Annotated in this window: 52 protein-coding genes, 1 tRNA gene, 1 pseudogene and 1 riboswitch (2 of these 55 only partly in view); of the genes and pseudogenes, 22 read left to right on the top strand and 32 right to left on the bottom strand. The window is 70.6% G+C overall.

Annotated features, from left to right (window positions below):
* Window positions 1-804: the 3' portion of a TAXI family TRAP transporter solute-binding subunit gene (locus tag AAHG09_RS02175; protein ID WP_342105099.1), read on the top strand. 111 nt of this gene lie to the left of the window's left edge; only the last 804 of its 915 coding nucleotides appear in the window; its start codon lies off the left edge, out of view; the stop codon is at window positions 802-804.
* Window positions 805-816: 12 nt separating this feature from the next.
* Here the strand turns inward: AAHG09_RS02175 and AAHG09_RS02170 are convergent, their stop codons facing one another.
* Complete coding sequence (locus tag AAHG09_RS02170) at window positions 817-1,344, bottom strand: GcrA family cell cycle regulator (protein WP_342105098.1); 528 nt, start codon at window positions 1,342-1,344, stop codon at window positions 817-819.
* Window positions 1,345-1,820: 476 nt separating this feature from the next.
* On the opposite strand from AAHG09_RS02170, the gene AAHG09_RS02165 reads away from it, so the two are divergent.
* Window positions 1,821-3,008, top strand: coding sequence for a patatin-like phospholipase family protein (locus AAHG09_RS02165; protein ID WP_342105097.1), 1,188 nt, complete (start codon window positions 1,821-1,823; stop codon window positions 3,006-3,008).
* Window positions 3,009-3,056: 48 nt separating this feature from the next.
* On the opposite strand, the gene AAHG09_RS02160 is transcribed toward AAHG09_RS02165, so the two are convergent.
* The 3 genes from AAHG09_RS02160 to AAHG09_RS02150 form a co-directional block, all read right to left on the bottom strand.
* A complete protein-coding gene (locus tag AAHG09_RS02160) occupies window positions 3,057-3,185 on the bottom strand; it encodes a TFIIS helical bundle-like domain containing protein (RefSeq protein ID WP_091714885.1) in 129 nt (42 codons plus the stop codon).
* An 88-nt stretch (window positions 3,186-3,273) separates the two neighbouring features.
* Window positions 3,274-4,686, bottom strand: coding sequence for a pyruvate kinase (gene pyk, locus AAHG09_RS02155; RefSeq protein WP_342105096.1), 1,413 nt, complete (start codon window positions 4,684-4,686; stop codon window positions 3,274-3,276).
* Between the two features lie 152 nt (window positions 4,687-4,838).
* On the bottom strand, window positions 4,839-5,333 hold the full coding sequence (locus AAHG09_RS02150) for an SRPBCC family protein (RefSeq protein WP_342105095.1): 495 nt from the start codon (window positions 5,331-5,333) through the stop codon (window positions 4,839-4,841).
* Between the two features lie 180 nt (window positions 5,334-5,513).
* Here AAHG09_RS02150 and AAHG09_RS02145 point away from each other — a divergent pair, with 180 nt between their 5' ends.
* Entirely contained in the window at window positions 5,514-6,794 is a 1,281-nt protein-coding gene (locus tag AAHG09_RS02145; RefSeq protein WP_342105094.1) for a lytic murein transglycosylase, read from the top strand.
* Between the two features lie 85 nt (window positions 6,795-6,879).
* On the opposite strand, the gene AAHG09_RS02140 is transcribed toward AAHG09_RS02145, so the two are convergent.
* The 5 genes from AAHG09_RS02140 to AAHG09_RS02120 all read right to left on the bottom strand — a co-directional run bounded on the left by AAHG09_RS02140 (window position 6,880) and on the right by AAHG09_RS02120 (window position 11,173).
* Window positions 6,880-7,554, bottom strand: a complete 675-nt coding sequence (locus AAHG09_RS02140) for a Crp/Fnr family transcriptional regulator (RefSeq protein WP_342105093.1) — start codon at window positions 7,552-7,554, stop codon at window positions 6,880-6,882.
* A 254-nt stretch (window positions 7,555-7,808) separates the two neighbouring features.
* Complete coding sequence (locus tag AAHG09_RS02135) at window positions 7,809-8,597, bottom strand: aldolase (protein WP_342105092.1); 789 nt, start codon at window positions 8,595-8,597, stop codon at window positions 7,809-7,811.
* Between the two features lie 67 nt (window positions 8,598-8,664).
* Window positions 8,665-9,681, bottom strand: a complete 1,017-nt coding sequence (locus AAHG09_RS02130) for a 5-oxoprolinase subunit C family protein (protein ID WP_342105091.1) — start codon at window positions 9,679-9,681, stop codon at window positions 8,665-8,667.
* Window positions 9,678-10,415 (bottom strand): 5-oxoprolinase subunit B family protein, encoded by a 738-nt coding sequence (locus AAHG09_RS02125; RefSeq protein ID WP_342105090.1) that lies wholly within the window; start codon window positions 10,413-10,415, stop codon window positions 9,678-9,680. Before AAHG09_RS02125 ends, AAHG09_RS02130 begins: the two co-directional genes overlap by 4 nt.
* Window positions 10,412-11,173: a LamB/YcsF family protein gene (locus tag AAHG09_RS02120; protein ID WP_342105089.1), complete on the bottom strand. Its 762-nt coding sequence runs from the start codon at window positions 11,171-11,173 to the stop codon at window positions 10,412-10,414. Before AAHG09_RS02120 ends, AAHG09_RS02125 begins: the two co-directional genes overlap by 4 nt.
* 333 nt (window positions 11,174-11,506) lie before the next feature.
* Here AAHG09_RS02120 and AAHG09_RS02115 point away from each other — a divergent pair, with 333 nt between their 5' ends.
* From AAHG09_RS02115 to AAHG09_RS02085, 7 genes are all read left to right on the top strand, one after another.
* Window positions 11,507-11,905: an exopolysaccharide production protein YjbE gene (locus AAHG09_RS02115; RefSeq protein ID WP_342105087.1), complete on the top strand. Its 399-nt coding sequence runs from the start codon at window positions 11,507-11,509 to the stop codon at window positions 11,903-11,905.
* A 224-nt stretch (window positions 11,906-12,129) separates the two neighbouring features.
* On the top strand, window positions 12,130-13,230 hold the full coding sequence (locus tag AAHG09_RS02110; RefSeq protein ID WP_342105086.1) for an efflux RND transporter periplasmic adaptor subunit: 1,101 nt from the start codon (window positions 12,130-12,132) through the stop codon (window positions 13,228-13,230).
* Entirely contained in the window at window positions 13,223-16,381 is a 3,159-nt protein-coding gene (locus tag AAHG09_RS02105; protein ID WP_342105084.1) for an efflux RND transporter permease subunit, read from the top strand. Before AAHG09_RS02110 ends, AAHG09_RS02105 begins: the two co-directional genes overlap by 8 nt.
* Before the next feature lie 506 nt (window positions 16,382-16,887).
* Window positions 16,888-17,616: a V-type ATP synthase subunit E family protein gene (locus AAHG09_RS02100; protein ID WP_342105083.1), complete on the top strand. Its 729-nt coding sequence runs from the start codon at window positions 16,888-16,890 to the stop codon at window positions 17,614-17,616.
* A 49-nt stretch (window positions 17,617-17,665) separates the two neighbouring features.
* On the top strand, window positions 17,666-18,130 hold the full coding sequence (locus AAHG09_RS02095; protein ID WP_342105082.1) for a hypothetical protein: 465 nt from the start codon (window positions 17,666-17,668) through the stop codon (window positions 18,128-18,130).
* A gap of 129 nt (window positions 18,131-18,259) precedes the next feature.
* Window positions 18,260-18,796, top strand: a complete 537-nt coding sequence (locus tag AAHG09_RS02090; RefSeq protein ID WP_342105081.1) for a hypothetical protein — start codon at window positions 18,260-18,262, stop codon at window positions 18,794-18,796.
* Between the two features lie 119 nt (window positions 18,797-18,915).
* A complete protein-coding gene (locus AAHG09_RS02085) occupies window positions 18,916-19,113 on the top strand; it encodes a hypothetical protein (protein WP_342105080.1) in 198 nt (65 codons plus the stop codon).
* A 64-nt stretch (window positions 19,114-19,177) separates the two neighbouring features.
* Here the strand turns inward: AAHG09_RS02085 and AAHG09_RS02080 are convergent, their stop codons facing one another.
* The 3 genes from AAHG09_RS02080 to AAHG09_RS02070 form a co-directional block, all read right to left on the bottom strand.
* Window positions 19,178-20,209: an aldo/keto reductase gene (locus tag AAHG09_RS02080; RefSeq protein WP_342105079.1), complete on the bottom strand. Its 1,032-nt coding sequence runs from the start codon at window positions 20,207-20,209 to the stop codon at window positions 19,178-19,180.
* A gap of 97 nt (window positions 20,210-20,306) precedes the next feature.
* The gene (locus AAHG09_RS02075; RefSeq protein WP_342105078.1) at window positions 20,307-21,341 is read right to left on the bottom strand and encodes an alpha/beta fold hydrolase; all 1,035 of its coding nucleotides are present in this window, start codon (window positions 21,339-21,341) and stop codon (window positions 20,307-20,309) included.
* Window positions 21,338-22,237 (bottom strand): fatty acid desaturase, encoded by a 900-nt coding sequence (locus AAHG09_RS02070; RefSeq protein WP_342105077.1) that lies wholly within the window; start codon window positions 22,235-22,237, stop codon window positions 21,338-21,340. The genes AAHG09_RS02075 and AAHG09_RS02070 overlap by 4 nt, the downstream gene beginning before the upstream one ends.
* A gap of 141 nt (window positions 22,238-22,378) precedes the next feature.
* Here AAHG09_RS02070 and AAHG09_RS02065 point away from each other — a divergent pair, with 141 nt between their 5' ends.
* The 6 genes and pseudogenes from AAHG09_RS02065 to AAHG09_RS02040 all read left to right on the top strand — a co-directional run bounded on the left by AAHG09_RS02065 (window position 22,379) and on the right by AAHG09_RS02040 (window position 29,435).
* Window positions 22,379-23,938, top strand: a complete 1,560-nt coding sequence (locus AAHG09_RS02065; protein WP_342105075.1) for an ABC transporter substrate-binding protein — start codon at window positions 22,379-22,381, stop codon at window positions 23,936-23,938.
* Complete coding sequence (locus tag AAHG09_RS02060) at window positions 23,935-25,518, top strand: GMC family oxidoreductase (protein ID WP_342105073.1); 1,584 nt, start codon at window positions 23,935-23,937, stop codon at window positions 25,516-25,518. Before AAHG09_RS02065 ends, AAHG09_RS02060 begins: the two co-directional genes overlap by 4 nt.
* A pseudogene (locus AAHG09_RS02055) lies at window positions 25,502-26,056 on the top strand (ATP-binding cassette domain-containing protein); the annotation flags it as partial. The gene AAHG09_RS02060 and the pseudogene AAHG09_RS02055, both read left to right, overlap by 17 nt.
* Window positions 26,057-26,085: 29 nt before the next feature.
* Window positions 26,086-27,267 carry an amidase gene (locus AAHG09_RS02050; protein WP_342105072.1) on the top strand — a complete coding sequence of 394 codons (1,182 nt, stop codon included), beginning with the start codon at window positions 26,086-26,088 and terminating at the stop codon, window positions 27,265-27,267.
* A complete protein-coding gene (gene hpxZ / locus AAHG09_RS02045; protein ID WP_342105069.1) occupies window positions 27,268-27,666 on the top strand; it encodes an oxalurate catabolism protein HpxZ in 399 nt (132 codons plus the stop codon).
* Window positions 27,667-27,929: 263 nt separating this feature from the next.
* Window positions 27,930-29,435, top strand: coding sequence for an aminotransferase-like domain-containing protein (locus AAHG09_RS02040; RefSeq protein WP_342105067.1), 1,506 nt, complete (start codon window positions 27,930-27,932; stop codon window positions 29,433-29,435).
* On the opposite strand, the gene AAHG09_RS02035 is transcribed toward AAHG09_RS02040, so the two are convergent.
* The 5 genes from AAHG09_RS02035 to tauA form a co-directional block, all read right to left on the bottom strand.
* Window positions 29,409-30,182 (bottom strand): sulfite exporter TauE/SafE family protein, encoded by a 774-nt coding sequence (locus AAHG09_RS02035; RefSeq protein ID WP_342105065.1) that lies wholly within the window; start codon window positions 30,180-30,182, stop codon window positions 29,409-29,411. The two genes, AAHG09_RS02040 and AAHG09_RS02035, sit on opposite strands and share 27 nt — an antisense overlap.
* Before the next feature lie 4 nt (window positions 30,183-30,186).
* Window positions 30,187-31,707, bottom strand: coding sequence for an aldehyde dehydrogenase family protein (locus tag AAHG09_RS02030; RefSeq protein WP_342105063.1), 1,521 nt, complete (start codon window positions 31,705-31,707; stop codon window positions 30,187-30,189).
* A gap of 116 nt (window positions 31,708-31,823) precedes the next feature.
* A complete protein-coding gene (locus tag AAHG09_RS02025) occupies window positions 31,824-32,666 on the bottom strand; it encodes an ABC transporter permease subunit (RefSeq protein ID WP_342105061.1) in 843 nt (280 codons plus the stop codon).
* Window positions 32,663-33,454 (bottom strand): taurine ABC transporter ATP-binding protein, encoded by a 792-nt coding sequence (locus AAHG09_RS02020; protein ID WP_342105059.1) that lies wholly within the window; start codon window positions 33,452-33,454, stop codon window positions 32,663-32,665. Before AAHG09_RS02020 ends, AAHG09_RS02025 begins: the two co-directional genes overlap by 4 nt.
* Window positions 33,455-33,475: 21 nt before the next feature.
* Window positions 33,476-34,507 (bottom strand): taurine ABC transporter substrate-binding protein, encoded by a 1,032-nt coding sequence (gene tauA / locus AAHG09_RS02015; protein ID WP_342105057.1) that lies wholly within the window; start codon window positions 34,505-34,507, stop codon window positions 33,476-33,478.
* Window positions 34,508-34,761: 254 nt separating this feature from the next.
* Here tauA and AAHG09_RS02010 point away from each other — a divergent pair, with 254 nt between their 5' ends.
* Entirely contained in the window at window positions 34,762-35,160 is a 399-nt protein-coding gene (locus AAHG09_RS02010; RefSeq protein ID WP_342105055.1) for a nuclear transport factor 2 family protein, read from the top strand.
* Window positions 35,161-35,172: 12 nt separating this feature from the next.
* Entirely contained in the window at window positions 35,173-36,561 is a 1,389-nt protein-coding gene (locus AAHG09_RS02005; RefSeq protein WP_342105053.1) for an NAD(P)/FAD-dependent oxidoreductase, read from the top strand.
* A 78-nt stretch (window positions 36,562-36,639) separates the two neighbouring features.
* Here AAHG09_RS02005 and AAHG09_RS02000 read toward each other — a convergent pair whose 3' ends face one another.
* The 12 genes from AAHG09_RS02000 to AAHG09_RS01945 all read right to left on the bottom strand — a co-directional run bounded on the left by AAHG09_RS02000 (window position 36,640) and on the right by AAHG09_RS01945 (window position 49,053).
* Window positions 36,640-37,662: an ABC transporter ATP-binding protein gene (locus AAHG09_RS02000; protein ID WP_342105050.1), complete on the bottom strand. Its 1,023-nt coding sequence runs from the start codon at window positions 37,660-37,662 to the stop codon at window positions 36,640-36,642.
* Complete coding sequence (locus tag AAHG09_RS01995) at window positions 37,659-38,654, bottom strand: ABC transporter ATP-binding protein (RefSeq protein WP_342105048.1); 996 nt, start codon at window positions 38,652-38,654, stop codon at window positions 37,659-37,661. Before AAHG09_RS01995 ends, AAHG09_RS02000 begins: the two co-directional genes overlap by 4 nt.
* A 3-nt stretch (window positions 38,655-38,657) precedes the next feature.
* Window positions 38,658-39,578, bottom strand: coding sequence for an ABC transporter permease (locus AAHG09_RS01990; protein WP_342105045.1), 921 nt, complete (start codon window positions 39,576-39,578; stop codon window positions 38,658-38,660).
* Window positions 39,575-40,558, bottom strand: coding sequence for an ABC transporter permease (locus AAHG09_RS01985; protein WP_342105043.1), 984 nt, complete (start codon window positions 40,556-40,558; stop codon window positions 39,575-39,577). The genes AAHG09_RS01990 and AAHG09_RS01985 overlap by 4 nt, the downstream gene beginning before the upstream one ends.
* Window positions 40,555-42,174, bottom strand: a complete 1,620-nt coding sequence (locus AAHG09_RS01980; RefSeq protein ID WP_342105041.1) for an ABC transporter substrate-binding protein — start codon at window positions 42,172-42,174, stop codon at window positions 40,555-40,557. The genes AAHG09_RS01985 and AAHG09_RS01980 overlap by 4 nt, the downstream gene beginning before the upstream one ends.
* A complete protein-coding gene (locus tag AAHG09_RS01975) occupies window positions 42,165-43,157 on the bottom strand; it encodes a CobW family GTP-binding protein (RefSeq protein ID WP_342105039.1) in 993 nt (330 codons plus the stop codon). The genes AAHG09_RS01980 and AAHG09_RS01975 overlap by 10 nt, the downstream gene beginning before the upstream one ends.
* Window positions 43,154-44,791 carry an amidohydrolase gene (locus tag AAHG09_RS01970; protein WP_342105037.1) on the bottom strand — a complete coding sequence of 546 codons (1,638 nt, stop codon included), beginning with the start codon at window positions 44,789-44,791 and terminating at the stop codon, window positions 43,154-43,156. The genes AAHG09_RS01975 and AAHG09_RS01970 overlap by 4 nt, the downstream gene beginning before the upstream one ends.
* A 407-nt stretch (window positions 44,792-45,198) precedes the next feature.
* On the bottom strand, window positions 45,199-45,420 hold the full coding sequence (locus AAHG09_RS01965) for a hypothetical protein (RefSeq protein WP_342105035.1): 222 nt from the start codon (window positions 45,418-45,420) through the stop codon (window positions 45,199-45,201).
* 268 nt (window positions 45,421-45,688) lie between these two features.
* Window positions 45,689-46,234, bottom strand: a complete 546-nt coding sequence (locus tag AAHG09_RS01960) for a hypothetical protein (RefSeq protein ID WP_342105033.1) — start codon at window positions 46,232-46,234, stop codon at window positions 45,689-45,691.
* Between the two features lie 378 nt (window positions 46,235-46,612).
* Entirely contained in the window at window positions 46,613-47,992 is a 1,380-nt protein-coding gene (locus tag AAHG09_RS01955; protein WP_342105031.1) for an HD-GYP domain-containing protein, read from the bottom strand.
* Window positions 47,993-48,459: 467 nt separating this feature from the next.
* Window positions 48,460-48,534: transfer RNA gene (locus AAHG09_RS01950), tRNA-Gly, on the bottom strand.
* A 180-nt stretch (window positions 48,535-48,714) separates the two neighbouring features.
* Window positions 48,715-49,053, bottom strand: a complete 339-nt coding sequence (locus AAHG09_RS01945; protein WP_342105029.1) for a flagellar protein FlaG — start codon at window positions 49,051-49,053, stop codon at window positions 48,715-48,717.
* 203 nt (window positions 49,054-49,256) lie between these two features.
* Here AAHG09_RS01945 and AAHG09_RS01940 point away from each other — a divergent pair, with 203 nt between their 5' ends.
* A complete protein-coding gene (locus tag AAHG09_RS01940) occupies window positions 49,257-49,790 on the top strand; it encodes a TY-Chap domain-containing protein (protein WP_342105027.1) in 534 nt (177 codons plus the stop codon).
* Between the two features lie 22 nt (window positions 49,791-49,812).
* Here the strand turns inward: AAHG09_RS01940 and thiC are convergent, their stop codons facing one another.
* Together thiC and AAHG09_RS01930 are read right to left on the bottom strand one after the other, a co-directional pair.
* Window positions 49,813-51,699 (bottom strand): phosphomethylpyrimidine synthase ThiC, encoded by a 1,887-nt coding sequence (gene thiC / locus AAHG09_RS01935; protein WP_342105026.1) that lies wholly within the window; start codon window positions 51,697-51,699, stop codon window positions 49,813-49,815.
* Between the two features lie 73 nt (window positions 51,700-51,772).
* Window positions 51,773-51,878, bottom strand: a riboswitch (TPP riboswitch).
* A 263-nt stretch (window positions 51,879-52,141) separates the two neighbouring features.
* Window positions 52,142-52,489 (bottom strand): barstar family protein, encoded by a 348-nt coding sequence (locus tag AAHG09_RS01930; RefSeq protein ID WP_342105464.1) that lies wholly within the window; start codon window positions 52,487-52,489, stop codon window positions 52,142-52,144.
* Between the two features lie 199 nt (window positions 52,490-52,688).
* Between AAHG09_RS01930 and AAHG09_RS01925 the strand changes: the two genes are divergently transcribed.
* From AAHG09_RS01925 to AAHG09_RS01915, 3 genes are all read left to right on the top strand, one after another.
* Entirely contained in the window at window positions 52,689-53,516 is an 828-nt protein-coding gene (locus tag AAHG09_RS01925; RefSeq protein ID WP_342105024.1) for an alpha/beta hydrolase, read from the top strand.
* A gap of 23 nt (window positions 53,517-53,539) precedes the next feature.
* Window positions 53,540-53,914, top strand: a complete 375-nt coding sequence (locus tag AAHG09_RS01920; RefSeq protein WP_342105022.1) for an HNH endonuclease family protein — start codon at window positions 53,540-53,542, stop codon at window positions 53,912-53,914.
* Window positions 53,915-54,022: 108 nt separating this feature from the next.
* The gene (locus AAHG09_RS01915) at window positions 54,023-55,093 is read left to right on the top strand and encodes an acyltransferase family protein (protein WP_342105463.1); all 1,071 of its coding nucleotides are present in this window, start codon (window positions 54,023-54,025) and stop codon (window positions 55,091-55,093) included.
* Between the two features lie 9 nt (window positions 55,094-55,102).
* Here AAHG09_RS01915 and AAHG09_RS01910 read toward each other — a convergent pair whose 3' ends face one another.
* Window positions 55,103-55,313 carry the 3' portion of a pilus assembly protein PilZ gene (locus AAHG09_RS01910; RefSeq protein ID WP_342105020.1) on the bottom strand. 35 nt of this gene lie beyond the right edge of the window, so only the last 211 of its 246 coding nucleotides appear in the window; its start codon lies beyond the right edge, outside the window; it ends in the stop codon at window positions 55,103-55,105.

Raw genomic sequence — 55,313 nt, 5'->3', positions numbered from 1 at the left:
GGCTTCCCGGCCTTCGGTTCCGCTTTCGCGGATACGATCCGGCACGCCGATCCGACGCTGATCATCGAGTCCCGTCCCAGCGGCGGATCGGTCGACAATCTCGGTCTGCTGCAGGCCGGCAGCGTCGATCTGGGCCTCGTGCAGGGGGAATACGCCTACCCGGCCTTCGCGGTCGCCGACGGCGTCACCGTGCTGGCCCCGATGTATCCGACGCCCGGCCTGTTCGTCGTGCCGGCGGCCAGCCCCATCCGCTCCGTGGCGGATCTGCGCGGCCGCCCGGTCGTGCTGGGAACGCACCAATCGGGGCTCACCGTCATGGCCCGCAGCGCGCTCGCCGCCTCGGGGCTCGACCCACACCACGACATCCGCCCGATCCTGCTCGATCGCGCGGGCGACGGGCCGACCCTGGTGCGCGACGGTCAGGCCGATGCGCTCTGGGGCGGCGGTCTCGATTGGCCGGGCTTTTTCGCCATGGCCCGGGCACCGGGCGGCGCGCGGTTCTTCGGTCCCTCGGAGGCCGGTATCGCCCGTCTGGCGCAGCCCGGCGCCGCGATGAAGCGCCTGACGGTTCCGGCCGGCAGCTTCCCCGGTCAGGCAGATCCGATCGAGACGGTGGGCTCGTGGAGTTTCGTCCTGGCGCGCCCGGGCTTCGATGGGGACGCGGCCGACCGGATCGCCCGCGCGCTCGGCCATGACAGGGCCGCCCCGACGAACCCGAAGAACCTGATCGGCCTCGTGCCGCCGGAGCGCATCAATGCGGCCACCGCGCGCTATCTCCGCGCGGCCGGCCTCCTGCAGCCGTGAAGGGCCGCGCGATCAGCGGAACCCGGCGACCCGGCGATCCCGCTTCCGCTCGGTCGCCGGCTGATAGGCGATCTCGGCGTGGTGGGTGCAGTAGGGCAGACCCGTGATCGAGCGGGCGCCGCAGAACCGGAATTCCGGCGTGGTCGGATCGCCGAGCGGCCAGCGGCACATGGATTCCCGGAGGTCCATGATGGTGACGCGCTGGGAGACCGGCAGGGGCATCGGAGCCGGGGCCGGGGCGGCGACCGGAAATTCCGCCGCCGGACGATGGGGCACGATCGCGACCGGCTCCGGGGCCTGGGTCTCCACCACCGCGATGGCGGTCTCGATCTCGATGACCTTGGCGGTCGGCGCCGCGGCGGGCGCTTCTTCCCCGCCCCGGGCACGGCCCGCCAGCCCAAGGCGATGGACCTTGCCGATCACGGCATTGCGGGTGACGCCGCCGAGCTGCGCCGCGATCTTGCTCGCGCTCTGCCCGTCTTCCCACAACCGGCGCAGGAGCGCCACGCGATCATCCGTCCAGCCGACAGCCGTTTCCATAGTCCCCTCCGCCCCCTGCGGCCCGCGCTGCGCCGAACCCCGGCGCGCGCCTCCCGGATCCCGAGGACCCGTCCATCGGCGGAATACGTTGCCGAGCGAACCGCGCAGCCACGCCGGGCGGGCCGCACCATGGTGCGACACCCTGTCCCGTCAGGCCGCAGGGAACCCTAGCGCGGCGCTCCCGAACGTTGCAAGGGTGCGCGGCCGCCGCCCTCGACCCCTGTCCACCGGCAATGCCCGCTTGCACCCCCACGGTGGCTCACCGGGATCGGGTTTGGCGCCGTCGGAGACCGGGCCGGCCACGGCATCGGGGCATCGCGGGCGGCCTCGCTCGTGCCGTGATCCCGTCGGATCGTGACCCGGGCGCCACAGCAGGCGGATATCGCGCTTGCCGGGCGGCAAAGACGGAACGCGCGTCACGGCCAGGCTCGTTTCCTGTGGCAATGTGGCCAAGCTTCACGGATCAAGGTGACGAGATGGGTTTCCGTCGGACAGGCTTGCGGGCGCTGGCCGCGCTCGGGCTGGCGGGTCAGGTCGCGGCCTGCGGCAGCCTTCCGCGCACGCCGTACACGGCCGAGCAGGCCTCCCTCGCGAGCGTTCCCGGTATCCCCGGGGCGCGCGTCTACGCGGACGCCTCCGTGGAGACCATTGCGGAACTCGCCGCCAATCCGCATCGCCGGACCAAGGGCTTCTCCTATCTGGCGCTCTCGGGCGGCGGCGGCGACGGCGCTTACGGCGCAGGCGTCCTCAACGGCTGGACCCAATCGGGCCAGCGGCCGGAATTCACCCTGGTCTCCGGCGTCTCGACCGGCGCGCTGATCGCGCCCTTCGCGTTCCTGGGTTCGGGCTACGACGCCTATCTCACCGAGTTCTACACCAGCGGTGTCGCGAGCGAGCTGGTGGCCTCGCCCAACCTCGCCAATGTGCTGTTCGGCTCCGGGCTGTTCGGCGACGGCCGCCTGCGCAACCTCATCGACCGCTACGTGACGGCGGACCTGATCCGCGCGGTGGCGGAAGAGCACGCCAAGGGCCGGCGCCTGATGGTGGTGACCACCAACCTCGACTCCCAGCGGGCGGTGATCTGGAACATGGGCGCCATCGCGGCGAGCGGTGCGCCGAATGCCCGGGAGCTATTCCGTGACGTGCTCGCCGCTTCGGCCAGCATCCCGGCGGTGTTCCCGCCGCAATTCATCGACGTCTCGGCCGGCGACGCGCGCTTCCAGGAGATGCATGTCGACGGCTCGGTGGTGACGCCGGTCTTCACCCTGCCGCAGACCCTGCTGCTGCGCGACGGGCGGATCCGCACCGGTGGAAAGGCCGAGATCTACGTGGTGATCAACGGCCGCCTGGAGCCGGATTTCGAGGTCACGAAGGACAACACGCTCTCGATCGTGGAGCGCTCGTTCACGACGGCGAGCCGCGCCCGTTCGCGGGCCACGCTGACCGCGACCTACGCGCTGGCGCGGGGCAACGGGATCGGCTTCAACCTGACCTATATTGACGAGGGCGGCCCAAAGGTGCCGGCCTCGAAGGGGTTCGACACCGCCTACATGCGCGCGCTGTACGACGAAGGGTTCGCGAAGGGGCGGACAGGAACCTTCTGGCAGCACACGGTGCCGGCCGCACCCACGGTCAAGGAGACGGCGAGCGCCCTCGCGAACTGAACCCGCTCGATCCTGAGCCGCGCGCCGGGTGGCGCGCGGTGGCCTGGTTCACTTGCCCAGGATCTTGGTGACGAGGCGGCCGATCGGCGTCGCCGTGCTGGCGTTCCGGTCGTCGCGATCCACGGGGCGGTTCTCGTTGCCGAGGAGCTTGGTGACGAGGCGTCCGATCAGGTTCATGGGATAGCCCTCCGATCTTGCGCCAAAACGGCGCAGCTTTCGATTCAACGGGCGAGCCGCGCGGCGCGTTCCACCCGCCCGGCCCGGTTCAGACCTGCATCAGCCGGATGTTGTTGGTGTTGCCCGCCGTGTGGAACGGGATGCCGGCCGCCACCACGATGATGTCGTTCGGCTTGGCGAAGCCCTCCTCCTGGGCGTGCTGGCAGGCCTTGACGGTCATTTCTTCGTAGGAATCCACGTCGTCCGTGTGAACGCTGTGCGCGCCCCAGAGCAGGCTCAAGCGGCGCGAGGTCGCGAGGTTCGGGGTGAGCGCCAGGATTGCGGCGGCGGGGCGCTTCCGGGCGACCCGGGCCGCCGTCGTGCCGCTCGACGTGTAGGCCACGATCGCGGCGGCGTGAATCGCTTCGGCGAGCTCGGCCGTGGCGGTGGCGACCGCATGGGGCGGCGTCTCCTCCTCGCCGGGCTCCAGGGCCGCCACGATGGAGTGGTAGAGCTTGTGCCCCTCCACGCTGCGGATGATCCGGTCCATCATCGTGACCGCCTCCACCGGGTAGCGTCCGGTGGCCGATTCCGCCGACAGCATCACGGCATCGGCGCCGTCGTAGATCGCGGTGGCGACGTCCGAGGCCTCGGCCCGGGTCGGTGCCGGGGCGTTGACCATCGAGTCGAGCATCTGGGTCGCCACCACCACGGGCTTCACGGCGAGCCGGCAGGCGCGGATCAGCTCCTTCTGGCGGGCCGGCACGTCCTCGTGCGGGATCTCGACGCCGAGGTCGCCACGCGCCACCATCACGGCGTCGGAGAGCCGGATGATGTCGTCGATCCGCTCCAGCGCCTGCGGCTTCTCGATCTTCGACATGATGCCGGCCCGGTCGCCGATGATCCCGCGCGCCTCGATGACGTCGGAGGGCTTCTGCACGAAGGACAGGGCCACCCAGTCGACGCCGAGATCGAGCCCGAAGGCGAGGTCGGCCCGGTCCTTCTCGGTGAGCGGCGACAGGTCAAGCAGCGTGCCCGGCAGGTTGACGCCCTTGCGGTTGGAGATCGGCCCCCCGGTCACCACCTCGGTGGTGATCGCGGTCCGCTCCGGCCCGGTGACCCGGACCCGCACCCGCCCGTCGTCGATCAGCAATTCCTGGCCGGGCACCACGGCGTCGAAGATCTCCGGGTGGTGGAGCGGGATCGTCTGCTTGTCGCCGTCCGCGCCCTCAAGGACGAAGCGCACCATCTCGCCGGCCGTCAGATCGAGGCGTCCCCCCTGCAGCGTGCCGATCCGGATCTTCGGTCCCTGGAGGTCCTGCAGGATGCCGATCGGCCGGCCGACCTCCTTCTCAAGGGCGCGGATCGCGGCGTGGACCCGGGCGTGGTCCTCCTGCACCCCGTGGCTGAAGTTCAGCCGGAAGGTATCGACCCCGGCGAGGAACAGGGCCTTCAGCTGGTCGGGCGCCGAACTGGCGGGGCCGACGGTGGCGACGATCTTGGCGTGGCGGTGACGGCGCATGCGGGTCTCGGCCTCCTGAGGCTGCCTGCTGGTATCGGGCCTGGCGATCTGTCGCCCCGGTGCCGCTCACGTCGGGGCGGACGAACGCCGGGACGAGGGGCCAACGCGCCGGCCTGGAGCCTGTTCGCGCGGCCATTCGATTCGGCCGGCCGTCATCTGGACGCCTCGCGGGCGATCCCGGCAAGCCCCGCCTCGAACACGCCGGCGATGTCGGCGACGGCCTCGGCATCGCTCATCCCCTCGGCGTCGAAGCTTGCGCTCCAGATCACGGTGGACCCGCTGCCGTTCGGCCGGACCGCCAGCGTGGCGTTGTAGGCCCGCACCGGCAGGGGACCCTGGATGAAGCTGTAGCTGTAATTCAGGCCCGTCTCGTCGCGGGCGGTCTCGACCTCCACGATGGTCCCGAGGCCGCCCTTCACGACCAGGCCACGGATCTGCGCGCGGATGCCGTCATCGTCGTCATCGGCCGACAGGATGCAGCGTTCCACCTGCGGGTGCCAGAATTGGATGGCGCAGAAATCGCCGACCAGGGCCCAGACCGCCGGTGCGGGAGCGGGGATGTCACGGCTTCGGGTGACCTCCAGGGCATCGGCCGGAGCAGCGGCGAGCAGAGCTGCACCGATCGTCGCGAGGGCAAGCTGCTTCATCCGTCGATCTCCTTTGGCCACTGAGGCAGGGCGAGGCCCGGTTCGCCGTCCGTCCCGCGGGGTGTCCGCAAGCCCATCGGCGCGCCGTCGCCGCCGCAAGGCCACCTGTTCCACCCCTGGAAGCCGCCCCCGATGGGCGGGTATGCTGACACCCCCACCGATCGCGAGCCCCCAACGCCGATGAGCAGCCCGATACGATCCTGTCCGGAACTCCGCATCGCCGTACTCGCCTGCGCCCTGGCGCCGACCGTCGCCAGCGCGGCGTCCGAGGCGTCGCCACCCGTGCCGCTGCCCTTCGAGACCTGCCGGACAGACCTGATCGCCTGGGCCGCCTCTCAGGCCGTGCCGCAGGGCCTGGCCGAAGCTCAACTCGGCAGCCTGACGTCCGATCCCGAGGTGCTGGCCGCCACCACGAGCCAGGGCGAGTTCGTCCGGCCGCTGTGGGACTACATCGAGGCCAGCATCACGCCGGCCCGCATCGAAGCGGGCCGGGCCAAACTCGCGGACCAGGCTGAGACCTTCGCGGCCATCGAGGCCCGGTACGGAGTCGATCGCCACATCCTGGCGGCGTTCTGGGGCGTCGAATCGAGCTTCGGCGCGGTGCTCGACAATCCCGCCGTCGTGAAGCCGGTGGTCCGCTCGCTCGCGACGCTCGCCTGCGGTGATCCCGCCCGCGCGCCGTACTGGCGCAACGAGCTGTCGGCGGCCCTTCAGATCCTCGCCTGGAACCAGGCGCCGCTCGAGCGGATGCCGGGCGGCCTCACCGGATCCTGGGCGGGGGCGATGGGCCACACCCAGTTCATGCCGAGCGTCTACCAGCGCGACGCGGTCGATTTCGACGGCGACAGCAAGCGCGATATCTGGACCTCGGTGCCGGACGCCCTCGCCTCGACGGCCAATTATCTCCGCGCCCATGGCTGGAAACCCGGCGAGGGCTGGGGCAGCGAGGCGCTGCTGCCCGACGGTTTCGACGCCGCTCTGGCCGACGAGACGACGCCCCGCACCCTCACGGCATGGCGGGCCCTCGGCGTGCGGCCCGCCCGTCCGGCGGCGTTCCCGGACGAGGCCGCGGAGGCCACCCTGATCCTGCCCGCCGGGATCCGCGGGCCGGCCTTCCTGCTGCGGCCGAACTTCGCGGTGATCCTGCGCTACAACACGGCGCTCGCCTACGCGCTGACCGTGGCGCTGCTGTCGGACCGCCTGCGCGGCGATCCGGGCCTCGTCTGCGACTGGCCCCGGGGCGACCGGGTGCTCACCGGGGACGAGCGGCGCGACCTGCAGACCCGTCTGACCGAGCGTGGTTTCGCCACCGGCGGCGTCGACGGCAAGATCGGCCCGAAGACCCGGGCGGCTTTGCGCGCCTTCCAGGGCTCGATCGGGTTGCCGGCCGACGGCTATGCCGATCCTGCGCTGCTGGAGCGGATTCGGGGTGGGCCATCGACGGAGACCCAGCCGAAGTGACCGTGTGATGCGCTGGGTTCAAGCCGAAGCCGGTGCGGGATTTCGGCTGGCAGCAGGCTTCGAGGCAGATGCCGGTCCGCGCGCGCTACCGCCGGCCCGCCGCGGCCAAGCTGCTGCGATCGACGACCTCGATCGCCCCGCGCCGGAGCTCGATCAGGCCCGCCTCGGCCCACTGGGCCAGAACGCGGCTCACCACCTCGCGCACGCTGCCCACGTCGTCCGCGAGCTTCTGATGCGTCACCGCGACGACGCCCCTCGGATCGGCCTCGGCGAGAAGGCGTTGCGCGAGACGCTGCTTCAAGGGCGCGAACGCGACCTCGTCGATCAGCGTGAACAGGCCGGACATCAGCCGGGTGTAATCGTCCATGACGAAGCTGCGGAAGGCGGCGCTCTCGCCCATCAGGTGCTGAAAGGTGCTCACCGGCAGCGCCGCGAGCTCGGTTCGAGCTTCGGCCACGCTCTGGGCCGGGAAGGTGCCGCCCGAGAGCAGGCACTGCGTGGTCAAGGCACAGGTGCCGCCCGGACCGACCTTGTAGATCAGGACCTCGCGCCCACCCTCCGACATGCGGAAGACGCGCGTGCGCCCCTCGAGGCACATCAGGTAGTTGGCGCACGCGCCGTCCAGCTCGTAGGCGACGGCCCCCGCATCCAGAACCGGGAAGTGCACGGTTCCCCGGGCGATCTGCAGATGGGCGGGGCTGAGCGCGCGGAGAAGCGGAAACCGGTCGATCCAGTGCTCGACCTTGTGGGCATCCGTCATGGCTGATGGCGTCCTCCGGGCACGATGACGGGCTGATCGTCCGGCTCGTGGCGTCTTTTTTCGTTTCGCCGGATCGGGAGACCTGGGTCACCGACCGGGCGCGAGGATCCGCCATAGCATCGCGACACGACGAACACGATGAGGGCACTCGCCGCGCGCGACGCCAGCCGGGCGTGATGGGCAGCCCCGGGCTCTCCGCCGAAGCGAGCATCGCTCCGGCGCGGGAGGGCGCGCCGGACCCGTCTCCGCTCCGGTCAGGCCAGGAAGGCCGGCTCGTCCCGGGCGAGCACCCGCTTGACGCTCTCGAGATGCAGCCGGGCGCTCTCGGCGCGGCCGGCCGCCTCCTGGGCGGCGACGTGCTTCACGATCGCCTCGGGCACGACCTTCAGGGTCCGCCCGGTGCTGAGGGCGAGCACCTGCGCCTGCGCGGCGCGCTCCAGATAGTAGAGGTCGTCCCAGGCCTCCGCGATGGTCTCGCCGAGCACCATCACGCCGTGGTTCTTCAGGAACACCACGTCGGCTTCGCTGGCGCTGCTGGCGATCCGCTGGCCCTCCTGGGAGTCCAGCGCCAGCCCGTTGTAATCCTCGTCGACCGCGATGCGGCCGTAGAAGCGCAGGGCCGTCTGGCCGGCCCAGAGCAGGGGCTGGCCCTCCAGCATGGCCAGCGCGGTGGCGTAGGGCATGTGGGTGTGGAAGGCCGCCCGGGCGCGGGGCTTGAGCCGGTGCAGCTCGGCATGGATGTGGAACGCCGTCGCCTCAGGCCGGCCGTCGCCCTCCACGACGTTGCCGTGGAAGTCGCAGAGCAGCAGGCTCGACGCCGTGACCTCCGCGAAGGCGAGACCGTAGGGATTGACCAGGAACAGGTCGGGCCGATCCGGCAGGACCGCCGAGAAATGGTTGCAGATGCCCTCTTCGAGGCCGTTGCGCGCGGCCCAGCGCAGGCAGGCGGCGAGGTCGATCCGGGCTTTGCGGACGCTGTCGGCGTTCAGCGGCTCGTTGCTGCGGACGGGCGGCGTCTCCGGGGCGTTGACCGCGTGAGCCATGCGTGGGGCCTTTCTGATTGTCGTCCCGGTCGAGGCACCGGCCGCCCGCCCATAGCGTGTCGCAGCCTCAGGCGCGACCGTCGGCGACGCCGCCGACGAGGTTGAGGCCGAGCAGGAAATCGGAGGCAAAATCCGTCCGCACCACCGGCTCCCGCGCCGCTGGATCGCGCAGGACATCGCGCTCGGCCCGGCGTGCCGCCACGGCCTCGTCCACCGAGACCCCCCGGAAGGCGATCCGCGCCCCGCCGCGCACCTGGGCCAGGCGGCCGAGATCGGGGCCGATCACGGTGGCGATCTTCGGATAGCCGCCGGTCGATTGCCGGTCGGCCATCAGCACGATCGGCAGCCCGTTGCCGGGCACCTGGATCGCCCCCATGGCGACGCCGTCGGAGACGATATCGTGGCCCTTGGCGTGGCGGAGGGGCGTCCCGTCGAGGAAGCAGGCCATGCGGTCGCCCCGGGGCGAGACCGTCCAGGGGCCGGCCAGGAAGGCCGCGATCTGGTCGGGGGCGAAGTAATCGTCCTGCGGCCCGAGCACCACGCGGATCACGCGCGGGTCCCGGTCGAGCCACGGCGCGACGAGGCGGTGCGGGGCGACGTCGCCGAGCCGGGCTTCGGCGATCGGCAGGCGGTCGCCCGCCGCGAGACCGCGTCCGTCGAGGCCGCCGAGTCCCGAGCGGGTGTGGGTCGCCGTCGATCCGAGGACCGGCGCCACCGCGATGCGGCCGCTCACCGCGCAATAACCCCAGGCGCCGGCATCGCCCGCCCGCACGACGAGGGTCCGACCGGGCTCCAGGGCCAGCGCGACGGTATCGGGCAGCGTCGCACCGTCGAGGGCGACCCGGAAGCCCGGCGCGACCAGCGCGATGCCGACCGCGCCGCCCTCCGCGGTCAGCGTCACGCCGCCGGTCGAGATCTCGATGGCGGTGGCGTCGAGGGCGTTGCCGGCCGCCCGGTTGGCGGTGGCATGCATCAGCGGATCCATCGGACCGGCCGCGGTGATGCCGTAGCGCAGGTAACCGTGCCGGCCGCCATCCTGAAGGGTGATCCCGGGGCCTGCGGCCTCGACGTGAAGCGCCGTCATGTCCGGGATTCCCAGCGGCGGGCCACCGGTTCGCCGCTGGCCTCCCGCGCCGACAGGGCGTCGAAGGTCGCGGCATCCACCGGCTCGAAGCGGATCAGGTCGCCCGCACCGACGAAGAAGGTCGGATCGCGCTCCGGTGCGTAGAGCCGGGCCGGGGTTGCGCCGATCACGTACCAGCCGGTCGGCATCGGGACGGTGGCGACCGCCGCGAGTCCGCCGCCGATCACCACCGCGTTCGCCGGATGGGGCGGGCGCGGGCTCGCCCGGCGGGGCACGGCCAGGACCTCCGGCAACCCACCGAGATAGGCGAAGCCCGGCGCGAACCCGTACATGTAGACCCGGTAGGTCGCCCCCGCATGGGTCGCCACCACCGCGTCGGGCGAGAGGCCGGTGCGCTCGGCCACCTGGGCGACATCCTCCCCGTGCGGGGCGGCATAGCAGCAGGGCAGCGTCCACAGGGTCGTGGCGGCCGCGCGGTCCAGCGTCCCGGCCGCGAGGGTCCGGACCCGTTCGACGAGCGCCGCGCGGTCGAGCACCAGGGGATCGTAATGCAGCATCAGGGAGCGATAGGTCGGCACGCGCTCGCGCAGGCCCTCGGGTGGATCGGCGCCGAGGGCCTCGTCCAGCGCCAGGACCCGGTCGCTGATCGCCGGATCGACCGTGCCGCCGAACTCGACCACCAGGGCGGCCTCGCCGGCGTCGCGGAGCCGGGGCTCGTCCAGAGCTGCGCTCACGGTCGGAACGGTGCCAGCGTCACCCCGGCGCCCTCCAGCCGATCCCGGACCGCCCGAGCGGTCGCGACCGCATGGGCGGTGTCGCCGTGCACGCAGATCGAGCGGATCGGGGTCGGCAATTCCCGGCCCGATGCCGTCAGGATGATGCCGTTCTGGACCATGCGCAGGATTCTATCCGCCGCTCCTGTCGGATCGGTGACGAAGGCGCCCGGCTCGCTCCTGGGGATCAGCTGCCCCGCCTCGGTGTAGCCGCGGTCGGCGAAGATCTCCTGGTGGACCTCGAGCCCCGCCGCCTCCCCCGCACGCACCTGGGCGCTCAGCGCGATGGCGAGCAGCGCCAGCCCGGGATCGACCGCCTTGACGGCCCGGGCGACCGCATTGGCGACGGATTGGTCCTCCGCCGCGAGATTGCCCAGCGCGCCGTGGGTCTTCACGTAGGTGAGGCGGTGGCCCGCATAGGCGGCGAGCGCCTGGGCGGCCCCGACCTGATAGGCGACCAGCCGCTCGATCTCCCCCGGGGTGAACGGGATCCGCCGCCGGCCGAAGCCCCAGAGGTCCGGGAAGCCCGGATGGGCGCCCACCGCCACGCCGCGCGCCTTCGCCAGCGCGAAGGTGCGGGCCATGATCTCGGGATCGCCCGCGTGCAGGCCGCAGGCGACGTTGGCCGAGGTGACGATGTCGAGGATCGCCGCGTCGTCGCCGCAGGTATAGGCGCCGAAGCCCTCGCCGAGGTCGGAGTTCAGATCCACGCGCGTCAAAGGATGGCCCCTTCGCGATGCCGGGAATGCACCGACTCGCGTCTGCAGTGAGATGGCACCCGGGACTTTTGAGCAGGCCGACACGGAGTGCAAGGGCGATGCCGGGCCGCATCCGCAAAGGCTGCGACCCGATGGCGGCCCGGTGACGGGATGGCGCGCTCAGCCCGCTCCCAAGAGCCCGGCAAGAGCTGCGCGACGGTCGAGAGATGCGGCCGGTCAACCCGCGGCAAGTCTGAGCCTTGTTCGCGCCGATGTGAAGTTCTGGGCAATCGTGGCGGAACTTTTAGGTGGATTTGGCAATTGGCGGTGAGTAAAATCTTCGGAGGAACGTTCATGAAGGTCACACGCCTGGCCAGCGCCGTCGCGCTCCTGGCCCTCGCGGCCAGCCCCGCCCTTGCTGCCCCGTGCGCGACCGGGACGACGATGCCCAAGACGCCGGATCAGCACGCATCCAACCCGCAGAGCTCGGACGTCGACAAGTCCAGCAAGAATCTCGCCGGCGGCAATCAGCCTGCTTCGCCCGGCACGGTCGGCGCCATGAACAACGCGGGCGCCACGCAGACCGCGGACCGCGAGGCGAAGACCACGCCGGGCGCGAAGTCCAACAGCACCGATCCGGGCGCAGCAAACCTCGCCGGTGGCTCGCAGCCGGCTTCCCCCGGCACGGTGGGCGCCATGAACAAGGCGGTGGCCGACCGGGATACCGCCCCGGTGAAGTCTGACGGCTGCTAAGTCACCCCACCAAGACCTGCTCTGATGAGAGCCCGCCTCGCAGTGCCGAGGCGGGCTTTTTCGTGGGGCGACCGTGCCGGCATCCCAGATAAGTTCATCACCCGAACCCTGTGCGCCCGTCCCCCGCCTTCGATCACTGCCGGGTTTGAGCCGAGCCGTTCCGGGTGTATTTGGCATCTGAACCGGGATAATTCGGCAATCGGGCAGGGGGGCAGAACGTGGGTGTGCGAGGGCCCCTGATCGTCGGCGGCGTGGTGATCGTGGCGATCGCCGTTGCCATCGGCGCGGCGGATGCGGTCCTGCCAGCCCGGGCCGCACCCTATCTGCAGGATCTGCGCGCGCGGATCGATGCGTTGCTGCCCGATCTGCGCCGAGCGCCCGTCGCCGAAGTGCGCCTGCCACCCCCGCGCACCGCCGTCGAGGACGGACGCACTTTCATCCGGTTGACCGACCCGGAGCGGAAGCGGATCGGCCTTGTCACCGAGACCCGGCCGGCCGTCCTGCACCGGCAGGAACTGACAGCCTACGGCACCGTCCTCGACATCGCGCGCATCACGGAACTGGCCAACAGCTACGCGGGGGCCGTCGCGGCGTTGCAGATGGCACAGGCGCGCGTCGAGGTCTCGGCCAGCGCCGCCCGCCGCGCCCGCAACCTCGGCGCCGGGGTGGTGGCGGTCGCCCAGATCGAGACCGCAGAGGGCACGTTGCTCACCGATCGTGCCGCCCAGACGGCGGCGGAGTCGCAGGTGCGGACGCTCAGCGCCACCGCGCGGCAGGAATGGGGATCGGTTCTCGGCAAGGCGATCATCGACCGCGCGCCCCTGGTGACCCGTCTGATCGAGCGTTCGGATTTCCTGATCCAAGTGACCCTGCCGCCGGGTGAAAGCCTCGCGACGCCGCCGCAGGCCGCCTTCGCCGAGGTGCCGCCGCAGAGCGAACGGGTCGCCCTGCGGCTGGTCTCGCCCGCGACCCGGACCGATCCCCGCATCCAGGGGCAGAGCTTCTACTATCTCGTCGCGGGCGACAGCGGCCTCCTGCCGGGCACCAGCACCATGGCCTTCCTGCCGGCCGAGCGGTCGGTCCGCGGCGTGCTCGTGCCCGAGGATGCCGTCGTCCACGGGGAGGGGGGAACCTGGGTCTATCGTGGCACCGGCGACGGCGCCTTCGTGCGCCATCCGATCCGGCCGGACGCGCCGATGTCGGCGGATTCTTTCGTGGTGGAGGATCTGCCGGACGGCACCGAGATCGTGCTGCGGGGCGGGCAGGCGCTCCTGTCCGAGGAGATGAAGAGCCGCATCCGCGTGGTGGGCGACGACGATGACTGAGCCTTCCGGGGAGGCGGCGCGCGGGCCGCAGGCCGCCCTCGTCGGCTTCGCCGTGCGGCAGCCCCGGGTCGTCCTGGCTCTGGCCTGCGCGCTGCTGGTCTTCGGCCTCTACGCCCTCGCGGGCGCGCGCTACGACGTGTTTCCCGAATTCGCGCCGCCCACCGTGACGATCCAGGCCGAGGCGCCGGGGCTCGATTCGGAGCAGGTCGAGATGCTGGTCACGCAGCCGGTCGAGGTCGCGGTCGGCGGTCTGCCCGGCCTGGAGACGCTGCGCTCGACCTCGATCCAGGGCCTGTCGGTGATCACCGCGGTGTTCAAGGCCGGCAGCGACGTCGACCGGGTGCGCCAGCGGGTCAACGAACGGCTGGCCGCCCTGGCGGGGCGCCTGCCCGACGGGGTCTCGGCCCCCGCGATGACGCCGCTCACGTCCTCGACGCTCACGGTGCTGCTCGTCGGGCTCACGTCGGCGACGCGCGACGCGATGGACCTGCGCCACATCGCCGAATGGACCGTGCGCCGCCGCCTCCAGTCGGTGCCGGGCATCGCGCAGGTGTCGCTCTACGGCGGGGCGGTGCGCGCGCTGCAGGTCCAGATCCGCCCGGACGACCTGATCCGCTACCAGATCGGCCTCAACGACGTGCTGGCGGCGGCCCGGAAGGCGACCGGCGTGCGCGGGGCGGGCTTCGTCGACACGCCGAACCAGCGCGTCCTGCTGCGGACGGAGGGGCAGTCGCTCACCCCCGAGGCGCTCGGGCAGACGGTGCTGCACAACGATGGCGGCCCGAGCGTGCTACTCTCGGACGTCGCCACGGTGACGGCCGCCCCGGAGCCCGGGATCAGTGCCGCCCTGGTGGACGGCACGCCCGGCGTGCTGCTGATGGTCGGCGCCCAGGTCGGCGTCGATACGCGGGTGGTGACGGCACGCCTGGAGACGGCCCTCGACGAGTTGCGCCCGGTCCTGCAGCGCGAGGGCGTCGCCGTGCGGGCCGACCTGTTCCGGCCGGCGAATTTCGTGGATGTCGCCACCGGCAACGTCCTCCAGGCGCTCGCCCTCGGCGGCGTGCTGGTGGTGATCGTGCTGCTGGTCTTCCTGGCGGACTGGCGGGCGGCCCTGATCAGCGCGACGGCGATTCCCCTGTCGCTGATCGCGGCCGCGCTCGCCCTCCAGGCCTGGGGCGAGAGCCTCAACACCCTGACGCTCGGCGGGCTGGCGCTCGCCATCGGCGAGGTGGTGGACGATGCGGTGATCGGCGTCGAGAACGCGTCCCGCCGGCTGCGGGCGGCGCGGGCCGAGGGGCGTGGCGGCGCCCGGGTGGTGCTCGGGGCCATGCTGGAGGTGCGCAGTTCCGTCGCCTACGCGACGCTCGCCGTGCTCCTGATGTTCCTGCCGGTCCTGGCGCTCACCGGAGTGGCCGGACGCCTCTTCGGCCCGCTGGCGCTCGCCTATATCGCGGCGGTGGTCGCCTCGCTCCTCGTGGCGCTCACGGTAACGCCGGCCCTCGCCTTGCTGCTGCTCGGCGGACGTTCAGGCGCCGGCGAGGCGGCGCGCGAGCCCCCGGTCGTGCGCTGGAGCCGGGCGGGCTATCTCGGGTTGCTGACGCGGATCGCCCGGGTGCCGCGGCTCGTGATGCTGGCGAGCGTCCTGATCACGCTCGGCGGCGCCGCCATCCTGCCGACCCTCGGCGCGGTGTTCCTGCCCGACCTCCGGGAGGGCCACATGATCCTCCACATGGTGGCGGTGCCCGGCACCGCGTTGCAGGAATCCCAGCGCCTCAGCGGCCTCGTCACCGCCGACCTGAAGGCGATCCCGGGGGTGCGGGCGGTCGCCGCCCAGATCGGGCGCGCGGAGGCCGGCGAGGATACGGCGGGGCCGCATTACAGCGAGATCCATATCGACCTGGAGCCCGGCCTCGACGGGGCCGCCCAGCGCCAGGTCGAGGCGGCGATCCGGACGCTGATCGCGGGCTTCCCCGGCGCCGCGTTCTCACTCAAGTCCTTCCTGACCGAGCGCATCGAGGAAACGGTGTCGGGCTACACCGCGCCGGTGGTGGTCAACGTGGTCGGCAGCGATCTCGACCGGATCGAGGCCGCGGCGCGCTCGGTCGCCCGCGAACTCGCCGAGGTGAAGGGCGCCCAGGACGTGCAGCAGGCCGCGCCGGCCGGCCTGCCGCAGGTCACCGTGGCGCTGCGACCGGTGGATCTGCGCCATTGGGGGCTCGATCCGGTGGAGGTGCTGGAGGCGGTGCGCACCGCCTATCAGGGCGACGTGGTCGGCCAGAGCTACCGGGGCAATGCGGTCGTCAACGTGCTGGTGATCCTCGACGCCCAGGTGCGCGGTCGCCTCAGCGCGGTCGGCGATCTGCCCCTGCGGGCGCCCGGCGGGCGCTACGTGCGCCTGTCGCAGGTCGCCGACGTCTACGAGAGTGCCGGGCGCTATCAGGTCCAGCACCTCGGCGCGCAGCGGATGCAGGCGGTGACCGCCAACGTCGCGGGCCGCGATGTGGCGGCGTTCGTGGCGGCGGCCAAGCGCAAGATCGCCCGCGAGGTCCGTCTGCCGGAGGGCGTCTACGTGACCTTCTCGGGCGCCGCCGAGGCGCAGGCGGCTGCCCGGCGCGATCTGCTGTTCCACGCGGCACTCGCGGGTTTCGGCATCGTGGTGCTCCTCGCGATCGTGACGGGATCGGCCGCGAACCTGATCCTCGTCCTCGTGAACCTGCCCTTCGCGTTCGTGGGCGGCGTCGCGGCGGCGGCGCTGACCGGCGGCGTTCTGTCGCTGGGCTCGATCGTCGGCTTCGTCACCCTCGCGGGCATCTCGCTGCGCAACAGCGTGATGATGATCGCCCATTACGAGCAGATGGTGAACCGGGACGGCCGCCCCTGGAACGCCGCCACCGCCGCCGAGGGCGCCGCCGACCGGATGGTGCCGATCCTGATGACCTCCCTGGTCACCGGCCTCGGCCTGCTGCCGCTCGCCCTGGGCGCGGGCGAGCCGGGGCGGGAGATCGAAGGGCCGATGGCGCTCGTGATTCTCGGCGGCCTCGTCAGTTCCACGATCCTGAACCTTCTGGTCCTGCCCGTGCTGGCCGAGCGCTTCGCCCGCTTCCGTTCGGCGACGGTCGAGGACCGCGCTGTGGTGCCGCTGCGTTCCTGAGCATCGCGACCGCATCGTTGCGACGGGGCCGTGCAACGCGGGTTGGCGGTTCGGTCTTCATCGGCTGGTTAGGTAATCAAGCCGATGATCCCGGCAGTTAGCGAAGGTTTTATTTGCGTTGGACGCTTCGGAATCAAAACGAACCCGGATCGTTTGACGATCTCGGCGGAGGTCTAAACTGATGCAGGCGGACCATCACGGCCAAGGGGCGGGTTGGGATCATGGGGCCAGCCCGATCATGATATTTGCCCGCTACTAAGGCTGGTTGATCTGGCGAAAACCGTTAATTGTGCTGCTTCAATTCCCTCATGCCCGATCGAATATCGTGCCGAAACGGCAACTGGTGGGCGTCGCGCCGTCGAGGAAGGCCGGCGATGTCGCGGAGGACGAAGATTAATTGCGGTTCAGAGATGGTTATGAAATGCTATCGCTCGAATACACAATTAACGGCTCATTAACCATGTCTGTGTCTTTATCATGCCATGTTCGCCCCGGGAAAGGCAGCAATGAGCATGATCGCGGCGCCCACAGCCTCTTGGTCCCACATCCTGACGCAGGTCGCGGAAAGTCTGGACCGTATCTCCGAGAAGCCCTCGGCGGAGATCTTAAGGCTTAAACCCAGTTCCGGTCCCGGCGAGTTGCCGGCGCTGCGCCTGAGCCTGGACACGGAAGAGGCGCCCGCCGCTGTGATGCCGGACGCGGCCGTCAACGACGCCGATCCGGTCCCGACCGCGACGACGGCCTCGATCGATGCTCTGGCGCAGGCTCCGTCATCCTTCGAAGCCCAGACCGACGCGGTCTCGGACTGGATGACGACCCTCGACATCATCAACGGCATGGTCGGCCTCGCCGACGAGCAGAAGAAGCGCCTGCGGGAGCAGAGTGCCTCCCACGAGGTGCTGATCGAGACCCTGCAGCGCGAGCTGAAGGAGACCCAGCAGCGGCTCCAGCTCTCCGAGATGCGCGCCCACGAGATCCAGACGCGGGCCGATATCCGCCTCCAGCGCGTCCAGGCGGATGCGGATTCGCAGGTCGAGGAGATCCGCGCCGAGGCCGAGGCCCGGGTGCGCACGCTCCAGGCCGAGGCCGAGGCCTGGGTCCGGGCGGCCGAGGAGCAGGTGCGGGTCGCGGACCTGCGCGCCTACACCGCCGAGAAGTGGCTCTCGCGGATCGACGCGGCCGCCAAGACGCTCCTGCTCGGCGGCCATATGGGCCAGATCCAGGCCGAAGGCTAAGGACGAGCGTCCGGACCCCATCGCTCCTCCCCCGGCTTCAGGATCGACCATGGATCAGTCAAGACGGATCGAGTCTGACCCTCGGGACGCGGCCGCGTCGGGCGAAGACGGTGCCAAGTCCGACGCGAAGCCGGACGCCAAGGTCGTGGTTCTCGGGTCGGTGCCGACGAGCGCGAAATGGTCGGGCTTGCTCGACCGGGTGCGCGGTGCGGCCCACTACATCCGTGAAGTCGAGGATCGCGCCCAGGACTACGAGGTGCAGGTCCAGGAGCTGATCGAGCAGGTGCGCGCCGACCTCCGGGATGCCGACGCGAAGGTCCGCGCCGCCGAGCAGCGCACCGACGAGGCCCAGGCGCAGGCGGCGCTGCTGATCCAGGCCGCGGAGGAGCGCGCCCGTCTCGCGGAGGAGCGTGCCGCCTCAGCCGAGGACTGGCTGCGCCGGATTGCCGAGACGATCGATTCCGAATTCGTCGTCGAGCCTCCTGCGCGCAGGACCGGCACGACGGGCCGCTGAGGCCGCGTTGAATGCCTCCCGGTCCGCGGGAGGCACCGAGATATGGACGCGCCGCCCTGGGTGTTCCGCGGGAGCCCCCGGCGTGGCGTTTCCCAGCCGCCGTCTTGAGACACGTACGGGCAGAAGGGAATGGCGATGCCAGCGATGGACGAGGCGTTCTGGGCCAACCTCGATGCGCACATTGTGGCGCACCGGCCGGAGGGCCAGGACAAGCCAACGGCGCCCGCCCAGGCCGCTCCCGCGCTCGCCGTGGTGAGCGACGCGGCGCCTGCGCCCCGCCGGGTCCCCTCCGACTGGACCGGCGTGCTCGATACCCTGACGGCAGCCAAGAGCGCCGCCCAGCAGCAGGAGGCGCGCCTGCGCGAACAGGCCGCCGAGCAGGACGCCCTGCTCCAGGAGCTTCGGCGCACGCAGCAGGAAGTCCGCGCCTTCGAGCAACTGGTGCGCGAGGTTCAGGCCCAGGCGGACGCGAAGGCCGGCGAACTCCGCGCCCGCGCCGAGGCGCAGATCGGGAAGGTCGAGGCGGAGGCGGCCGCGAAGCTTCAGGCGATGGAGGCCCGGGTGCAGGCCGCCGAGCGCCGCGCGGAGGCCGCCGAGGGCTGGCTGGTGCGGATCGAGCAGGCGAGCCGGGATCTGGTGCCGGGCGAGCGCCGCGCCGCGGCCTGAGCGACGTCCGTTGGAGGTTCAAACCCGTGCGTGTTCCCGGCCTCGACGTGGAGCGATATCGGCCGGGACGGCGACGGGTCCTGCTGGTGGGCGCCCGATTGGGTCAGGAGCCCGGCAGCATGCACCCTTTGCTCCGCCGGCCCCTCCTGGCTCTGCCGCTCGCCCTGGCCCTCGGCGGCTGCACGATGGTTCAGGCCGATCCGATCGATCCAGCCGCAATCGGGCCGCTCTCGTCGATGAAGGCGTCTGCCCCGCGCGCGGCCGCGACCGAGGTGCCCGAGGATTCGGCGTTGCGCCTGCGGCTGACGCACCTCTAGCGACCCGTCAGCACGCTTGGCAGAACCGTCCGATCCGGTTGCCCGCGGACGCCGTCAGCGTCCGCTACCACGTCGTCGGCTTCGGATTGCGCTCGTCAAAACCCTTCTGGTGCCAGTAGGGATAGATCGGGGTCTCGTGGCTTGCCGCGTCGAGGCGCGCGACCTGCTCGGGCGCCAGCGTCCACCCCAGGGCGCCGAGGTTCTGCTTCAGCTGCGCCTCCGTGCGTGCGCCGACCACGATGTTGCAGACGGTCGGCCGAGTCAGCAGCCAGTTGAGCGCCACCTGTGCCACGGTCTTGCCGGTCTCGGCCGCCACGGCGTCGAGCGCATCCACGACGCCGAAGAGATAGTCATCGGAGACCGGCGGCCCGCCCTCGGCACCGCCCGCCGCGATGCGGCCGCTCTGGTTGGCTTGGCCCCGTCGGATCTTGCCGGTGAGGCGGCCCCATCCGAGCGGGCTCCACACCATCAGGCCGACGCCCTGGTCGATCCCGAGGGGCATCAGCTCCCACTCGTAGTGCCGGCCGATCAGGGAATAGTAGCCCTGGTAGGCGACGTAGCGGGCCAGCCCGTAGCGCTCCGAAGTGGCGAGCGCCTTCATGAGCTGCCAGCCCGAGAAGTTCGAGGCGCCGATATAGCCGATCTTGCCCGAGCGGGTGAGATCGTCGAGGGCCCGCAGCGTCTCTTCGACGGGTGTGAGCGCGTCGAAGCCGTGCATGAAGTAGACGTCGATGTGGTCGGTGCCGAGGCGCTTCAGGCTGGCCTCGCAGGCGCGGATCAGGTGATAGCGCGAGGACCCGACCTGATTGGGCGCGTCGTCGAAGCGGAACGTCGCCTTGGTGGAGATCAGCGCGCGGTCGCGCTTCCCCTTCAGGGCCTGCCCCAGGATCTCCTCCGAGGCCCCCGCCGAATAGATGTCCGCCGTGTCGAAGAAGTTGACGTCGGAATCGAGGCACAGATCGACCATGCGGGTCGCCTCGGCGACGTCCGTCTGCCCCCAGCGCTGGAAGAATTCGTTCGTGCCCCCGAACGTACCGGTGCCGAAGCTCAGCGCCGGCACGGTGAGGCCCGAGCGTCCGAATTGCCTGTAGTCCATGACATCCCCTGTACGATCGCACGATGCGCGGTGCGCCCGACCGTCCAACACGCAAGCCCAGGTCAGCTTTCCCCGCCATCGGAGATCGGCCCGGCGGTCAGGTCGCGCGGGCCTCGGCTGAGTCCAGAAAGGCCCGCACGGTGTCGCGGAGGAAGTCCGCATCGGCCGGATTGCTCGACGGGTTGCCGGCCCGATGGCCCCAGATGCTCGGAATCGGGCGCAGGACGGCGTCGCGCAGGTGCGGCAGCTCGGCGGCGTTGTCGGCGACGCGGAAGTAGAGATCGGTCTCGCCCGGCATCAGCAGCAGCCGGGCCGTGATCGCGTTGAGCGCCCGGGTGAGATCGCCGCCGTAGCGCGGGTCGCGGCTGATGTCGCCCGCCTCCCAGGTGCAGAGCTGCGCGTAGAGATCGGCCGCGGGGCGGCGGGCGAAGCGCTCCTCCCAGTCGGTGCGCAGGAAGCTGTCGAGGTCCGGGGCGCCGAGCGCGGTGCGGTGGAGGTCCGCCCGGTAGAAGTCCTGGCTGAGCGCCCAGCCCGCATAGATGCGTCCGAAGGCCCGGAGGGCGGCGGACGGCTCGGCCGAGAAGCGACCCCCACCGCGATGCTCGGGCGCTGCCTCCAGCACCGCCATGAGGCCCTTCAGGAACACGCGGTTGTGGGTGGCGGTCCGGGCGCTGCCGCAGTTGATCACCGCGCGGGCCACTTGGCCGGGGAACAGGGCCGCCCAGTGATAGGCCTGCTGTGCGCCCATCGACCAGCCGTAGACGGCGTGCAGGCGCTCGATCCCCCACAGCTCGGCGAGCAGGCGGCGCTGCGCGTGGACGTTATCCCAGGCGGTGACGAGGCCGGGCCAGCCCGGCGTATTCGACGGGCTCGACGACAATCCGTTGCCGAACATGTCGGGGATGACGATGAACCAGCGGCCGGGATCCAGCACCCCGTCGGGGCCGATCAGCCATGCGAGGTCCGGATGCTGGGCCCCGTAGCTCGTCGGATACAGCACCACATTGTCGCGCCCCGGCGACAGGCTTCCGTGCGTCTTCCAGCGCAGCTGCGCCCCCGGCAGCACCGCACCCGATTGGAGCGGCAGGTCGCCGAGGTCGAAGGTTCCGGTCGTCGTCGCCCAGTCGCTCACGGGCGCAATGTCCGCACGAAGCCCACATGCCAGCGGGCGTAGCCCCGCTGCAGCACGCCGAGCCGCGCGCGCATCGCAGTGTGGGCGTCCGGAAGGCGGTGGAACGGGATCGACGGGTAGAGGTGATGCTCGGTGTGGAAGGGCATGTTCCACATGAGGAGCCGCATGAGCCCGTTGGTCAAGGTCGTGCGCGTGTTGGTCAGGCCGTTGCCGTCCATCGTGCAGAGCGTGTGCTCGGTGAGCAGGTAGAGTCGCAGGAACGGTTGCCCGAGGAGCTGCGGCCCGATCCAGAAGACCAGGGGCGCCCACCAGCCGACCAGAACCACGGCGAGGGCCGTGCCGACGAGCAGGACCGCGCACATCGCCCGGATCGAGCGGATGATGCGGGGCGCGGCGCGATCGGTGATGAACGGGTAGGCCGAGAGATCGCCACGGAGGCCCGCCCAGGCCACCTGCAGTCGGGTGCGCCAATAGGGCAGGGCCAGGATGCGCCAGACATAGGCGTCCAGGGTCGAGGGCGGCGGCAGCGCGAGTTCCGGATCCCGCTCGGGGTCCTGGGTGTGACGGTGATGGGCGAGGTGGAACGCCGTGTAGAAGTGCCAGTTCAGCAGTGACGGGCAGGCCGCCAGCCAGCCGACGACGGCGTTGGCCCGGCGCGCGCGGAAGGCGGTCAGGTGGACGGTCTCGTGGATGGGCGCGAACAGGGCCGATTGCGCGATGCCCAGCAGCAGCATGGCGGGCAGCAGCGTCCAGGGTCCCGAGCGCCAGACCAGCCAGCCGGATCCGGCCAGCAGCAGGAGATGGAGGCCGAGGCGGACGGCACCGCGTCGGTCCGAGCGCTGCGACAGCGCCTTCACCTCGGAACCTGTGAGAATCCGTCCGCTCGCGGAGGCCATGCGTTTCCCGGACCGTATGAGCGCTTCGAAGGCGCACGGGCTCTGCATCATCCATGCCGAGGCCGCCGAAGATGCGCCGACGCGCGCGCTCGGCTTGGTATCCCGCTTGCCTATGCCGCTCCGGCAAAGGGTGAATGCAAAATGCGACGATCCTGGTTTTCCGGCCTTCTCGTGGCCGCGGCGCTGCTTGCGCCGGTCTCCGGCCGCGCGGAAACGACCGTGAAGGCGGTGCTGGAGGCCGAGATCGTCACCCTCGATCCCTACTTCACCACGGCCTACATCACGCGGACCTTCGGCTACATGGTGTACGACACGCTGTTCGCGCCGGACGCGGCGGGCGTGTTCCGGCCGCAGATGGTCGACACATGGTCGGTGTCGGATGACCGGCTGACGTGGCGCTTCACCCTGCGCGACGGGCTGCGCTTCCACGACGGCGCGCCGGTCCGGGCCGCCGATTGCGTCGCCTCGCTGAAGCGGTGGGCGGCGCGCAGCGCGCTGGGCGGCCGGCTCATGGACGTCACCGCCGCCCTGGAGCCCGCGGACGACCGGACCGTCGTGCTGACGCTGCGGGAGCCCTACGGCCTCGTCCTCGACACGCTCGGCACCACGTCGAGCCCCACACCGTTCATCATGCCGGCCCGCCTCGCCGCCACACCCCCCACGACGCAGCTCACGGAGGTCGTGGGATCCGGTCCGTTCGTCTACGACCGCGCCGCCCACATCCCCGGCGACCACATGCTGCTGCGCCGGAACCCCGACTATCGGCCGCGTCCCGAGCCGGCGGACTTCCTGGCCGGCGGCAAGGTCGTGAAGGTCGACGCCCTCGACATCCGCGTCATCCCCGACGGGGCCACGGCGACGAGCGCCCTCGGGGCGGGCGAGATCGACTACATGCAGTACGCGCCCTTCGACCTGATCGGTCAGATCGAGGCCAACCCGAGCTTGGCGGTGATGAACTTCACCGGCCCGCACAGGTTCACGGGCCACTATCGCATCAACACGGCGTCCAAGCCCTTCGACGACCCGGCGATCCGGCGCGTGCTGCTGCGCCTCGTCGATCAGCGCGAGGTTCTGGACGGGTTCGGCCTCGATCCGCGCTTCTCGCAGACCTGCGACGCCTTCTTCATCTGCGGCTCGCCCTACGAGACGCATGTCGGGACGGAGCTCCTGCACGACCCCTCGGTGGCGGCGGCCCGGGCTGCCCTGAAGGCGACCGCCTACAAGGGCGAGCCGGTGATCGTGATGGTGGCCAACGATCTCGAGGCGGCGCGCGTGTCCTCGACCATCCTGGCCGACCGGCTGAAGCAGGCCGGCTTCACCGTCGACCTGCAGGTCATGGATTGGGCAGCCCTCCTCGCCCGGCGCACCAAGAAGGCCGGCTGGAGCCTCTTCGGCATCCACGCGCTCGGCCTCGATCTCAGCTCGCCGCTGACGAATTCCGCGATCAACTTCAACTGCCAGGACGCGGCGAGTTCCGGCTTCATGTGCGAACCGCGCATGGTCACCCTGTTCGACCGCTTCGCACGCGAGCCGGATCTGGACAGACGGCGCGCCCTCGCGGGCGAGATCCAGACCATCGTCTACGGCGAGGGGCTGGTCGTCCCGTTCGGCCAGTTCGCGCAGCCCGCAGCCTATCGAACGTCGCTCACCGGGCTGATCCCCTCCGCCATCCCGCTCTTCTGGAACGTCGCCAAGCCATGAGCGCAGCCCCGTACGATGTCATCGTGGTCGGCGCCGGCTCGGCCGGGGCGGCTCTGGCGGCCCGCCTCTCGGAGGATCCGCACCGCCGGGTGCTCCTGCTGGAAGCCGGGCGCGACTGGCGCTCCGCCGATGCGCCGCCGGCGCTGCGCTCGGCCAACATCATCCCGTTCATGTATGACCCGGCCCATCAGGCGGACTGGCAGTGGCCGGGGCTGATGAGCCGGCGGACCCGCGTGCAGGAACCCCGCTTCTACTGGCGCGGTCGCGCGCTCGGCGGCAGTTCGACGGTCAACGCGCAGATCGCGATCCGCGGCGTGCCCGCGGCCTTCGACGCCTGGGCAGCGCAGGGCTGCACCGGCTGGTCGGCCGCGGATGTGATGCCCCTGTTCGACCGGATCGAGGACGATACCGAGTTCGGCACGGAGGATGGCCGCCGGCGCGGCGGTCCGCTCCCGGTCTACCGCGCCAAGCCGGAGGCCTGGGGCGCGGTGGATCTTGGGCTTCGCGCGGCAGCCCTGGCGTCCGGCCATCCCTGGAAGGCGGACCTCAACGCGCCGACGGGCGAGGGCGTCTCGTGCAACCCGATCAACAGCCGCGACGGTCACCGGGTCACCACCAATGACGGCTACCTAGAGCCGGCACGCAACCGGCCGAATCTCGAGATCCGCTGCGAGGCGCTGGTCGACCGCGTCCTGTTCGAGGGCCGCCGGGCGACCGGCCTGCGCGTGCGCTTCGGCGCGGGGCCCTGGACCGAGATTCGGGGCCGCGAGATCGTGCTGTGTGCCGGCGCCGTTCATAGCCCGGCCATCCTGATGCGCTCCGGGATCGGACCGGCCGAGCCGCTTCAGGCCCTCGGCATCCCCGTCGGCCAAGCGCACGAGGCGGTCGGCCGCAACTTCATGGACCATCCGATTCTGCGGGCGACCCTCGATCTGAAGCCGGAACGCCGGGCCCTCGGCCCGGATGCGCGCCACACCAATTGCTGCGTCACCTATTCGAGCGGCCTCGCGGGCGGCGGGGAGCGCGACATGATTTTCGTCGCCTACAATCACCGGACTTTGACCGGCCCGGAGCCGACGCCGCAGGGCGCGATCGGCGTCGGCCTCTACGACGCGTTCTCGCGCGGGACGCTGCACCTCACCGCGGCCGATCCGGAGGCCAACCCGGTCATCGACGAGAACATGCTCGACGACCCGCGCGATCGCCTGCGGATGCGCGACGCTGTGCGCCGTCTCGCGCGCCTGTCGGAGCACCCGGCCCTGGCCGATCTCGCGACGGCGATCCGGTTCGGCGAGAGCCCGCTCCCGATCGGCGACGCCGCGCGCCTCCCGGATGACGAACTCGACGCCCTGATGCTCGCCGAGGCCGGGGACATCCAGCACGCGGCCGGCACATGCCGCATGACCGGCTGGCAGGACGCCTCCGGTGTCGTCGATCCCGATCTCAAGGTCCGGGGTTTGGACGGGCTGCGGGTGTGCGACGCCTCCATCATGCCGAGCGATTGCCGGGCCAACCTGCACTTCACCTGCGTGATGATCGGCGAGAATCTGGCCCGGCGGATGCGTGAGGCGCGGACGTGATCGTGTCAAACGCGTATCGGCGAGGCCTCACAGCCGTGCCTCCGCCGCACGCACGGGACACGACAGCGCCCGATTACCCCCAGCCCTCCGCCTCAGCGACGAGGTCCTGCGCATCCATACGACGCTCGGGCACGCGGACCGCCGGGCGCGCATCCTGGCGCTGCTGGCGAGCGTCCACCTCTCGGACCCGGCCCGGCTGCTGCGCTCCTACCCGCCCCAGCTCTCGGGCGGCCAGCGCCAGCGGGCGATGATCGCCATGGCGCTGGCGCTGAACCCGCGGCTGCTCATCGCCGACGAACCGACCACGGCGCTCGACGTCACCATCCAGGCGCAGATCCTCCAGCTGATCCGCGAGCTGCAGCGCGAGCACAGCACGAGCGTCCTGTCCGTCATGCACGATTTCGGCGTGGTGGCCGGCATCGCCGACCCGGTGGCCGTCCTGCAGAAGGGCGTCCCGGTGGAGCAGGGGCCGGCGGCCTCGGTGCTGGGCGCCCCGCCGAAGCACCCCTACACCCAGACGCTGTTCGCCGCCGTACCCGGCGCCCACTGGCAGGAACCGATCCCCGCATGACGCCTGAACAACCCCTCTCGACGGACCCGTTTCTGCCCGGGCCGCGCGTGCGCGTCGCCGGATCCGCGACGGGGCCGCTCGCCGGCCTCGCCTTCGCCGTCAAGGACCTGATCGACGTCGCCGACGTCCCCACGGGCGGCGGCAACCCGGACTGGCCGCGGGTCTACCCGACGCCGACCCGCCATGCCGGCGTGGTGCAGAGGCTGCTCGATGCGGGCGCTTCGGTGGTCGGCAAGACCGTGACCGACGAGGTCTCCCTGGGGATCCTCGGCGAGAACGCCCACGACGGCACGCCGCTCAATCCCGCGGCGCCCGATCGGGTGCCCGGCGGCTCGTCCAGCGGCTCGGCCTCCGCGGTGGCCGCGGGCGCCTGCGATTTCGCGCTGGGCACGGACACCGGCGGCTCGGTGCGCGTGCCGGCGAGCTTCTGTGGGCTTTACGGTATCCGGCCGACGCACGGCCGCATCGACTTCACCGGGATCTGCGTCCAGGCGCCGAGTTCCGATACCTGCGGCTGGTTCGCCCGGGATGCACGCACCTTCGCTCGGGTCGGCGAAGTCCTGTTCGGCCAGGCAATGCCGGACCGCCCGCCCCACACGCTGCTCGTGGCCGCCGACGCGCTCGGCTTCGCGGACGCCGCCGTGCAGGAGGCACTGGCCCCGCAGATCGACCGCCTCGCCGCCCTGATCGGCAATCGGCGCGACGTGACCCTGGCGCCGCAGGGCCTGTCCGTGTGGCAGCGGGCGCAGCGCGTCCTGCAGAGCAGCGAGGCGTGGCAGACCTTCGAACCCTGGCTCGATGCCTGCAATCCGCGCATGGCCTTCTCGGTCGCCCGGTCGCTGATCCAGGGCTCGATGATGACCGATGCCGAGCGCAGCGCCGCCAGTCTGATGCGGATCGAGGCGCGGGCCCGCCTCGCCCGGCTCCTGCCCCCCGGCACGATCCTGTGCCTCCCAACCACCCCGTTCCCGGCACCCCCGCGCGGGCTGCCGCTCGGCGCGCTGCATCCTGTACGCGAGCGCATCGCCTGCCTGACGAGCCACGGCGGCCTCACCGGCGTCCCGCAGGTCAATCTGCCGGGCGCCCACGTCGATGGCGCACCGGTCGGCCTGTCGATCATCGGTGCGCGTGAAACCGACCTCGACCTGATCCGCACCGCGGTCGCCCTAGAGGGCTGAATGGACGTGACCCTGAACCGCCCCGAGGTCGTGGCCGAGATCGCGGCCCTGTTCGAGCGCTACGAGCAGGCGCTCGTCGAGAAGGATGTCGCCGTCCTCGACGCGACCTTCTGGGACAGTCCGCACACGATCCGCTACGCCCTCACCGAGAACTGCTACGGTTTCGCCGAGGTGCATGCCGCCCGGGTCGCGGCCGATCCGCCGCCGGGCGGGACCAAGGAGGCGCGGATCCGGCTGGAGATCCTCACGATCGGGCGCGATTTCGCCACCGTGAATCTGGAGTTCAAGCCGCGCGGCAAGCCCGGCATCGGGCGTCAGAGCCAGACCTGGATGCGCTTGCCGGAGGTCGGATGGAAGGTGGTGTCCGCCCACGTGTCGCTCATGCCGCCGGTGACATGACGCACAACTAGAGGGGGCAGGGGATCGGGCCCCACCGGGGTCGACCGATCCCGCGGCCCGTCTCCGCCGCCGGCCAGCCGATGACCGCCTTCGACGCCCGACCTGCGATCGCCCCGATCTTCGAGCCGGCCGCGTAGGCGACGTGCAGCCCGGCGCCGCCCGCGCCTTCCCCGAAGCGGATCGCGGACGGAAAGCCGCCGGTCCCGACGCGCTGGCGCCATCCTTGCCTCGGGCGACGTGTTGCCGAGCAGGAGCCCGATGCCATGGCTATCACCGATCATGCCCTCGCCTGGACGCAGCTGTTCGGCGAGCTCGACCGGAGCGGCTTGGCGCTGCATCTGCAGATCCGTCGGGCGATCGTGACGGCCATCGAACGGGGGCTGTTCACCGCGGAGGCTCGGCTGCCGTCGACGCGCCAGCTGGCGGCCCTGCTGGGCGTCGCCCGCAACACCGTGGTGAACGCGTACCAGCAGCTCATCGACGAGGGGTTTCTGGTCGCTCACGAGCGCAGCGGGATCTTCCTGGCGCCGGATCTGGCCGTCTCCGAGACACGCGGACCGACCCCGGGACGATCCATCGCGTGGTCGCGGCGCTTCGCGGTCCGGCCCGCGCAGCTGCGGCAGATCACCAAGCCCCGGGACTGGCTCGACTACCCGTATCCCTTCCTGTTCGGCCAGTTCGATCCGTCCCTGTTCCCGGCCAACGATTGGCGCGAGAGCGTGCGGGCAGCCTCCGGCGTATCCGAGATCAACGCCTGGGCGGGCGACCTGATCGACGAGGACGATGCCGATCTCGTGGAGCAGCTTCGCCTGCAGGTGCTGCCGCGGCGGGGCATCTTCGCGAGCGCCGACGAGGTGATGGTCACCATCGGCTCGCAGCAGGCCCTCTCGCTCCTGATCCAGCTGCTGGTCGGCCGCGACACGCCGGCGGGCGTCGAGGACCCGAGCTATCCCGACACCCGCAACATGCTGACCCTCGCCACCGCCGACCTCGCGACGCTGGCCATCGACCGGCACGGGGTCGTGCCAGACGCCGCCTTCGCCAGCCGGGACGTCGCGTTCGTCACTGTGGGTCATCAGTGCCCGAACACCGCGGTGATGCCGCTGGAGCGACGCCGCGCCCTCCTCGAAGCTGCGCGGCGCCACGACGTCGTCCTGGTCGAGGACGATTACGAGGCCGACCTCGCCCTGGCGGACGAGATCCCATCCCTCAAGAGTCTCGATACCGACGGCCGCGTGATCTATGTCGGCAGCTTCTCGAAGGTGCTCGCTCCGGGCCTGCGCGTCGGTTACGTCGTGGCGCCCCGGGCCGTGATCGCGGAACTGCGCGTGCTGCGGCGGCTGATGCTGCGCCACCCGCCCTCGAACAATCAGCGCGCCACCGCGATGTTCGTGGCCCTCGGGCATTACCGCACGCATCTGCGCCGGACCGCCGGCGTGTTGGAGGAACGCGCCGTCCGGATTGCGAGCCTGCTGCCCCGCCTCCTGCCGGCGTTCCGCTGGCGGCGTGATCCGGGGGCCACGAGCTTCTGGGTCGAGGGACCCGCGGGCCTCGATGCCCGGGACCTCAGCGTGCGCGCCCGCGCACGCGGCGTCCTGATCGAGCCGGGCGACATCTTCTACGCCGACCCGGAGGCCGGCCGGGCCTGCTTCCGCCTGGGCTTCGCCTCGATCCGCACCGACCGGATCGAGGCGGGCCTGACCCGCCTCGCGGACCTCGTGACGCCGGCCGGCATCCCCGCGTCACAGGGGATGCCCGAGCAGGTCTGAGACCGCCTGCACCACGCTGGTGACGGCGACGGCGCAGAGCAGCAGGATCGACAGGCTTCGATGCTCCCGTCCGGCGCCGCGCTGGAGGAGCGCCTCGCCGAGGCGGCTGCCGGCGACGATGAGCGGGAAGCCGATCGCCACCGGAATCGCCAGGAAGGCCCCGAGAAGCCCGGCGGTCGCGAGGCTGACGGCGCTGGCGATCGACGTGGCCAGGAAGAACACCAGCAGCGAGGCGCGCCCCTGCTGCGGCGAGAGCGGCGTCGCGAGGTAGTAGGCGACCACGGGCGGACCCGGCATCGCCGCGAGCCCGTTGCACAGGCCGGCCGCCAGCCCGACCGCCAGGGTCGCCCCCCCGCGCGGCAGCCCGGCGAAGCGGAAGCCGCGCAGGAGCGCGACGGTCCCGCAGCCGCAGACCAGCGCGATCCCGAGCCGGGCGGCGTCCGGGCTCGCCGCAGCCAGCGCGGCGACGCCGAGCGGCGATCCGACCACCGTGCCGGCGACGAGCCAGCGGAGCGAGGGCCAGTGGCAGGTACGGCGCGCCCGCGGCAGGTCGGACAGGCTCGCACAGAACTGAAGGGCGACGGCGAGCGGGACGCACTGGCTCGGCGGGAGCGAGAAGCCGAGCAGCGGCACGGCCGCCAGGGCGAAGCCGAAGCCCGTGAAGCCGCGGATCAGCGCCGCGGCGAAGATCGCGGCCGCGATCGCGATCAGGGATGCCGGTTCCGGCATCGGAACGACGGGAGCCACCGCCCTAACGCATGTCGACCACGATGGTCTTCTTGCGGGTGAAGTGCTCCAGCATCGATTCCAGGGACGCTTCCTTGCCGAGGCCCGACTTCTTGAACCCGCCGTAGCTGAGGTTGGTCTGGATCGTCAGGTTCTGGTTGACCTGGACATAGCCGGCATCCAGCGCGTGCGACACCTGCAGCGCCCGGCGCAGGTCCCGGGTCCACACCGTCGCGGCGAGGCCGAACGCGCCGGCATTCGCCGCCTCCAGAACGGCTTCCTCGTCGGAGAACGGCACGATGCAGGCGACCGGACCGAAGATCTCGTCGCGCATGAGCGGGCTGTCCTCGGTCAGACCGGTGAACAGGACCGGCTCGACGAACAGGCCCCCGGCGAGGTCCGGCGCCGCCGGCAGGGTCCCGCAGCGCACCGCCCGTGCGCCGGGCGTCGCCTCGCCCTGAGCGATGTAGCCCATGATCCTGGCGTGCTGCCGGGCGTTGATCACGGTGCCGATGTCGGTGGCATCGTCCAGGGGATCGCCCATCCGGAGGTTCGAGACGGCGGCGGCGAGACGCTCCACGAATGCGTCGTGCATCTCGGCGGCGACGTAGATCCGGCTCGAGGCGGTGCAGCTCTGGCCCTGGCGGGTGAAGCGCATGCCGGCCACCGCGCCCGCGACGGCCCGGTCGAGGTCGGCGTCCGCAAAGACCAGCATCGGGCTCTTGCCGCCGAGCTCCAGGCTCACCGGGATCAGCTTGTCGGCGGCGTCGCGGTAGATCGCCTCGCCCACCGCCTGCGAGCCCGTGAAGGTCACCTTGGCGACGTCGGGGTGGCGGACCAGCGGCGCCCCGCAGGCGGGACCGGTGCCGCAGATCACATTGAGGACGCCGGGCGGCAGGAGATCGGCCAGGAGCCGCGCCGCCTCGATCGTCGCGAAGGGGGCCTCCTCGGAGGCCTTCACCACCACGGTGTTGCCGGCGACCAGAGCCGGGCCGATCTTGAGCGCCATCAGCACGAGGGGCACGTTCCAGGGCAGGATCGCCGCCACCACGCCCAGGGGCTCGCGGGTGGTCAGCGCGAGCATGTCCGGGTTGAATGGCAGCGTCTCGCCCTTCAACTCGGTGGCGAGGCCGCCGAACATCGCGAGGATGTCGGCCGCGGTGGCGATCTCGGGGCGGCACTCGGTGCGGATCGCCTTCCCGGTCTCGGCGGCGAGGAGCGGGGCGAGGTCCGGGGACGCCGCCGCGATCCGGCGCCCGCCCTCGGCCACCAGCCGCCCGCGCTCCCGGGCCGGCACCCGTGCCCAGGCCCGGCCGGCGGCGCGGGCGGCCGCGACCGCGGCCTCGACATCCGCCGGGCCGGATGCCGGCGCCGGGGCCAGGGCGTGCCCGGTGGCGGGGTCGTGGACGGTCAGGCAATCGCCGCTCACCGGGCCGACCAGCGCGTTCCCGATCAGGTGGCGGCCGGCGAGGGCGGCGAGGCGATCGCGTACGCCCCCGGGGAAGCGCGCCTGACCGCGCGTCGGGCTCTCGGGGTCGTTCGACATGGGCAAGTCACTCGCGGTTCGGCTCGGGGCGTCCCGCCGTCGATAGGGGCGCCTCCGCCGCCGCGACAGGTCCAGCCGGCGGCGCCCGAGGGGGCCAGGGCGGACCGAAGATCCCCTCAGGCCTTTCCCTTCCAGGGCACCAGCACGCGTTCGAGCTGGCGCAGGCCGATTTCGAACAGGGTGGCGAACAGGCCGATCAGCAGGATCCCCATCACCACCACGTCGGTGCGCAGGAAGTTGGAGGCGTTGAGGACGAGCTGGCCGAGCCCGGCCTGGGCCGCCACCATCTCGGCGGCGACCAGGGTCGTCCAGCCGACCCCCATGCCGATCCGCAGGCCGATCAGGATCTCCGGCAGCGCCGCCGGGAGCACCACGTAGCGCAGGACCTGCGCGCGGCTCGCCCCGAGGGCGCGGGCCGCGTTGATCTGGTCGGCGGAGGCCGAGAGCACGCCGGAGCGCGTCGCCAGCGCCACCGGGGCGAAGCAGGCGAGGACGATCAGCAGAACCTTCGACACTTCGCCGATCCCGAACCAGATGATCATGAGCGGCAGGTAGGCGAGCGGGGGCAGCGGCCGGTAGAATTCGATCAGCGGATCGAGGATGCCCCGGGCGATCCGGCTCGTCCCCATGGCCAGCCCGGCCGGGATGCCGAGCAGGGTGGCGAGCCCGAAGGCCCCGAGGACGCGCATCAGGCTGTCGCGGACATGGATGCCGAGGGGGGCGCCGTCGAGGTCCCCGTTCCAGGCCTGGCCGAGGGCCGACAGGATTGCCTCCGGCGGCGGCAGGAACAGCGGCTTGATCCAGCCGATATGGGTCGCGACCGCCCAGAGGCCGAGGCAGGCCAGCACGGTGGCGGTGCTCACGATCGGGACCAGCGCGGCGGTGCGGCGGGCCGGTCGCTTGGGACGGACCCTTTGCGGTTCGGACACGGCCGTCGCGTCGAGGGGCAGGCCGCTCATCGGGCGCCCCCGAGCGCCGGATCGGTCCGGTGATGGATGCGCGCGAGCACGCGCTCTCGCACGGCGATGAAGTCGGGATCCGACTTGACCGCCCGGGCCTCCCGCCCGGCCACGACCGCGCGCGAGAACGGCAGGTCGATCGTCTCGATGATGCGGCCCGGCCGCGGGCTCATGATCAGGAGCTTCGTGGCCAGGAACACCGCCTCCTCGACGTCGTGGGTGATGAATAAGGCCATCTTGCCGGTCCGGTGCCAGATCCGGAGGATCAGCTCCTGGACCTGCTCGCGCGTGAACGCATCGAGGGCGCCCAGCGGCTCGTCCATCAGCAGGGCGCGCGGATCGGCGGCGAGCGCCCGGGCGATGCCGACCCGCTGCTGCATGCCGCCGGAGAGCTCGTAGACCTTCCGGTCGGCGAACTCGGCCAGCCCGACGAGGTCGAGCATCGCGCCGGCGATCCGGCGCCGCTCCGGGCGCGCGACGCCGCGCAGCTTGGGGCCGAACGCCACGTTCTCGGCCACGCTCAGCCAGGGCATCAGGGCGTGGCGCTGGAACACGACGCCCCGGTCGGCCCCCGGCCCCCGGATCGGCACGCCGTCGAGGAGGATGCTGCCCTCGGTCGGTTCGAGGAAGCCCGCGATCGCCGAGAGCAGGGTGGTCTTGCCGCAGCCCGAGGCGCCGAGGGCGACCACGAACTCCCCGGGCCGGATCGTCAGGTTCACCTGCGAGAGGGCGACGATGCCGGCCTCGCCTTCTCCGTAATGGACGCTGACGTTGCGGATCTCGATCATGCCGCCCTCCGAAGCCGCCGGCTACTTCCGGGCCGCGGCGACGTAGTCCCCGGTGACGAACCAGCCGTAATCCGGCGCCAGGGCCTGGACGCGGCCCTGGGCCTTCAGGAACTCGGCGGTCTCGGTCAGGGCCTTGGCGGCTCCGCCGCCGAGCCAGGCCGGGGAGGCCTGCGCGTCGAGGGTCGGGAAGCGGTAGCTCGCGAGGCTCGCCGGCACCTCCGCGGGATCGGCGCCGGTGATCTTGGCGACCGCCTTCACCTCGGGCGCGTCGGCGGCCCAGGGCTTGGCCGCGTAGGCGGCGTCCTCGGCGGCGATCAGCTTGACCAGCGTGACCAGGAAGTCCCGGTTCTGCGCCGCCCAGGCCCGGTCGACCACGAGGCCGTCGAAGGTCGCCTTGCCCTTGCGGGCGATGTCGCCCGCCGAGAGCACCACCGTGCCGGACTTCTTCACCCGGGCGAGGACCGGATCCCAGATGAAGGTCGCGTCGATGTCGCCGCGCTCCCAGGCGGCGGCGATCTCAGGGGGACGCATGTTGAGGATCGTCACGTCCTTCTGCCCGAGCCCGGCCTCCGCCAGGGCGGCGATCAGCTGGTAGTGGGAGGTCGAGACGAACGGCACCGCGACGGTCTTGCCGCGCAGGTCGGCCACGCTCCTGATACCGGTGCCGTTGCGCGCCACGAGTTGCTCGGCATCGGCGATCTCGTCGAGGATCCAGAACAGCTCGATGTCGAGCCCCTGCGAGGCCGCCGCCGCGATCGGGCTCGACCCCGCCTCGCCGATCTGGACGTTGCCCGACGCCATGGCGCGGATCACGTCGCCGCCGCCGCCGAACTTGCGCCAGGTCACCGTGTAGCCGGTGGCCTTCTCGATCGCCCCCGAGGCCATCAGGGCCCGGAACGGCACCACCATGTCCTGGTGGGCGAAGGTGACCGACTTCTCGGCGGCCCGGGCGGCGCCGGGGGCCAGGAGGCCCAGAACCATGGGCGTCAGGGCGATCAGTAGCGCGCGCACCACGAAGCGGCGCGAATTCGATCGCGGTCTTACGCTGTCCATGTCCACACTCCCCCCTCTGGCAAACCGGATCGATGCGGCTCGGCGCGTCAGCGCCAGGGTCCGACAAGGCAAGCCCCGTGCACAAGGGGCCAGACGCCGGCCGAATCGTCTCCGTCTGGCTCCTCTGCCCCCGGATTCGACCGCCAACTGGACGCGTCTTTGGCCTCGCTCTGGATCTCGTCCGCCGGCCGGCGGCGGCGCTAGGTCGTCGCGAGCGACGGGCGCCTGCCGGTGCGCCAGGGGAGCACAGGTCCATGAACGAAGCGACGACCGAAGCGGAGCGCCACGCCCTATTGGAGCGCCTATTCGCGGCCTTCAACCGCCACGATGCCGACGGCGTGATGGCCTGCTTCACCCCCGGTATCGTGTTCGACACCGCCGCCGGCCCCGAGGCGCACGGCCGGCGCCTGACCGGACAGGAATCCGTGCGGGCGGCCTTCGTGGCGGTCTGGACCGACATGCCGGATGTGGCCTGGACGGTGTCGCGCCACACGCTGGCGGGGGAGCGGGCCACGTCGGAATGGCTGTTCACCGGCACCCGGGCCGATGGCGGCCGGGTCGCCGTGGAGGGGGTCGACCTGTTCGTGTTCGACGGTCCGCTGATCGCCCGCAAGAGTGCCTTCCGCAAGGACCGCCCGGTCCAGGCGGCCTGAGGGAGGCGGAGCGTGAGCCTGACCCCCGATCCCGTCCCGCGCCCGACCGGCGCGCCCTACGATCCGACCTACGACCCGCTGACCGACGCCACCCCGGGGACGGACCGCGCCTATGCGCCGACCTACTGGGTCGCCACCGCCGGCCCGCCGCCGGCGGATGACGGCCCGATCACGGGGGATGTCGACGCGGACGTGGTGATCGTCGGCTCCGGCTTCACCGGCCTGTCCTGCGCCCTCAGCCTCGCCCGCGATCACGGCATCAAGGCCACCGTGCTGGAGGCCAACCGGGTCGCCTGGGGCTGCAGCACCCGCAACGGCGGCCAGGGCCAGAACGCCTCGGGCCGGCTCAGCCGCTCGCAATGGATCGCCCGCTACGGCCGCGAGACCGCACTCCGGCTCCACGCCGAGATCCTGGAGGGCTTCGACTACTTCGCCGGACTCGTGCGCGAGTTCGACCCCGATCCGCAGCCCGGCGGCCACATCTACGTCGCCCATCGGCCCCGCACCTTCGCCAAGCTCGCGGTGGAATCCGAGGTCGCCAACACGGTCTTCGGCTACCGCACCCGGATGCTCGGCCGGGACGAGCTGCGGCGCGACTGGATGGACGAGGCCGGCGCGGTCGGCGCGCTCCACGAACCGCTCGGGATCGGCATCCATCCGGCCAAGTTCGCCTTCGGCTACCTCCGGGCCGCGCGGGCGGCCGGGGCCAAGGTTCACCCGGCCAGCCCGGTGCTCGGGATCGACCGCGACGGCGGCGGCTTCCGGGTGCGGACGCCCCACGGGATCGTGCGGGCCCGCGCGGTGGCGATCGCCACGGGGGGCTATACCAGCCAGGGGCTGCACCCGCGCCTGCGCAGCCGGATCATGCCGATCCTGTCGAATTCCCTGGTCACGCGGCCGCTCACCGCCGACGAGATCGCCGCGACGCTGCGCACGACGACCTTCGTCACCGACACGCGCACCCTGCGCTTCTACTATCGCCGGTTGCCCGACGGCCGGGTGCAGATCGGCAGCCGCAGCGCGATCACCGGCGCGGACGCGACCCATCCGCGCCACCTGCGCCTGCTTGTCGATGGCCTGCACCAGAAGTTCCCGGTCCTCGAAGGCATCGCGATCGACTATTCGTGGTGGGGCTGGGTCGATGTCAGCCACGACATGATGCCCCGCATCGTCCAGCCCGAACCGGGCGAGCCCCTGTTCTACGCCCTGGGCTATGGCGGCAACGGCGTCTCGTTCTCGGCCCAGGCCGGCCGCCGGTTGGCCGGGCTGGTGGCCGGGCGCAGGCCCGCGGGCCTGCCGATCTTCGAGGGTGCGCTGCCGGGTCACCCCTTCGCCCCGTTCCGGCGCATCGGGCAGCGGATGCTCTATCGCTGGTACCACCACCGCGACGAGGCGGCCTGAACCGGCGGCGCGCCGCATCGAAAAAAAGGCCGCCCCGCGTGTTCGGGGCGGCCTTGTTCGTCAGGGAATCGGGCGCGGTCAGGCGGCCTGAGCCCGGTCGAAATCCGGTGCGGCGATCTCGCCGATCCGGTGACAGGCTACGTAATGGCCGGGGCCGGTCGCCAGCAGGGCGGGATCCTCGGCGCGGCACCGCTCGATCGCGAACGGGCAGCGCCCGGCGAACCGGCAGCCGGCGGGCGGATCGATCGGGCTCGGCGGCTCGCCGCGCACGAGGTAGCGCGCCTTCAGGGCGTCCCGCGCGGGGCCGGCCGGCACCGCCGCCGAGATCAGCGACCAGCTGTAGGGATGGCGCGGCGCGGAGAAGAACGTCCGGGTCGGCGCCTGCTCGACGATGCGGCCGAGATACATCACCGCGACCTCGTCGCAGAGGTGCTGCACGACGCCGAGGTCGTGCGAGATGAAGATGTAGGCGAGGCCGCGCTCGGCCTGGAGCTTGGCCAGGAGGTTGAGGATCTGCGCCTGGATCGCGACGTCGAGCGCCGAGACCGCCTCGTCGCAGACGATGATGTCGGGCTCGGTCGCCAGCGCCCGGGCGATGCACAGGCGCTGGCGCTGCCCGCCGGAGAACTGGTGCGGGAACAGGCTGCGGGCCTCGGCCGGCAGGCCCACCGCGGCGAACAGCGCGTCGAGCCGCGCCGCCGCCTGCCGTCGCGACAGCCCCTCCAGCAGCCGCAGCGGCTCGGCCACGAGGTCCCCGGCGCAGCGCCGGGGATCGAGGGAGGCGAACGGGTCCTGGAACACCATCTGGATGTGGCGGCGCGCCTGTCGGAGCTTGTCGCCCCGGAGGCCGAGGATGTCCGCGCCGCGCAGGACCACCTGACCGGCGGTCGCCGGGACGAGGCGCATGATCCCCTGCGCCGTGGTCGACTTGCCGGAGCCGGATTCCCCGACGATGCCGAAGCTGGCGCCCCGGCGCACGACGAAGCTCACGCCGTCGACGGCGTGGACACGCCCGCCCCCCGGGACCGGGAAGTGGACCTTCAGATCGTTGACCTGCAGGAGGTCCGCCCCGGTCGGGGCCGATGCGGCGTTCGACGTCATGCGGCGCGGGTCTCCGGGTGCCAGCAGGCCACCGCCCGGGCCGGGCCGGACTCGGCCAGGGCCGGCTGGGGCTTGTCCAGGCAGGTGGCGTCGGCCCGGCCGCAGCGGTCCGCGAAGGCGCAGATCGCCGGCCGCCGGCCGAGGGGCGGAACGAGGCCCGGGATCTCGCGCAGCGATTCCGACCCCGCATCGGCCGCCGCGCCGAGGCGCAGGTGCGGCGTGCAGGCCATCAGCCCGCGCGTGTAGGGATGCTGCGGCGCGCGCATCACCGATTGGGTGTCGCCCTGCTCGATGCAGCTTCCGGCGTAGAGCACCGCCACGCTGTCGGCGATGTCGGCCACCGCCCCGAGGTCGTGGGTGATCAGCACGATGGCGGTGCCCATCTCGTCCTGAAGGACCTTCAGCAGGTCGAAGACCTGTGCCTGGACGGTCACGTCGAGGGCCGTGGTCGGCTCGTCGGCGATCAGGAGCTTGGGCCGGCAGGCCAGCGCCATGGCGATCATCACCCGCTGACGCATGCCGCCGGACAGTTCGTGCGGATAGGCATGGAGGCGACGCTCGGCCGCCGGGATCTGCACGGCCCTCAGCATCGCCAGCGCCCGCTCCAGGGCGGCGCGGCGCCCGAGCCGCTGGTGCAGCCGCAGCGCCTCGGCGATCTGGTCGCCGACCGTGTAGACCGGATTGAGGGCCGTCATCGGCTCCTGGAAGATCATCGACAGGGCGCTGCCGCGCAAAGCCCGGAGCCGGGCCGGCCTGGCGGCCGCGATGTCCTCCCCGGCGAGCCGGATCCGGCCGTCGGCGCGGGCAAAGCCCTCCGGCAGCAGGCCCATGATGGCCAGCGCGGTCATGCTCTTGCCGCAGCCGGATTCGCCGACGAGGGCGATGGTGCGGCCGGCCTCGACGGAGAAGCTCAGGCGTTCCAGGACCGGCACGGGGCCGCCCGGCTGCGTCAGGGTGACAGTCAGATCCTCGACGGCGAGAACGGGGGCCATCGCTCAGCTCCGCTTGCGCAGGCGCGGGTTGACCGCGTCGTTGACCGCATCGCCCACGAGGCTGACGCCGAGGACCGCGAGGAAGATCGCCGCGCCGGGCAGCAGCACGGTCCACCACGCCTCCAGGGCATAGGCACGGTTCTGACCGATCATCAGACCCCAGCTCATCACGTTGGGGTCGCCCAGCCCGAGGAAGCTCAGGGCGCCCTCGAACAGCACGGCGGTGCCGATCGCCAGCGTCGCGGAGACCACGATCGGCGGCGCGGCATTCGGCAGGATCACCCGGCCGATCAGGTAGAGCGGTCCGGCGCCGGCCGCCCGGGCCGCCTTGACGAAGTCGAGGCCGCGCAGGCGCAGGAACTCGGCCCGGGTCAACCGGGCGGTGGGCGGCCAGGAGACGATGCCGATCGCGATCGTGGTGATGGCGATCCTCTGGCCGAACAGGGTGACGAGGACCATCGCGAACAGCAGGGTCGGCAGCACCTGGAAGAACTCGGTGACCTTCATCAAGGCCGCGTCGACCCGGCCGCCGAAGAAGCCCGCGAGCGCCCCGAAGGTCACGCCGATCACCACGGTGATGAGGGCCGCCGAGAACCCGACCAGCAGTGTCGCGCGGCCGCCCTGGAGCAGGGCCGCCAGAATGTCCTGGCCGAGGTAATCGGTGCCGAGCAGCGGGTCGCCCCCGGGCGGCTGGAACGGGGCGCCGACGATCTCGAACGGATCGACCCCGTAGAGGTGCGGGCCCGCCAGCGCGGCGAATAGCAGACCGATCAGGATGACGCAGCCCAGAATCCCACTGGGGTTGCGCAGGAACAGGCGCAGGGCGGCGAGGCCGGGATTCGCTGCGGGACGCGGCATCGGGGGCGCCTCGGAACGCAAAGGCGCGGGCCGCGCCGCCGGCTCGGCCGCGACGAGGGCGCTCATGCCGGCCTCCCGGCGCGGATCCGCGGATCGATCAGGCGGTAGAGGAAATCGGTGACGAGGTTCGCCGCGATGACCAGCAGCGCCGAGCAGAACAGGATGCCGAGCAGCGTCGGGTAGTCGCGTCGCAGGATCGAGTCGAAGGTCAGCCGGCCGAGCCCCGGCCACGCGAACACGGTCTCGACCAGGATCGCCCCGGCGAAGAGCTGGCCGAACTGGAGGCCCACCATGGTGACGAGGGGGATCAGCGCGTTGCGCAGGGCGTGCTTGCCGATCACGATCCGCTCCGGCAGGCCCTTGGCCCGGGCGGTCCGGACGTAGTCGGCGTTGAGCGCGTCGATCATGCTGGCGCGCATCAGGCGGCTGTACTGCGCGACGTAGACGATGCCGAGGGTGAGCGCCGGCAGAACCAGGTGCCGGGCGACGTCCAGGGCGTAGGCGATGCCGTGGCGCGGGGTGGCGACGTCCTCCATCCCGGCGACCGGCAGTACCGGCCACAGGGAGGCGAACACGACCAGCAGCATCAGGCCGGTCCAGAACACCGGCGCGGCGTTGCCGGCGATCGCCACCAGGGAGACGACGTGACTGAGGAGGCCGTTCGGCCTGCGGGCGCCCAGGATCCCGAGGCCGGCGCCGGCCAGTACCGCGAGGCCCAGGGACGACAGGACCAGCAGGGCGGTGGCCGGCAGCCGCCCGAGGATCAGGCGCGAGACCGGCTCGTTGAAGAAGAACGAATAGCCGAGATCCCCCCGCGCCACCTTGCCGACATAGGTCGCCAGCTGCTCGGGGAGGCTGCGGTCGAGGCCGTAGCGCGTGCGGATCTCCGCCATGATCTCCGGCGAGGCGCCGCCCATCTCCCCGGCGATGACCTGCGCCGGATCGCCCGGCGCCGCCTGGATCAGCAGGAAGTTCAGCACCACCACGGCGAGCAGCAGGCCGACGGCGTTCGCCGCCGTCGCGCCGAGCCTGCGCAGGCCCGTCATCGCTCGGCTCCGGCGGCGCCCTGCGCCCAGGCGACCTCGTCGAGGGGCGAGAGCGGCCCCCAGATCGACAGGGGCAGGTTCGTCAGACGCTTGTCGTAGACCGCCTTGTAGGGGGTGAGGTTGATGTAGGCGATCGGCGCCTCGGACACGACGATCGTCTGGAATTCGTCGTAGAGCGCCTTGCGCTTCTGCAGGTCGGTCTCGACCGCGGCGGCGTTCAGCAGTTCGTCGACCTTCGGGTTCCTGTACTGCTGGGTGTTCGACCAGATGACGCCCTTGCGGATGTTGGTCGACAGGTAGGTCCGCGCCACGCCGATCACCGGGTCGCCCCAGTTGAAGACGTTGTCCATGGTCAGGTCGAAGTCGAAGTTGGAGACGCGCTGTGCCCAGGTCGGGAAGTCCGGCGCGGCCCGGACCTGGAGGGCGATGCCGATCCGCTTGAGCCCGGCCCGGAGGTACTCGGCGACGTTGCGCTGCTGGTCGTTGTCGTTGGGGATGTAGTCGATGGTGAGCGGGAACCGCGTGCCGTCCGGCCCTTTCTTGAGCCCGGCCTCGTCGAGCAGGGCGTCCGCCTTGGCGATGTCGAGCTTGTAGAGGTCGACGGACGGCTCGTAGAACGGCGAGCCCGGCACGATCGGGCCGGTGGCGGGTTTCGCCACGCCGCCGAGCAGCTTGCCCGTGATGAAGTCGCGGTTGGCCGCCAGCGCGATCGCCCGGCGCACGCGCACGTCGTCGAGGGGCTTCTTCCCGCAGTTGAAGGCCAGCCAGTTGATCGGGCCGATCCCCTCGAAGCCGCGATCCGTCACCGTCAGGGTCGGCGCCTTGGCCAGGCGCTCGATGTCGCGCACCGAGGACAGGAACGGCAGCATGCCGATCTCGCGCCGCTCGGTGGCGATGACGAGGCTGTTCTGGTCCGGCAGGATCCGGTAAACGAGCCGCGCCAGTTTGGGCCGCCCGGGGATGAAGAACCGGTCGAACCGCTCCAGCTGAATTGACTCCCCCTGCTTGTACTCGACGAACTTGAACGGGCCGGAGCCGACGGGCTTCAGGTTGGCCGGATGGGTCTTGATGTCCTGGCCGTCGCCGTAGACGTGCTTGGGCAGGATCGGCATCAGGCCGGGCGACATGGCCAGCAGCAGCGCCGGGTGCGGGCGCGCGAGCCGGATGACCACCGTGTGGGCGTCGGGGGTCTCGACCGTCGCGACCGGCTCCAGCATGGTCTGGAACGGATGGTTGGCCTTGATCACCCCGATCGAGAAGGCGACATCCTCCGCGGTCAGCGGGTGTCCGTCGTGGAAGACGGCGTCCTCCACGAGGTGAAGCGTCACGCTCAAGTTGTCGGGGGCGACGGCCCAGGATTTCGCCAGGTAGGGTTGCGGGTTCCACTGGTCGTCGTAGCGCAGCGGGCTCGCGAAGATCTGTGTCGAGACCATCCCGGTGGCGATGCCGGACTGCACGGCGCCGTTAAAGTGGCGCGGCACCTGGCTGGTGCCGATCACCAGCGGCGCATTGGTGTCGTCGGCCAGAGCCTCCGGCAGGCCGAGGATCGGGGCCGTCAGGGGCGCGGCGAGGACCGAGAGGCCGGCGCCGAGGAGCGTGCGTTTGGTCAGGCGCATCGGGTTCGGTCTCCGTGTGGGGTGTGCGGGGGGCGCAACGCGGCGTCGAGGAGGCCGGCCAGCGCCGGGCCGGCTTCGGGATCGGTGGCCGCGATGCCGACGAGCTCGGCCGCGTCGGGCGCGGGCTCCGGCAGCGGCGACAGGCTCCAGCGGCGCCCGACCATCTGAAGCAGGTGCATCCCGGGCCTGTCGGCCAGACCGAGCCGCCCCTTCAGCCGCAGGAGCGAGGCCGGCATGCCGGTGAGCGCCCGTTCGAGCGCGGCGCGGTCGAACGCGCCCGCGCGCCGGTAGAGCAGGCGCTGGAAAGCCTCCTCGTGCGTGACCGCCTCGGCCCGCAGCCGGGCCGATCCCCGCCGGGCCCGGTCCGGACCCGCGCCGCCGAGATCGAAGACAGAAGCGGGCAGCGCGGCCGCCACGGTCTCGATGACCGGGACGCCGGGCGCGAGGGCGGCGAGCGTATCCCGGGCTGCCGCGCGGCCCGCTTCGTCCACGAGGTCGCGCTTGTTGAGCACGAGGAGGTCGGCGGCGCGGATCTGGCGGGCGAGCGTGTCGCCCAGGCGCGGGTCGGCGGCGAGGCCCGGCACGCGCTCGGCATCCGCCAGCACGACGACGCCGCGCAGGACGAGGCCGGGCTCCACCAGGGCGATCTCCGCGATGGCGCCCGGATCGCCGACGCCGCTCGCCTCGATCACGATGTGATCGAAGGGTTCGGGCTCCGCGAGGACGCGCATCAGCGTATCGAGGAAGCCGTCGGCGAGGCTGCAGCAGACGCAGCCATTGGTCAGCCGGAGGGTCTGCCCGTCATGGTCCTGGATCAGGCCCGCATCGACGTTGATCGCCCCGAAATCGTTGACCAGCACCGCGTAGCGGCCCTGCGATCCGGCGAGCAGCCGGTTCAGCAGCGTCGTCTTGCCGGCTCCGAGGAAGCCGCCGACCACCGTCAGCGGGCAGCGCGTCGCGGGCGCGGGAAGCCCGGGCCTCATGCCGGCGGCACCGCGAAGACGCGGCCGCCCAGCACCGTGGCGTGAACCGGGATATCCTTGAGCGCCTCCGGGGGCGTCTCGAACGGATCCGCGTCGAGGACGGCGAAATCGGCGAACTTCCCGGCCTCGATGGAGCCCACGCAGTGATCCATCCGCAGGGTGTAGGCGGCCCCGAGCGTGACGGCGTGCAGGGCTTGGGCGACGCTCAGCCGCTCCTCGGGGCCGAGCACGCGCCCCGACGACGTGGTCCGGTTGACGGCGCACCAGGCGGTGAACAGCGGCCCCAGCGGCGTCACCGGCGCGTCCGAGTGGATTGCGAGCGGGATGCCGAGCCGCGCCGCGCTCCCGGCTGCGTCGATCCGGGCCGCCCGTTCGGGTCCCATCGTCAGGTCGTGATGGGAGTCGCCCCAGTAGTAGAGGTGGTTCGAGAACAGGTTGAGGCACAGGCCCAGGGCCTTGACCCGCCGCAGCTGCGCCTCGGTCGCCATCTGGCAATGCTGGAGGGTGTGCCGGTGATCGGGACGGGGATGGGCGATCTGCGCCTTCTCGACCGCGTCGAGGGCCGCCTCGGTGGCCTCGTTGCCGTTGGTGTGGATGTGAAGCTGAATGCCGGCGGCGTGGTAGATGCCGACGATCCGGTCGAGATCCTCGGGGGCGACGTACCAGAGGCCGTTCGGCGCGCCGTTGTGATAGCCCGGCGGCAGGAGCCGGGCGGTGAAACCCTGGATCGACCCGTCGACGACGATCTTCACGATGCCGAAGCGCAGGCGCTCGGTATTCGCGGCCACGAGGCGGCCGATCCTGGCGACGCCGTCTTCCGGGGGACACGAGACCGAGGCTAGAGCCGGCACGATCCGCACCGGCAGGCCCTCGACGCAGGCGGCGCCGTAGACCGCCACGGTCGCATCCGTGAGGTCGTTGTGCAGGTCGGCGATGGTGGTGATGCCCTGGAGCTGCGCGGCCGCACCGAACCGGCCCACGTCGGCGGCGTCGAGGGTCCCGCTCATCGGGTTGTAGCCGAGCCCCCGAAACAGGCGCAGCCGGGCGGCGATCCCCTGCAGCTCGCCGGACGGGGTGCCGTCCGGCAGTTTCGGCACGCCGTCGATGGCGGTGGTCTCGTCGAAGCCCGCCATCTCCAGGAGCAGGCTGTTGACGTTGGTGATGTGCAGGCTGGCGTGGTGGACCATCACGGGCCGGGTGGTCGAGACCCGGTCGAGGTCGTGCCGGGTCAGGCGCGCGCCGCCGAGATGCAGCGGATCGAAGCCCCAGCCGTAGAGCAGCTGGTCCGGGTCTGCGATGGATCGGTCCGCCTCCGAGAGCCGGTCCACGACGGCGCCGATGTCACGCAGGCCCGGCACGCGGCGTCCGTCCGGGCTGCGGCGGTCGCCGGCGCCGACATAGGTCTGGCGCCAGAGGGTGCCCTCCATCACGTGGGCGTGCCCCTCGACGAAGCCGGGGAGGATGACCTTGTCGGCGAAGCGGCGATCCGGAACCGCGTCGAGCCCGGCGCAGTCCTCCGCCGTCCCGACCATCAGCACGCGCCCGTCGTGCACGGCGATGTGCGTCGCCTCCGGCCGCGATGGATTCATCGTGATGACCCGCCGGGCCTCGAAGAGGGTGATCTCGCTCGGCATGGCTGTCCTCGGCACGGCGCCCAGGATGTCGGTCGCCCGTCCGAGCCGCTAGCGCCAGACGCCGGGAATGAAGGGGGCCAGCCCGCATCGCCCGGGGGATGCGGGGCTACGAGGACGATCTGGCAGCCGTTGCATCCCGTGCGGCGTCGTGGCCGGCGGTATCACCGCATCGCGCGATTGCACGCCGTGTTGCTGCCTGCCGTCACCGTCGCGTCCAGATCGGGGCGAGAGCGGGCGCGACAGCCATGTCGGCTTCACCGATACTCTGACCAGAAGTGGACCGTCGCGAGTCTACCTTCGACGGCCATTCGGCCTTGGACCTTGCGTGGCCACGCATGACAGAGGCGGCCACCCCGACAGGCAGACGCGTCGAAAACCACACCCACCATGACCCGATCCAGGCGAGATCAGGCCGCGATTTGCCGTACGTTCAAGCCGGCAATCGATCGGTGGCTGGTGCATGAAACTGCGGCCGCTCTGAGGACCAGCAGATCGATCAGCGTAATGAGTTCGCTATCGCCCAGCTCGAAAATGGTTTCCCGCAGCTCCATCACACGCAGCAAGACTGCTTCGGCGTGGACCGGTAACGCCGTGACTTTCTGGCCGACCTTGAGAGACTGCTTTGCCATGCGGTGCCCCCACACCCAATTGCAATCTTAATTTGTAATCGGAAGGTTGATAAACGGTTAAAACGCAACCTGTGATGTTTTATCGGGTATTGACGACGCGCCTGCGTCTGGGTCGCCCCTGTTTGGCTTGCCACTCAATGAAGCCATTCGGGGCGCCGTCCGCCCTGACCGAAAGCAGCCAGCCGCTGATTATCTTCGCTTCCCGAATTGCCGGGATCGAACAGATGAACGGCGCGCTCCTGTCGCCGAGTTGCTTCATCCCTGCTTCTCAGTGCGTCGGCAAACCAGCCGCGCGTCCGCAAAGACGCAGCGCGCGGCCGAAATGGTAAAGATTTTGCTCCGCCGTTGTCGCTAATAGCGCGCAAATCGGCGCGGAATCGCCAGCCAAGTCCAAGTTTATGCGCTTATTGATCTCGGAATTGACCAGTCTATAAATAGATAAGGCTAGGAATAAGGCTACAGTGAGCACTTGTTCTAGGTTGTATTGATGGCGAAGTGCAATTTCCGATATAGATCGCTCCTCGCCGGGTCCCTCGTGCTCGCATCGGCTTGTCTCGCGCTGACTCCCGCACGAGCCGACCTCGCCAATGTCGTCCGCATCGTGCTGCAGAAGGGGCGGCACTATGATCCCGGCGACCTCTATCTGCACCGGGGCGATACGATCACCCTCGTCAACGGTGACCAGAGTGCCGTGCATCACGCCTTCATCGAAGCCGATCGCTTTGCCTTCGATGCCGGCGATCAGGAGCCGGGCGGACAGACGACCCTGGTTCTCAAAGAGGCTGGTGACTTCGTCATCCAGTGTGGAATCCATCCGAAGATGAAGCTCACCCTTCACGTCCAATAGCGGCGCAGGTCGCACAGTTCTTGAAGTTGCAGGATGTGTTCGCGGTCGGATCGAGCGGCATCAATCGAATAGTCATTACTCGGATGCTGTGCGCGACGGATCGATGGGCTGAGGCAGCGCCGGCAGCGATCCATACGTTTCATAGAGACAGGGATGAGGACGCCAGAGACATGTCAAATCGCTTCTTGGACGCCCTGATGTGTTGGGCCCTGCGTTCGCCAATCTACGGATGGCTGGGAAACAAAGTTGTCGTCGCGCTGGCAGGCAAGCCATCGCATCGCGGCGAGGCGGACGACGCGGTCCATGCGAGGGTATGGGTGCGGTAGTCGGGGGGGGGAGCTCGATTCAGGCCGCTTGGGCGAGGTCGCCCTGGATCGAGGCCAGTGCCCGCTCCAGCGCTGCGAAACAGGCCGGGTCGAATGCTGTGCCGAGATCCGCACGCATGATGCCGAGCGCCTTCTCAAGCGGCATGGCCGAGCGGTAGGGCCGATCGGCGGTCAGCGCGTCGAAGACATCGGCGACAGAGACGATGCGGGTCTCCGGTGCGATCGCGTCGCCGCTCAATCCGCGTGGGTAGCCCTTACCGTCCAACCGCTCATGGTGACCGCCACCGATGCTCGCCATCTCGTGGAACGCAGCGACGCGGCGCAGGATGGTTTCCGACAGAGTGGCGTGGTTGCGCATATCCCGCCACTCCGCATCGTCCAGCTTGCCGTTCTTGTCGAGAATGGCGTTCGAGACGCCGAGTTTCCCGACGTCATGCAGAAGCGCGGCGCGCTTCAACCAGCGACGTCGCTCCGGGGCGTAGCCGAGTTCGGCCGCGATCATGTCGGCGTAGACCGCGACCCGTTCGGAGTGGCCGGACGTGAACGGGCTCTTGGCATCGATGATCTGCGCGAAGGCTCGGGCGATGTCATCGAGATAGTCTTCGTCCACCACGATCGGGCTCCCTTGGGCCAGGGCGAAGACCGCCTCCTCGATCTCGCTCGAGGCCAGGGTCTCCCAGAAGCCGGGCTCGACCGCGACCGCCTCGAAGCAGGCCACAACCTCAGGATCGAACCATTTGCCCGATCGCGCCCGCGCCTCGGCGATCGCTGCCGTCGGGCCGGCTGCGGTGTGAAAGACGTCGACGACCTGAGCGAGCAACGCGATGCGTGCGTAGAGCGGGATGGCGGAACCGGCGAGCCGATCCGGTCGGCCACCGCCGTTCCAATGCTCATCCAGGGCGTGGATGGCTTCGCAGACGCTTACTGGAAAGCGAAGCTGACCGGCGATCTGCGCACCGCGTTGGCAGCGGGTCTGAATGAGGTCATCGACGATCTCGCCACCGTTCTGCAAGATGTTGAGCACGGCGCGGAAGCGTTCGGCGAGGCCGGCCTTGAGACCTGTATGGGAGAAGACGAAACCCAGCACCTTCGGCAGGCTATCGCTCACCGTCTTGAAGTCACGTTTGAAGCTGAGATCGTCGGAGAGATAGAGTTCGCAGATGCGCGCGGCGTTGCTGGAGCAACCGAGATCCTTCAGCATCACCGTGTGGTAGAGTTCCCAGAGTTGTGCGTCCGACAGGCCCATCTTTCGGCCGATGTTGAAGCCGATCCAGGTCGCGCGGACGCAATGTCCAACCGGCTGGCCTTCCGTCAGATCGAGCGCGTGGCTCAAGGCGCCGAGCACTTCCGAGAGATGGATTGTCTTTGCTTCCTCTTGCCCGTCCGTCACGATCTGCATCGTTCTTGCCCGGTCTCTTGCCCAACAGGCCACTATAGGCGGCAAGACTGCCCGAAGAAGCTGAGTAAAACGTTGCACGGCCTGACGTTCACGAGCCAGCCCGAAGCGAAGTTTCCAGCATATGCACAAGGTTTGCGGCGGATGCGCCGGCGGGACCGCCCATGCGTCTCAGCCAGTCACGCCGTTTCGGCGCGAAGATCGGGGGGGGGGGAGGTTTGATTCCAATATGTCTTTGGAACCCTCTTCTTGAGACGAAGGGCTCATCAGATCTACGATTCCGCGGACGCTCACGCTCAGGTTGCGATTACGCGGCGCTATGCACGCGGAGCGGGTCGGAAAGTCGCGGGCCGGGCCGGGTTGAACCCCGCCTATCGGGCCGCCGTGAACGGAGCCTGACCAAGTGTCGGGGACTGCCTCGAGGATCCAGCGGACGGCTGTCAGAAAGGCTGACGCCCTTGCGCGTGAGTTGGAGCGGGCGATCGGGATCGAACCGACGACATTCAGCTTGGGAAGCTGACGTTCTACCACTGAACTACGCCCGCCGACATGAGGAGCGTCCGATTCGGCAAAGCGGTTCACCCGCTCGGCCTCAAACCAGAGCCAACATGCGCGGCCATGATCTAGCAGCCTGACCGCGGCGGCGTCAAACGGATCATCCGCGGTTCCCCGCCGGGCAATCCGGACGGGCGCGACTCCGCCGGACCCTGCCGTCACCGACCCAATCAGGCGATGCGCGACACGCTGCCTGTCTGCGATCGGTGGGACTCGCGGGCCGAATCGTAGGCACGGTTTCGGAGGGCCGTCTCGCTGGGCAATTGATCGATCACGGTGCCGGAGGACTTATCGACGACCTGAAAGACGATGGTGCTCGTATCGAGATCCTGGATGTAGCGGGCTTTGCCGTTCGGCGTGCCGATATCGAGCTTCACCGCCGGCTCGAGCGTCGTGGAACGCGTGGCGGCGTCGGACGGCTGTTGCGTCTCGGCCGGAGCGGCTGTGGCGCCGAGGGCGTCCAGGCCCTGCGGTCCCGGCGGGGCCCCCGCCAGCGGGCGGATCTCCATGGCTGATCTCCTGCGATCCTGTGATCGAGGGATTGAGCCGATACGCCGCCTAACCGTTCCTTAACGTTGGGCCTCCGTCCACCGGAGGCCGAGCGGCGATCCGGCATGCGCTGAAGATTCCGTTACCGTGTCGACACGAATGCGTGCTGTCCTCGCGCGTGCGGCACCGAGTCTCGGCGCCCGCGATCGGACGGAAACGCCGGATGCGCCAGTTCTGCGCGGTCCTGATGATCATGACGGTGCCGGTCGCGGCCGCCGCCGATGGCGGCACTGCGGCGAGCCGGAGCCGCTTCATCGCGCGGTACCGGTGTGCGCTGGCGGCGCGCCTGGATGGGATCCATCGCCGTGGCCCGGTCGAAAACGCCCGCGACCGATTCATCGTCATCGCCCTGCGCGGCGAGCCGCAGCGCTACGTTCAGTGCCTCTTCCACGATCGCGACACGCGGATGCTGTGCGAAGCCTCATCCGGTGCTTACGGCCCGACCGGCCAGGGCCGGTTGCATCTGGAGCCATCCGCCCGGGCGGCCCTGCAGGCGCTGGGCTACGCCCAGGCCAACCCGCACGTCAATTTCGCCCGGGAGGTCGAGCTTGGAGATCCGCCGGATGTCAGAATCGCGGCGGACCTGATGCTGGCGGCGCTGCATGACGGCTACGGCGCCCGCCCGGGATCGGCGATCGACGTTCGGGTCCCGCCCGGCGACGATCCGGTGACCGCCTGCGGCACGCCCGAATCCTGAACGGATCGGGCGTGCCGTCATCTCACTCGGCGGCGTCGACGTAGAGCTTCCCGCCCTCGGCCAGGAATTCCTGCGACTTCGCCTTCATGCCGGCCTCGGCCTCGGCCTTCGACATCGCGGGCGCCGCGCCCACGACCTCGCCGGCCTCCTCCATCGCCAGCACCTCGGCGCGCAGATCCTGCGTGATCTTCATCGAGCAGAACTTCGGCCCGCACATCGAGCAGAAATGCGCGACCTTGTGGGCGTCCTTCGGCAGGGTCTCGTCGTGGAAGCGCCGGGCGGTATCCGGATCGAGGCCCAGATTGAACTGGTCCTCCCAGCGGAAGTCGAACCGGGCGCGGCTCAGCGCGTCGTCGCGCAGCTGCGCGGCGGGGTGGCCCTTGGCGAGGTCGGCGGCGTGGGCGGCGATCTTGTAGGTGATGACGCCGGTCTTCACGTCGTCCCGGTCGGGGAGCCCCAGATGCTCCTTCGGGGTGACGTAGCAGAGCATCGCGGTGCCGAACCAGCCGATCATCGCGGCGCCGATGCCCGAGGTGATGTGGTCGTAGCCGGGGGCAATGTCGGTGGTCAGCGGGCCGAGGGTGTAGAACGGCGCCTCGCCGCACTCCTTCAGCTGCTTCTCCATGTTGACCTTGATCTTGTGCATCGGCACGTGGCCGGGGCCCTCGATCATCACCTGGCAGCCCTTGTCCCAGGCGACCTTGGTCAGCTCGCCCAGCGTCTCCAGCTCGCCGAACTGGGCGGCGTCGTTGGCGTCGGCGATCGAGCCGGGGCGCAGGCCGTCGCCCAGGGAGAACGACACGTCGTAGGCCCGCATGATGTCGCAGATCTCGTCGAACCGCTCGTAGAGGAACGATTCCCGGTGCCCGGCGAGGCACCAGCGCGCCATGATCGAGCCGCCGCGCGAGACGATGCCGGTGACGCGCCGGGCGGTCAGCGGCACGTGGGCCAGCCGCACGCCGGCATGGATCGTGAAGTAGTCGATCCCCTGCTCGGCCTGCTCGATCAGCGTGTCCTTGAACACCTCCCAGTCGAGCTTGAGCGGGTCGCCGCCGACCTTCTCCAGCGCTTGGTAGATCGGCACCGTGCCGATCGGGACCGGGCTGTTGCGGATGATCCACGAGCGGATGTTGTGGATGTTGCGCCCGGTCGACAGGTCCATGACCGTATCGGCGCCCCAGCGGATCGACCAGACCAGCTTCTCGACCTCTTCGGCGGCAGACGACGTCACGGCCGAGTTGCCGATATTGGCGTTGATCTTGACCAGGAAGTTCCGGCCGATCGCCATCGGCTCCAGCTCGGTGTGGTTGATGTTGGCCGGGATGATCGCCCGGCCGCGGGCGATCTCGTCGCGGACGAATTCGGGGGTGATGAAGGGCGGCACCGCGGCGCCGAAGCTCTGGCCGTCGGCGAGGGCGGCCTCGGCGCCCTCCAGCATCTGCTCGCGGCAGGCGTTCTCGCGGTGGGCGACGTAGATCATCTCCTCGGTGATGATCCCGGCCCGGGCGAACTCGTACTGCGTGACCATCTGGCCGGGCGCCGCCTTGCGGATGGTCCGCTCGGCGGGGCAGGGGGCCACGAGCTTGTCGCCGGCGAAACCGTTATCCTCGGGCTTCACCGCCCGGGGCTCGACCGCCGTATAGCCGCGGGCCGCGATCCAGGGCTCGCGCACGCCGGTCAGGCCGGCGTTGAGGTCGATGCGCGCGTCGGTCTCGGTGTAGGGGCCCGACGGGTCGTAGACCCGCACCGGCGCCTCCTTCGGGTCGGAGAGGGCGATCTCGCGGTAGGGCACGCGGATGTCCGGCCGTCCGGCCGGGCTCGCATAGACCTTGCGCGATCCGGTGACCGGACCGGTGGTCACGGCCTCGGGGTTGCCTGTCACGTCCTTGGGGCGAACGGGTACGTTCATCGTGGGCCTCTCCTCGTCCTGGAGCGGTCCGGTCCACGCGATGGGTGAGATGAGAGAGCCGGCCGCGAGGCGCGCGACCGCAGGTTCCCGTCCCTCCGCCGGTATGAGCCGGATCAGGTTCAAGGGTCAGGGCCGTATGCCCAATCTCAGCCCCCTGCGGGGCCCCCCTCGGAACGATTCAAGACTCACGGTTGCTGCCGGCTTTGTCAATGCTGCGGGACGACACCGAACGACATCCACGCACGAAGGTCTGGTGGCGTTCGAAGCGGGCCCCGAACGGCATGACCGACGGATCTGGATCTAGGACCAGATTCCGCAACCTGGCTCCAGGAGGGGCTGCCTGCACCCCAGGTCGGTCGACAGATCTTTGTCGGCGCTTCTCGAAAGCGGCTACTCGCCGAATCGGCAATGTAGTCTCGTTTCCGGCTCGGAAATCTAGTCTCTATAGAAAGATGCCAGATACTAAAAGAGACACTACTGGTCGGCTTCCTCTCTCAACCCGTCGATAGTTCACGAAGGCAGTGCAATTCACCAGCGCCCTGTACTGCTCGGGGCACCGAACCGCGAAATTGGAGGCATCGTCGACCTGAAGGGTGAGGAGTTCGCCGGGTTGCACCGTACGGGTCATCGTGCCTGACTGCTGGTCGTCTGCATATGACATGCAATGGATCCACGCATTCATATTCGGATCGTAGTCGTCGGGAAATCCGAACAGGTCAGAGAATACTGTGTGAAAGGAAGACCAATCCGAAATCGATTGGACGGGAATCTGCACGACAACGGTGTTCATTGAAAAGGCGATACGGAGCTCGGATTGAGTCGGCAAGAGGTCGCGCGTCGACCGGGCGGCGGCATCCGTCAAGCGAGGAACTTATTCTGGGTCGGAGAGGCGCAGATCCACTCTGTGCGGTCCTTCGCATGGTCAAGCCGACTCGGTAATGACCCCCGGGATATGTATCTGCGCCCACCACTTGCTCTCGCCGATCCGAATGCGCCTTCTCATCGGTCTCGTGCTTGCGGGGCTCCTCCTCTACGGGCTGGCGCTCGTCGCGCTCGCCCTGGGGCAGCGCCGCTTCCTGTATCCGGGTGCCTATCGGCCATCGCCGCCGGCGGTGGTGCCACCGGGGGTCGAGCGGATCACGATCGCCACCGCGGATGGCGAAACGCTCCACGCCCTCTGGCGGGCGCCACGGCCGGGTTGCGGCATCGTGATCACCTTCCACGGCAACGGCTCCCGCCCGGAGCCGCACGCGGCGCGCTTTTCAGCCAATCCATGGTTCGCGGCCGGCTGGGGCGTTCTGGCCCCGGCCTATCGCGGCTATCCGGGTTCGACCGGACGTCCGAGCGAGGACGGCCTGATCCGAGATGGTCTTGCAGCTTGGGCGGAAGCCCTGGCCCGGGCGCCGGGGGCGCCGATCCTGCTGCACGGCCATTCCCTCGGGGCCGCCGTTGCGGTCGCGGTCGCCGAGCGCTCCGCGGCAATCGGGCTCTACCTGGAGGCGCCGTTCGACTCGATGACCCACACGGTGCGGCTGCATGCCCCGCTGGCACCGTCCTGGCTCCTGCGCGACACCTACCGCTCGGATCTGCGCATCCGCACCGGGATGGCGCCGGTGCTGATCGTCCAGGGCCGCGACGATCCGGTGGTTCCGGCCAAGCTCGCCCTGGCGCTCGCCGCCGCGGCCGGGCCCCGGGCGCGGATCGAGCTGGTGCCGGGCGACCATGTCTCGATCCTGGGCCTCCAGGACCGCGAGGCGCAGGCGCTGTTCGGGGCGCGCGTCGTCGGAAAGTGTGCGGTGACCGGGACGGTGGAATAACCGGCGGATGAGGGAGGTCGTGGGTGGTCGGACGGCGGTCCCGGCGCTGGAGCGCCGATGATCCCGATCAGCCGGGGGTCGCGCCCCGGGTCGATCCGGTCTGCCCGCTCTGCGAGCGGCCGATCCCGCCCCGTGCCCGGTCCAGCCTCCATCACCTGACGCCGAAGCTGAAGGGCGGCACCCATCGCGGCACCGTGCGGCTCCACCAGATCTGCCACTCGGCCATCCACGCCCGCTACAGCGAGGCCGAGATTGCCAAGCGGCTCGCCGACGTGGAGGCGCTGCGGACCGATCCGGAGATCGCCCGGTTTCTCGCCTGGGTCCGCGGCAAGCCCGACGACTTCCACGCCGCGACGCGCATGACCCGCGACCGGCGCACGTCCCGACGCAAGACCTGAGCGGCCAATCTTTACCAAGTATTGGCCACGGCAACAAATCGACCGCCGGTCGAATCTTGCCATCAACCAAACCGGGTCCAGGATCATCGCAGTATCGGGGATGCGATGATGGCTGGGGCAGGGGACGCACGGGATCGACTGGCCTGGGTCGATATCGCCAAGGGGATCTGCATTCTCCTCGTCGTGATGATGCATTCCGTGACGGGCACGGGCGACGCCATGGGGGGCGAAGGCTTTCTCCACCCGGTGGTCGCCTTCGCGAAGCCGTTCCGGATCCCGGACTTCTTCCTGCTGTCGGGCCTGTTCATGGGACGGGTCATCGACCGCGATTGGCGCCTGTTCTCCGACCGGCGCGTCGTCCACTTCGCCTACTTCTATCTGCTGTGGCTGGTGATCCAGTCGGCCGCGAAATACGGGAAGATCGTCGGCGATGGCGGCCCGGCCGCTTTCGCGGCGCACCTCGCGCATAGCCTGATCGAGCCCTATTCCAGCCTGTGGTTCATCTACCTGCTGGCGGTGTTCTCGGTGGTGACGAAGCTGCTGCGCCGCGTGCCCGGCGGCGTGCTGCTGGCCGCAGCCGCGCTTCTGCAGATCGCCGACCTCCGCAGCGACTCGACCCTCGTCGAGGAGTTCTGTGCCCGCTACGTCTACTTCGTGGCCGGATATCTGTTCGCCGACCGGATCTTCGCCCTGGCGGACGCGGCCCGGAGGCATGTCGGGCCGGCGCTCGGCGGCCTCGCCCTCTGGGCCGCCGTCGAGGGGTGGCTGGCCCTGACGCCCGGCAGCGGTCCCGTCCATCCGACCCTGGCAAGCCTGCCGCTGGTGAGCCTCGCCCTGGGCGCAGCCGGCGCGCTCGCGATCGTGGTGGCGGCCGCCCTGATCGGCCGGGCCGGCGGCCCGGTCGCCGAAGCCATCCGCACCTGCGGCCGGCGCTCGATCGTCATCTACCTCGCGTTCTCCCTGCCGATGGCGGCGGCGCGCGAGATCCTCGTCCGAACCGGGATCATCTCCGACATCGGCGCCGTGAGCCTGATCGTCATGGTCGTGGCGGTGCTGCTGCCGCTCGCCCTGGAGCGGCTCGTCCGCGGCACGCCGCTGGACGTTCTGTTCGTCCGGCCCGCGCGCTTCCACCTCGCGCCGGCCCGGATGCCGGCCCGCTCGGCCCTGCCGGCGACCTGACGGGACGGCTCAAGCTTCGAAGGCGATGCCGATCCGCCGGCTTTGCCGCCACGCGACGGTGGCCTCCCGCGGATCACCGTCCGCCGTGAGCCGGAGTGGGAACCGATCCGGCACCGCTTCGCCGTCCTCGACCTCGATCTGGGCGCCCGTCTCGGTCGCGTCCCAGACCAGGCAGCCGACCTCGCCACGCGGCAGGAGCAGGGCGCCGAACGTGAAGGCG

The sequence above is a fragment of the Methylobacterium guangdongense genome, from assembly GCF_038442355.1.
Lineage (GTDB): Bacteria > Pseudomonadota > Alphaproteobacteria > Rhizobiales > Beijerinckiaceae > Methylobacterium > Methylobacterium guangdongense.
Note: the sequence above shows the minus strand (reverse complement) of the source record. Positions and strands in the feature narration are given on the sequence as shown.

What these genes read in the sequence shown, in the direction of transcription:
- AAHG09_RS01945 (WP_342105029.1), bottom strand. Translation starts at nt 49,053, where the DNA reads ATGGAGATCCGCCCGCTGGCGGGGGCCCCGCCGGGACCGCAGGGCCTG.
- AAHG09_RS02090 (WP_342105081.1), top strand. Translation starts at nt 18,260, where the DNA reads ATGGCGATGCCAGCGATGGACGAGGCGTTCTGGGCCAACCTCGATGCG.
- AAHG09_RS01970 (WP_342105037.1), bottom strand. Translation starts at nt 44,791, where the DNA reads ATGCCGAGCGAGATCACCCTCTTCGAGGCCCGGCGGGTCATCACGATG.
- AAHG09_RS01925 (WP_342105024.1), top strand. Translation starts at nt 52,689, where the DNA reads ATGCGCCTTCTCATCGGTCTCGTGCTTGCGGGGCTCCTCCTCTACGGG.
- AAHG09_RS02080 (WP_342105079.1), bottom strand. Translation starts at nt 20,209, where the DNA reads ATGGACTACAGGCAATTCGGACGCTCGGGCCTCACCGTGCCGGCGCTG.
- AAHG09_RS02095 (WP_342105082.1), top strand. Translation starts at nt 17,666, where the DNA reads ATGGATCAGTCAAGACGGATCGAGTCTGACCCTCGGGACGCGGCCGCG.
- AAHG09_RS02115 (WP_342105087.1), top strand. Translation starts at nt 11,507, where the DNA reads ATGAAGGTCACACGCCTGGCCAGCGCCGTCGCGCTCCTGGCCCTCGCG.
- AAHG09_RS01965 (WP_342105035.1), bottom strand. Translation starts at nt 45,420, where the DNA reads ATGGCAAAGCAGTCTCTCAAGGTCGGCCAGAAAGTCACGGCGTTACCG.
- tauA (WP_342105057.1), bottom strand. Translation starts at nt 34,507, where the DNA reads ATGGACAGCGTAAGACCGCGATCGAATTCGCGCCGCTTCGTGGTGCGC.
- AAHG09_RS02000 (WP_342105050.1), bottom strand. Translation starts at nt 37,662, where the DNA reads ATGACGTCGAACGCCGCATCGGCCCCGACCGGGGCGGACCTCCTGCAG.
- AAHG09_RS01930 (WP_342105464.1), bottom strand. Translation starts at nt 52,489, where the DNA reads ATGAACACCGTTGTCGTGCAGATTCCCGTCCAATCGATTTCGGATTGG.
- hpxZ (WP_342105069.1), top strand. Translation starts at nt 27,268, where the DNA reads ATGGACGTGACCCTGAACCGCCCCGAGGTCGTGGCCGAGATCGCGGCC.
- AAHG09_RS02040 (WP_342105067.1), top strand. Translation starts at nt 27,930, where the DNA reads ATGGCTATCACCGATCATGCCCTCGCCTGGACGCAGCTGTTCGGCGAG.
- AAHG09_RS01985 (WP_342105043.1), bottom strand. Translation starts at nt 40,558, where the DNA reads ATGACGGGCCTGCGCAGGCTCGGCGCGACGGCGGCGAACGCCGTCGGC.
- pyk (WP_342105096.1), bottom strand. Translation starts at nt 4,686, where the DNA reads ATGCGCCGTCACCGCCACGCCAAGATCGTCGCCACCGTCGGCCCCGCC.
- AAHG09_RS02105 (WP_342105084.1), top strand. Translation starts at nt 13,223, where the DNA reads ATGACTGAGCCTTCCGGGGAGGCGGCGCGCGGGCCGCAGGCCGCCCTC.
- AAHG09_RS02025 (WP_342105061.1), bottom strand. Translation starts at nt 32,666, where the DNA reads ATGAGCGGCCTGCCCCTCGACGCGACGGCCGTGTCCGAACCGCAAAGG.
- AAHG09_RS02050 (WP_342105072.1), top strand. Translation starts at nt 26,086, where the DNA reads ATGACGCCTGAACAACCCCTCTCGACGGACCCGTTTCTGCCCGGGCCG.
- AAHG09_RS02010 (WP_342105055.1), top strand. Translation starts at nt 34,762, where the DNA reads ATGAACGAAGCGACGACCGAAGCGGAGCGCCACGCCCTATTGGAGCGC.
- AAHG09_RS02085 (WP_342105080.1), top strand. Translation starts at nt 18,916, where the DNA reads ATGCACCCTTTGCTCCGCCGGCCCCTCCTGGCTCTGCCGCTCGCCCTG.
- thiC (WP_342105026.1), bottom strand. Translation starts at nt 51,699, where the DNA reads ATGAACGTACCCGTTCGCCCCAAGGACGTGACAGGCAACCCCGAGGCC.
- AAHG09_RS02070 (WP_342105077.1), bottom strand. Translation starts at nt 22,237, where the DNA reads ATGGCCTCCGCGAGCGGACGGATTCTCACAGGTTCCGAGGTGAAGGCG.
- AAHG09_RS02030 (WP_342105063.1), bottom strand. Translation starts at nt 31,707, where the DNA reads ATGTCGAACGACCCCGAGAGCCCGACGCGCGGTCAGGCGCGCTTCCCC.
- AAHG09_RS02145 (WP_342105094.1), top strand. Translation starts at nt 5,514, where the DNA reads ATGAGCAGCCCGATACGATCCTGTCCGGAACTCCGCATCGCCGTACTC.
- AAHG09_RS02020 (WP_342105059.1), bottom strand. Translation starts at nt 33,454, where the DNA reads ATGATCGAGATCCGCAACGTCAGCGTCCATTACGGAGAAGGCGAGGCC.
- AAHG09_RS02065 (WP_342105075.1), top strand. Translation starts at nt 22,379, where the DNA reads ATGCGACGATCCTGGTTTTCCGGCCTTCTCGTGGCCGCGGCGCTGCTT.
- AAHG09_RS02150 (WP_342105095.1), bottom strand. Translation starts at nt 5,333, where the DNA reads ATGAAGCAGCTTGCCCTCGCGACGATCGGTGCAGCTCTGCTCGCCGCT.
- AAHG09_RS02160 (WP_091714885.1), bottom strand. Translation starts at nt 3,185, where the DNA reads ATGAACCTGATCGGACGCCTCGTCACCAAGCTCCTCGGCAACGAGAAC.
- AAHG09_RS01960 (WP_342105033.1), bottom strand. Translation starts at nt 46,234, where the DNA reads ATGGATTCCACACTGGATGACGAAGTCACCAGCCTCTTTGAGAACCAG.
- AAHG09_RS01990 (WP_342105045.1), bottom strand. Translation starts at nt 39,578, where the DNA reads ATGAGCGCCCTCGTCGCGGCCGAGCCGGCGGCGCGGCCCGCGCCTTTG.
- AAHG09_RS02130 (WP_342105091.1), bottom strand. Translation starts at nt 9,681, where the DNA reads ATGACGGCGCTTCACGTCGAGGCCGCAGGCCCCGGGATCACCCTTCAG.
- AAHG09_RS02170 (WP_342105098.1), bottom strand. Translation starts at nt 1,344, where the DNA reads ATGGAAACGGCTGTCGGCTGGACGGATGATCGCGTGGCGCTCCTGCGC.
- AAHG09_RS01975 (WP_342105039.1), bottom strand. Translation starts at nt 43,157, where the DNA reads ATGAGGCCCGGGCTTCCCGCGCCCGCGACGCGCTGCCCGCTGACGGTG.
- AAHG09_RS01980 (WP_342105041.1), bottom strand. Translation starts at nt 42,174, where the DNA reads ATGCGCCTGACCAAACGCACGCTCCTCGGCGCCGGCCTCTCGGTCCTC.
- AAHG09_RS02060 (WP_342105073.1), top strand. Translation starts at nt 23,935, where the DNA reads ATGAGCGCAGCCCCGTACGATGTCATCGTGGTCGGCGCCGGCTCGGCC.
- AAHG09_RS02100 (WP_342105083.1), top strand. Translation starts at nt 16,888, where the DNA reads ATGAGCATGATCGCGGCGCCCACAGCCTCTTGGTCCCACATCCTGACG.
- AAHG09_RS01915 (WP_342105463.1), top strand. Translation starts at nt 54,023, where the DNA reads ATGGCTGGGGCAGGGGACGCACGGGATCGACTGGCCTGGGTCGATATC.
- AAHG09_RS01995 (WP_342105048.1), bottom strand. Translation starts at nt 38,654, where the DNA reads ATGGCCCCCGTTCTCGCCGTCGAGGATCTGACTGTCACCCTGACGCAG.
- AAHG09_RS02135 (WP_342105092.1), bottom strand. Translation starts at nt 8,597, where the DNA reads ATGGCTCACGCGGTCAACGCCCCGGAGACGCCGCCCGTCCGCAGCAAC.
- AAHG09_RS02140 (WP_342105093.1), bottom strand. Translation starts at nt 7,554, where the DNA reads ATGACGGATGCCCACAAGGTCGAGCACTGGATCGACCGGTTTCCGCTT.
- AAHG09_RS02165 (WP_342105097.1), top strand. Translation starts at nt 1,821, where the DNA reads ATGGGTTTCCGTCGGACAGGCTTGCGGGCGCTGGCCGCGCTCGGGCTG.
- AAHG09_RS01955 (WP_342105031.1), bottom strand. Translation starts at nt 47,992, where the DNA reads ATGCAGATCGTGACGGACGGGCAAGAGGAAGCAAAGACAATCCATCTC.
- AAHG09_RS01940 (WP_342105027.1), top strand. Translation starts at nt 49,257, where the DNA reads ATGCGCCAGTTCTGCGCGGTCCTGATGATCATGACGGTGCCGGTCGCG.